This window comes from Oceanobacillus sp. M65 (assembly GCF_052246275.1).
GTDB lineage: Bacteria > Bacillota > Bacilli > Bacillales > Amphibacillaceae > Oceanobacillus_B > Oceanobacillus_B jordanicus.
In genome coordinates this window covers 287,952-328,971 of record NZ_JBQQCJ010000005.1, presented here as the reverse complement: position 1 = coordinate 328,971, position 41,020 = coordinate 287,952, and the positions used below count along the sequence as shown (strand labels likewise).

The 41,020-nt window shown below is 39.8% G+C and carries 43 protein-coding genes and 12 tRNA genes; 12 read left to right on the top strand and 43 right to left on the bottom strand.

What is annotated here, in order from left to right; genetic code table 11:
• Positions 1 to 274: 274 nt before the first annotated feature.
• The 13 genes from ACTWPF_RS18565 to ACTWPF_RS18505 form a co-directional block, all read right to left on the bottom strand.
• Positions 275 to 348 (bottom strand) — tRNA-Ile (locus ACTWPF_RS18565).
• 17 nt (positions 349 to 365) lie between these two features.
• A tRNA-Gly gene (locus ACTWPF_RS18560) sits at positions 366 to 439 on the bottom strand.
• A gap of 60 nt (positions 440 to 499) precedes the next feature.
• Positions 500 to 576, bottom strand: a tRNA-Pro gene (locus ACTWPF_RS18555).
• Between the two features lie 6 nt (positions 577 to 582).
• A tRNA-Arg gene (locus tag ACTWPF_RS18550) sits at positions 583 to 659 on the bottom strand.
• Between the two features lie 19 nt (positions 660 to 678).
• Positions 679 to 762 (bottom strand) — tRNA-Leu (locus ACTWPF_RS18545).
• A gap of 46 nt (positions 763 to 808) precedes the next feature.
• A tRNA-Leu gene (locus ACTWPF_RS18540) sits at positions 809 to 890 on the bottom strand.
• Between the two features lie 17 nt (positions 891 to 907).
• Positions 908 to 983 (bottom strand) — tRNA-Lys (locus ACTWPF_RS18535).
• Positions 984 to 1,426: 443 nt separating this feature from the next.
• Positions 1,427 to 1,501 (bottom strand) — tRNA-Gln (locus tag ACTWPF_RS18530).
• 5 nt (positions 1,502 to 1,506) lie between these two features.
• Positions 1,507 to 1,583, bottom strand: a tRNA-Asp gene (locus tag ACTWPF_RS18525).
• Between the two features lie 32 nt (positions 1,584 to 1,615).
• Positions 1,616 to 1,687 (bottom strand) — tRNA-Glu (locus ACTWPF_RS18520).
• Between the two features lie 9 nt (positions 1,688 to 1,696).
• A tRNA-Ser gene (locus ACTWPF_RS18515) sits at positions 1,697 to 1,787 on the bottom strand.
• 3 nt (positions 1,788 to 1,790) lie between these two features.
• Positions 1,791 to 1,865: transfer RNA gene (locus tag ACTWPF_RS18510), tRNA-Asn, on the bottom strand.
• 186 nt (positions 1,866 to 2,051) lie between these two features.
• Complete coding sequence (locus tag ACTWPF_RS18505) at positions 2,052 to 2,513, bottom strand: SprT family protein (protein ID WP_443150054.1); 462 nt, start codon at positions 2,511 to 2,513, stop codon at positions 2,052 to 2,054.
• Between the two features lie 185 nt (positions 2,514 to 2,698).
• On the opposite strand from ACTWPF_RS18505, the gene ACTWPF_RS18500 reads away from it, so the two are divergent.
• Complete coding sequence (locus ACTWPF_RS18500; RefSeq protein WP_106895735.1) at positions 2,699 to 4,162, top strand: catalase; 1,464 nt, start codon at positions 2,699 to 2,701, stop codon at positions 4,160 to 4,162.
• Positions 4,163 to 4,251: 89 nt separating this feature from the next.
• On the opposite strand, the gene ACTWPF_RS18495 is transcribed toward ACTWPF_RS18500, so the two are convergent.
• The 15 genes from ACTWPF_RS18495 to acpS all read right to left on the bottom strand — a co-directional run bounded on the left by ACTWPF_RS18495 (position 4,252) and on the right by acpS (position 17,289).
• A complete protein-coding gene (locus ACTWPF_RS18495) occupies positions 4,252 to 6,417 on the bottom strand; it encodes a Tex family protein (RefSeq protein ID WP_443150053.1) in 2,166 nt (721 codons plus the stop codon).
• 114 nt (positions 6,418 to 6,531) lie between these two features.
• Entirely contained in the window at positions 6,532 to 7,146 is a 615-nt protein-coding gene (locus tag ACTWPF_RS18490; RefSeq protein ID WP_238022180.1) for a SpoIIE family protein phosphatase, read from the bottom strand.
• Positions 7,143 to 7,934 (bottom strand): RNA polymerase sigma factor SigB, encoded by a 792-nt coding sequence (gene sigB / locus ACTWPF_RS18485; RefSeq protein ID WP_238022181.1) that lies wholly within the window; start codon positions 7,932 to 7,934, stop codon positions 7,143 to 7,145. Before sigB ends, ACTWPF_RS18490 begins: the two co-directional genes overlap by 4 nt.
• On the bottom strand, positions 7,906 to 8,382 hold the full coding sequence (gene rsbW, locus ACTWPF_RS18480; protein ID WP_106895731.1) for an anti-sigma B factor RsbW: 477 nt from the start codon (positions 8,380 to 8,382) through the stop codon (positions 7,906 to 7,908). Before rsbW ends, sigB begins: the two co-directional genes overlap by 29 nt.
• Positions 8,382 to 8,714 carry an STAS domain-containing protein gene (locus ACTWPF_RS18475; protein WP_443150052.1) on the bottom strand — a complete coding sequence of 111 codons (333 nt, stop codon included), beginning with the start codon at positions 8,712 to 8,714 and terminating at the stop codon, positions 8,382 to 8,384. Before ACTWPF_RS18475 ends, rsbW begins: the two co-directional genes overlap by 1 nt.
• 110 nt (positions 8,715 to 8,824) lie before the next feature.
• Complete coding sequence (locus tag ACTWPF_RS18470; protein WP_238022189.1) at positions 8,825 to 9,829, bottom strand: PP2C family protein-serine/threonine phosphatase; 1,005 nt, start codon at positions 9,827 to 9,829, stop codon at positions 8,825 to 8,827.
• A gap of 128 nt (positions 9,830 to 9,957) precedes the next feature.
• Positions 9,958 to 10,359, bottom strand: coding sequence for an anti-sigma regulatory factor (locus ACTWPF_RS18465; protein WP_106895728.1), 402 nt, complete (start codon positions 10,357 to 10,359; stop codon positions 9,958 to 9,960).
• Between the two features lie 3 nt (positions 10,360 to 10,362).
• Positions 10,363 to 10,719, bottom strand: coding sequence for an STAS domain-containing protein (locus tag ACTWPF_RS18460; protein WP_036577167.1), 357 nt, complete (start codon positions 10,717 to 10,719; stop codon positions 10,363 to 10,365).
• Positions 10,720 to 10,723: 4 nt separating this feature from the next.
• Positions 10,724 to 11,593: an RsbT co-antagonist protein RsbRA gene (locus ACTWPF_RS18455; protein WP_443150051.1), complete on the bottom strand. Its 870-nt coding sequence runs from the start codon at positions 11,591 to 11,593 to the stop codon at positions 10,724 to 10,726.
• A 266-nt stretch (positions 11,594 to 11,859) separates the two neighbouring features.
• Complete coding sequence (locus ACTWPF_RS18450; RefSeq protein WP_036577165.1) at positions 11,860 to 12,219, bottom strand: type II toxin-antitoxin system PemK/MazF family toxin; 360 nt, start codon at positions 12,217 to 12,219, stop codon at positions 11,860 to 11,862.
• 3 nt (positions 12,220 to 12,222) lie between these two features.
• Complete coding sequence (locus ACTWPF_RS18445) at positions 12,223 to 12,507, bottom strand: CopG family ribbon-helix-helix protein (RefSeq protein ID WP_081779446.1); 285 nt, start codon at positions 12,505 to 12,507, stop codon at positions 12,223 to 12,225.
• 165 nt (positions 12,508 to 12,672) lie between these two features.
• On the bottom strand, positions 12,673 to 13,797 hold the full coding sequence (alr, locus tag ACTWPF_RS18440; protein WP_161464888.1) for an alanine racemase: 1,125 nt from the start codon (positions 13,795 to 13,797) through the stop codon (positions 12,673 to 12,675).
• 483 nt (positions 13,798 to 14,280) lie between these two features.
• Positions 14,281 to 15,297, bottom strand: coding sequence for a LolA family protein (locus ACTWPF_RS18435; protein WP_238022185.1), 1,017 nt, complete (start codon positions 15,295 to 15,297; stop codon positions 14,281 to 14,283).
• Between the two features lie 58 nt (positions 15,298 to 15,355).
• Positions 15,356 to 16,870: an NAD(P)H-hydrate dehydratase gene (locus ACTWPF_RS18430; RefSeq protein WP_443150050.1), complete on the bottom strand. Its 1,515-nt coding sequence runs from the start codon at positions 16,868 to 16,870 to the stop codon at positions 15,356 to 15,358.
• A 44-nt stretch (positions 16,871 to 16,914) separates the two neighbouring features.
• The gene (gene acpS, locus ACTWPF_RS18425) at positions 16,915 to 17,289 is read right to left on the bottom strand and encodes a holo-ACP synthase (RefSeq protein WP_443150049.1); all 375 of its coding nucleotides are present in this window, start codon (positions 17,287 to 17,289) and stop codon (positions 16,915 to 16,917) included.
• A 162-nt stretch (positions 17,290 to 17,451) separates the two neighbouring features.
• Between acpS and ACTWPF_RS18420 the strand changes: the two genes are divergently transcribed.
• A complete protein-coding gene (locus ACTWPF_RS18420; RefSeq protein ID WP_238022188.1) occupies positions 17,452 to 18,207 on the top strand; it encodes a rhomboid family intramembrane serine protease in 756 nt (251 codons plus the stop codon).
• A 66-nt stretch (positions 18,208 to 18,273) separates the two neighbouring features.
• Here ACTWPF_RS18420 and ACTWPF_RS18415 read toward each other — a convergent pair whose 3' ends face one another.
• A complete protein-coding gene (locus ACTWPF_RS18415; RefSeq protein ID WP_443150048.1) occupies positions 18,274 to 19,737 on the bottom strand; it encodes a DEAD/DEAH box helicase in 1,464 nt (487 codons plus the stop codon).
• Between the two features lie 395 nt (positions 19,738 to 20,132).
• Here ACTWPF_RS18415 and ACTWPF_RS18410 point away from each other — a divergent pair, with 395 nt between their 5' ends.
• Together ACTWPF_RS18410 and ACTWPF_RS18405 are read left to right on the top strand one after the other, a co-directional pair.
• Entirely contained in the window at positions 20,133 to 21,044 is a 912-nt protein-coding gene (locus ACTWPF_RS18410) for a DMT family transporter (RefSeq protein WP_238019591.1), read from the top strand.
• A gap of 76 nt (positions 21,045 to 21,120) precedes the next feature.
• Positions 21,121 to 21,978 carry a DegV family protein gene (locus tag ACTWPF_RS18405; RefSeq protein WP_161464546.1) on the top strand — a complete coding sequence of 286 codons (858 nt, stop codon included), beginning with the start codon at positions 21,121 to 21,123 and terminating at the stop codon, positions 21,976 to 21,978.
• 173 nt (positions 21,979 to 22,151) lie between these two features.
• On the opposite strand, the gene ACTWPF_RS18400 is transcribed toward ACTWPF_RS18405, so the two are convergent.
• The 6 genes from ACTWPF_RS18400 to ACTWPF_RS18375 form a co-directional block, all read right to left on the bottom strand.
• Entirely contained in the window at positions 22,152 to 22,838 is a 687-nt protein-coding gene (locus ACTWPF_RS18400) for an alpha/beta fold hydrolase (RefSeq protein ID WP_161464545.1), read from the bottom strand.
• Between the two features lie 151 nt (positions 22,839 to 22,989).
• Positions 22,990 to 23,415, bottom strand: a complete 426-nt coding sequence (locus tag ACTWPF_RS18395; protein WP_443150047.1) for a YppG family protein — start codon at positions 23,413 to 23,415, stop codon at positions 22,990 to 22,992.
• 36 nt (positions 23,416 to 23,451) lie between these two features.
• Positions 23,452 to 23,739, bottom strand: a complete 288-nt coding sequence (locus tag ACTWPF_RS18390; RefSeq protein ID WP_161464543.1) for a glutaredoxin family protein — start codon at positions 23,737 to 23,739, stop codon at positions 23,452 to 23,454.
• A gap of 191 nt (positions 23,740 to 23,930) precedes the next feature.
• Complete coding sequence (locus ACTWPF_RS18385; RefSeq protein ID WP_443150046.1) at positions 23,931 to 24,557, bottom strand: SDR family oxidoreductase; 627 nt, start codon at positions 24,555 to 24,557, stop codon at positions 23,931 to 23,933.
• A 247-nt stretch (positions 24,558 to 24,804) separates the two neighbouring features.
• On the bottom strand, positions 24,805 to 25,260 hold the full coding sequence (locus tag ACTWPF_RS18380; RefSeq protein WP_443150045.1) for a MarR family winged helix-turn-helix transcriptional regulator: 456 nt from the start codon (positions 25,258 to 25,260) through the stop codon (positions 24,805 to 24,807).
• 82 nt (positions 25,261 to 25,342) lie between these two features.
• A complete protein-coding gene (locus ACTWPF_RS18375) occupies positions 25,343 to 26,239 on the bottom strand; it encodes a YegS/Rv2252/BmrU family lipid kinase (RefSeq protein WP_443150044.1) in 897 nt (298 codons plus the stop codon).
• Positions 26,240 to 26,461: 222 nt separating this feature from the next.
• Here ACTWPF_RS18375 and ACTWPF_RS18370 point away from each other — a divergent pair, with 222 nt between their 5' ends.
• From ACTWPF_RS18370 to ACTWPF_RS18350, 5 genes are all read left to right on the top strand, one after another.
• Positions 26,462 to 27,424, top strand: coding sequence for a phosphate/phosphite/phosphonate ABC transporter substrate-binding protein (locus ACTWPF_RS18370; RefSeq protein WP_443150043.1), 963 nt, complete (start codon positions 26,462 to 26,464; stop codon positions 27,422 to 27,424).
• 101 nt (positions 27,425 to 27,525) lie between these two features.
• Complete coding sequence (gene phnC, locus ACTWPF_RS18365) at positions 27,526 to 28,302, top strand: phosphonate ABC transporter ATP-binding protein (RefSeq protein ID WP_106895712.1); 777 nt, start codon at positions 27,526 to 27,528, stop codon at positions 28,300 to 28,302.
• The gene (phnE, locus tag ACTWPF_RS18360; RefSeq protein WP_106895711.1) at positions 28,299 to 29,114 is read left to right on the top strand and encodes a phosphonate ABC transporter, permease protein PhnE; all 816 of its coding nucleotides are present in this window, start codon (positions 28,299 to 28,301) and stop codon (positions 29,112 to 29,114) included. Before phnC ends, phnE (ACTWPF_RS18360) begins: the two co-directional genes overlap by 4 nt.
• Positions 29,114 to 29,914 (top strand): phosphonate ABC transporter, permease protein PhnE, encoded by an 801-nt coding sequence (gene phnE, locus ACTWPF_RS18355; protein WP_161464725.1) that lies wholly within the window; start codon positions 29,114 to 29,116, stop codon positions 29,912 to 29,914. Before phnE (ACTWPF_RS18360) ends, phnE (ACTWPF_RS18355) begins: the two co-directional genes overlap by 1 nt.
• Positions 29,915 to 30,026: 112 nt before the next feature.
• Positions 30,027 to 31,604, top strand: a complete 1,578-nt coding sequence (locus ACTWPF_RS18350; RefSeq protein WP_443150042.1) for a bifunctional metallophosphatase/5'-nucleotidase — start codon at positions 30,027 to 30,029, stop codon at positions 31,602 to 31,604.
• Positions 31,605 to 31,658: 54 nt separating this feature from the next.
• Here the strand turns inward: ACTWPF_RS18350 and ACTWPF_RS18345 are convergent, their stop codons facing one another.
• The 5 genes from ACTWPF_RS18345 to ACTWPF_RS18325 all read right to left on the bottom strand — a co-directional run bounded on the left by ACTWPF_RS18345 (position 31,659) and on the right by ACTWPF_RS18325 (position 36,234).
• Complete coding sequence (locus ACTWPF_RS18345; protein ID WP_159033189.1) at positions 31,659 to 32,213, bottom strand: PepSY domain-containing protein; 555 nt, start codon at positions 32,211 to 32,213, stop codon at positions 31,659 to 31,661.
• 663 nt (positions 32,214 to 32,876) lie between these two features.
• The gene (locus ACTWPF_RS18340; RefSeq protein ID WP_443150041.1) at positions 32,877 to 33,500 is read right to left on the bottom strand and encodes a PepSY domain-containing protein; all 624 of its coding nucleotides are present in this window, start codon (positions 33,498 to 33,500) and stop codon (positions 32,877 to 32,879) included.
• A 70-nt stretch (positions 33,501 to 33,570) separates the two neighbouring features.
• Positions 33,571 to 34,923 (bottom strand): ATP-binding protein, encoded by a 1,353-nt coding sequence (locus ACTWPF_RS18335; RefSeq protein WP_443150040.1) that lies wholly within the window; start codon positions 34,921 to 34,923, stop codon positions 33,571 to 33,573.
• Entirely contained in the window at positions 34,920 to 35,612 is a 693-nt protein-coding gene (locus ACTWPF_RS18330; protein ID WP_106895705.1) for a response regulator transcription factor, read from the bottom strand. Before ACTWPF_RS18330 ends, ACTWPF_RS18335 begins: the two co-directional genes overlap by 4 nt.
• A 55-nt stretch (positions 35,613 to 35,667) precedes the next feature.
• Positions 35,668 to 36,234, bottom strand: a complete 567-nt coding sequence (locus ACTWPF_RS18325) for a GNAT family N-acetyltransferase (RefSeq protein ID WP_161464503.1) — start codon at positions 36,232 to 36,234, stop codon at positions 35,668 to 35,670.
• 239 nt (positions 36,235 to 36,473) lie between these two features.
• Between ACTWPF_RS18325 and ACTWPF_RS18320 the strand changes: the two genes are divergently transcribed.
• Complete coding sequence (locus tag ACTWPF_RS18320) at positions 36,474 to 37,100, top strand: VOC family protein (protein WP_443150039.1); 627 nt, start codon at positions 36,474 to 36,476, stop codon at positions 37,098 to 37,100.
• 58 nt (positions 37,101 to 37,158) lie between these two features.
• On the opposite strand, the gene ACTWPF_RS18315 is transcribed toward ACTWPF_RS18320, so the two are convergent.
• Both ACTWPF_RS18315 and ACTWPF_RS18310 read right to left on the bottom strand, forming a co-directional pair.
• A complete protein-coding gene (locus tag ACTWPF_RS18315) occupies positions 37,159 to 37,479 on the bottom strand; it encodes a thioredoxin family protein (RefSeq protein ID WP_036577142.1) in 321 nt (106 codons plus the stop codon).
• A gap of 58 nt (positions 37,480 to 37,537) precedes the next feature.
• Complete coding sequence (locus tag ACTWPF_RS18310; protein WP_443150038.1) at positions 37,538 to 38,365, bottom strand: DUF368 domain-containing protein; 828 nt, start codon at positions 38,363 to 38,365, stop codon at positions 37,538 to 37,540.
• Positions 38,366 to 38,526: 161 nt separating this feature from the next.
• Here ACTWPF_RS18310 and ACTWPF_RS18305 point away from each other — a divergent pair, with 161 nt between their 5' ends.
• Complete coding sequence (locus tag ACTWPF_RS18305) at positions 38,527 to 38,871, top strand: PadR family transcriptional regulator (RefSeq protein ID WP_036577140.1); 345 nt, start codon at positions 38,527 to 38,529, stop codon at positions 38,869 to 38,871.
• Positions 38,858 to 39,544, top strand: a complete 687-nt coding sequence (locus tag ACTWPF_RS18300) for a DUF1129 family protein (RefSeq protein WP_443150037.1) — start codon at positions 38,858 to 38,860, stop codon at positions 39,542 to 39,544. The genes ACTWPF_RS18305 and ACTWPF_RS18300 overlap by 14 nt, the downstream gene beginning before the upstream one ends.
• A 160-nt stretch (positions 39,545 to 39,704) precedes the next feature.
• Here ACTWPF_RS18300 and ACTWPF_RS18295 read toward each other — a convergent pair whose 3' ends face one another.
• The gene (locus tag ACTWPF_RS18295; RefSeq protein ID WP_238019564.1) at positions 39,705 to 40,868 is read right to left on the bottom strand and encodes a CapA family protein; all 1,164 of its coding nucleotides are present in this window, start codon (positions 40,866 to 40,868) and stop codon (positions 39,705 to 39,707) included.
• Positions 40,869 to 41,020 lie beyond the last annotated feature (152 nt).

The following is a 41,020-nucleotide window of genomic DNA, read 5'->3' as shown; positions in this document are numbered from 1 at the left end:
TAGGCACGCCGCCAGCGTTCGTCCTGAGCCAAGATCAAACTCTCCAAAAAAGTTTGTATCATGTCGACACCAATCAACATGATCCGTCTTAGCTTCGCAGAAAACTGGCTTCTGCTTGTATTTCTTCGAAAAACAGAAAGTCTGTTTTTCCTTGACATACTAGTTGTTCTGTTCAGTTTTCAAAGAGCAATTTGTTTGCGTCGCTTCGAAAGGCGACTTAATAAGAATATCACAGACAAGAAAGCGTGTCAACACTTTTTTTATTGTGATAGAATGGGCCTGAGTGGACTCGAACCACCGACCTCACGCTTATCAGGCGTGCGCTCTAACCAGCTGAGCTACAGGCCCACATACTAAAAGAATTATGGAGCGGGTGAAGGGAATCGAACCCTCATCATCAGCTTGGAAGGCTGAGGTTTTACCACTAAACTACACCCGCATAAGATATAAAATTTGAAATTACAATTACCTTTGACCTGTTAGCAAAATAATACTTCGATGGTCGGGAAGACAGGATTTGAACCTGCGACCCCATGGTCCCAAACCATGTGCTCTACCAAGCTGAGCTACTTCCCGTAATAATGGCGCGCCCGAGAGGAGTCGAACCCCTAACCTCTTGATCCGTAGTCAAACGCTCTATCCAATTGAGCTACGGGCGCATATATAATTTACTAAAAGTGCGGCCGAGAGGACTTGAACCTCCACGGGTTATTCACCCACTAGGCCCTCAACCTAGCGCGTCTGCCATTCCGCCACGACCGCATAGATCTTAAACACTTCTCTGTTTCTATAAAACCAAATGGTTTAATGCGGGTGAAGGGACTTGAACCCCCACGCCCGAAGGCACTAGATCCTAAATCTAGCGCGTCTGCCAATTCCGCCACACCCGCATGATTTATATTTAAAATGGTGAGCCATGAAGGATTCGAACCTTCGACCCTCTGATTAAAAGTCAGATGCTCTACCAACTGAGCTAATGGCTCCTAATGATTATAAAGTTTCCTTATTAGGAAGTAATGTGTATTTCTGTATGCTCGTCGTGTTGCAAGTTGTACGATGATGTCGCACTCCTCGCAGGCCTGCACCTAGTAGCTTACTCGATGATGCCAGCGGCTTGCTCTACCAACTGAGCTAATGGCTCCTGTTTAAAAGGATAATCTTACTACATTAAGAATGTTCATCTAGTGACCCCTGCTTCTAAAAGCTTATTCTAGATGTCGATGCATCGGGGTTACTCGTAGCTAATTCGGTAGAAGTGATGCTCGTTGCTCTACCAACTGAGCTAATGGCTCCTAATGTTTATAGGTTTCTTTATAAGGAAGTAATGTGAACTTCCGACTCCCGTAAAAAGGGAATAAAAAAATACTATTTATTAAATAGTACATTTTACAATACTACTTACTATAGGTCTTACTCAAAAAATAAATGGCTGGGCCACCAGGATTCGAACCTGGGGTACACGGGATCAAAACCCGATGCCTTACCGCTTGGCTATAGCCCAACATCTGGCGGTCCGGACGGGACTCGAACCCGCGACCTCCTGCGTGACAGGCAGGCATTCTAACCAACTGAACTACCGGACCCAACCTTGATTCTTTTTACTTTTTAATTAAGATGACCCGTACGGGATTCGAACCCGTGTTACCGCCGTGAAAGGGCGGTGTCTTAACCGCTTGACCAACGGGCCAATAATTAATGGCGGAGAAGGAGGGATTTGAACCCTCGCGCCGCTTACACGACCTACACCCTTAGCAGGGGCGCCTCTTCAGCCACTTGAGTACTTCTCCGTATGGCTCCACAGGTAGGATTCGAACCTACGACCGATCGGTTAACAGCCGATAGCTCTACCACTGAGCTACTGTGGAATAATGTCAATTGCGTTTTTCGCAACGATTAATATCATACAACATTTGTAATTTGATGTCAACACTTTTTTAAAACGTTTTTCGATGTGTTGTTATGTAATTTATTAGCTTATTTAATTTACCATGGATGACAACATTCGTCAATATCCTACGTGAATTTTTTTATCGCTTTATTACATAGCTTTATTACTTATTTATATCCACTAGTTGTAATGCCCCTCTACACTTACCACAACGATACTTCTTTAAATTTACCCTTCTTCTTCTTTTATATACCTGCTTACATTCTTTACATATATATTGATAATTGTATTCTAATTTTTGAGTAGGCAAAGGACTACAATACCTAGGGGATCCAGTTTCTTTCAACAACTGTTTAAAATCTGCATCTCCATGTTTATATCCTTTTCCATCTATATGAAGAAAGTAGTGACAAAGTTCATGTTTTATAATTCCTTTAAATTCTTCCATATCTGCCTCGAGATATTTAGGGTTCAGCTCTATCACCCTCTTCGCCGGAATGTATCGCCCCCCTGTTGTTCGCAATCTATTATTAAAACAAACATCATCCAGAAACGTACGATTAAAGAACCTTCTAGATAATTCTTCTACTAATTTATATAGTTCATTTTCTGTCATCATTTTCATTTCCTTTATCTCATTCTCTATTGCACAATACTCTTATTTTAACATATTAAAGGTGGTTAAATAAGTTTAAAGCGCGTTTTGTGGTTGTTATTTAAAATAATTTTAATTAAATATTGATTTTTATCTGGTTTATATTATAATAAAACGTAGAAAGTCTAATTTTAGTTTAGAGAGGGGAATAAACATTGAGTAATAATAATAACCGTATTACTACTGCTGCCGGGGCTCCCGTTGGCGACAACCAGAATTCAGTAACAGCTGGTCATAATGGACCAACTTTACTCCAGGATTTCCATTTACTTGAGAAACTTGCACATTTTAATAGAGAACGTATACCTGAGCGTGTCGTTCACGCTAAGGGCGCTGGAGCACATGGCTACTTTGAAGTGACAAATGATGAAATTTCTAAATATACAAAGGCAGATTTCCTAAGCGAAGCAGGAAAACGCACAGATATGTTTATTCGTTTTTCTACTGTTGCAGGGGAACTTGGCTCAGCGGATACCGTCCGTGACCCACGTGGCTTTGCAGTTAAATTTTACACAGAAGAAGGGAATTATGATTTAGTAGGTAACAATACTCCTATCTTCTTCATTCGCGATGCGATTAAGTTTCCTGACTTTATCCATACACAAAAGCGTCATCCACAGACACATCTAAAAGATCCAAATATGGTGTGGGACTTCTGGTCATTATCACCAGAATCATTACATCAAATTACGTACCTACATGGTGATAGAGGTCTTCCTGCTACACTGCGTCATATGAACGGGTATGGTAGTCATACATTTAAATGGGTAAATGCTCAAGGAGAAGTTTTCTGGGTAAAATACCACTTCATTAGTGAACAAGGTGTAAAAGGCTTAGATGTTGACCTTGCTGATAAACTTGCTGGGGAAAACCCTGATTACCATACAGAGGATCTCTTTAACGCAATTAAAAATGAAGATTTCCCTGCTTGGAAATTATATGTACAGATCATGCCTGAAGAAGATGCCAAAGATTATAAATGGGATCCATTCGATGTTACAAAGGTTTGGTCTAAGAAAGATTACCCACGTATCGAAGTTGGCCGCATGGTATTAAATCGCAATCCTGAAAACTACTTTGCAGAAGTAGAACAGGCTGCATTCTCTCCGGGTCAATTTGTACCAGGAATTGAAGCTTCACCTGATAAAATGCTTCAAGGTCGTTTATTTGGATATTCTGATGCGCATCGTTACCGTCTTGGTGGCAACCATCACCAAATTCCAATTAACCGTCCAAAAAATGAAGTAAACAACTATCAACGTGATGGCTTTATGAGTGTAAACGGTAATGGTGGAAGCACACCTAACTACCAACCAAACAGCCAAAATGGCCCTGCCGAAGATATCACAGCTAAAACTACTCCATTTGAAGTACATGGCCAAGCTGACAGTGTACCTTATGATAGTGAAGATCATTACACTCAGGCAGGCGACCTTTACCGCTTAATGAGTGCTGATGAAAAAGATCGTCTTATCAAAGCGTTTGTTGGTCACATGGAGCCAGTAGAAAAAGAAGAAATTAAGCTGCGTCAAATTGAGCATTTCTATAAAGCTGATCCTGAATGGGGCGAAAGAATCGCACAAGGCCTTGGACTAGCTGTTCCAGAAAGCGTACGTTAATTAGCTGAAAAGAGTAAGTACTACTTTTTCATCAGCCTACTACACACAAAAAAGCCGGATAACTCTTCAAAGAGTTATCCGGCTTTTTCTCATCCTTCTATCATAGTTAAGGCAATCCTACCTTTATCACTATCTACTTGCTCTACCCAAACCGTAACCACATCTCCAACAGAAGCGATATCCATTGGGTGTTTGACAAACTTGTTTGCCATTTTTGAGATATGGACTAGGCCATCCTGTTTCACTCCAATATCAACAAACACTCCAAAATCTACAACATTACGGACTGTTCCTTGCATTTCCATTCCAGGTTTCAGATCCTCTAACGAAAGAACATTTTTCTTAAGTAAAGGCTGTGGAAAATCGTCACGTGGGTCACGTTCCGGTCTGCTTAAGGCATTCATGATATCCACTAGTGTTGGCTTTCCAATACCTAATTGCTCGGCAATAGTAGCATTGTCTACATTAGCAAGCTTGGTACGAAGCTGCTCTGTACCGATATCTTCCATGCTACTGTCTACCAATTTTAATAATTCTTCTACTTGCGGATAACTTTCCGGGTGAATCGGTGTACGATCGAGCGGGTGGTCTCCGTCGACTATGCGTAGGAATCCTATTCCTTGCTCATAGGTTTTAGCACCAAGCCTCGGAATCTTCTTAAGCTGTTTGCGGTTTACAAATTTCCCTTGATCGTTCCGCTGCTTGACGATGTTATTAGCAACTGTCTTACTAAGACCTGCTACATATTGCAAAAGGGAAGCTGATGCCGTATTCACATTTACACCAACTTGGTTTACGGCTGTCTCCACAACAAACGATAATGACTCGTTCAAGGATTTCTGGCTAACATCATGTTGATATTGGCCAACACCGATAGACTTTGGATCAATTTTAACAAGCTCTGCCAATGGGTCCTGAACACGTCTCGCTATGGAAGCAGCACTTCTCTCTTCCACCTGTAAATCAGGAAATTCTTCTCTGGCAAGTTCAGACGCCGAATATACACTTGCACCCGCTTCGTTCACAATGATATATGGAATATCCAGTTGATTTTCTGAAATTACATTTGCAACAAATTGCTCCGTCTCTCTTGAAGCTGTGCCGTTTCCGATCGCAATGAGTTCAATTGGATATTTTTTAATAAATGAGAGCATGAGTTTCTCTGCACCCTTAACATCATTTTTAGGTGCTGTCGGGTACATGACACTAACCTCATGCACCTTGCCTGTTTCATCCACAATTGCTAGCTTACAACCAGTACGAAAAGCTGGATCCACCCCAAGAATGGTTTTCCCTTTTAAAGGTGGCTGTAGCAGTAGATTTTTTAGGTTTTTAGAAAATACATCAATGGCTTGATCCTCTGCTTTTTCTGATAAAGCATTGCGAATTTCCCTTTCAATTGATGGCTGGATAAGACGCTTGTAGCTATCATCAATAGCACGTTCAAGAACCTCTCTAACCTCGCCTATTGTAGAACGACGAATAACTTGCTCCTGAAGATAACGAGTGATCCCCTCTATCGGAGTTTCAATTGCTACCTTTAAAATCCCTTCCTTTTCTCCACGATTCAATGCAAGAATTCGGTGTGACACCATGGACCTCACCGCTTCATTATAATCGTAATACATCTGGAAGACTTGTTTTTCATCCAACTCCGCATTTTTTACTTTTGATTGAACAGTGCCCCGCTTGAAAGTTTCCTCACGGAGGTGGTCACGGTATTCTGGGTCATCTGAAATCCATTCAGCCACAATATCATTTGCACCTGCCAGTACATCATCCACTGTATGTACATCATTCTCTTCCGAAATATATTGGTCGACTTCTTTCAAGGCGTCCATATTTTCTTGCTTCCAAATAGCAATAGCGAGTGGTTCAAGCCCTTTTTCCTTCGCTATCGTAGCCTTCGTTCTTCTCTTTTGTTTGTATGGTCTGTAAAGATCCTCTACACGTTGTAATTGTGTTGCTTGTGTAATTTCTTTACGAAGCTCTTCTGTAAGCTTACCCTGTTCTTCGATTATTCGTAGTACTTCCTCTTTTCGATCTGAAAGATTCACAGCATACGCCCATTTGTCTTGAACAGTTTTAATTTGCACCTCGTCTAAACCGCCGGTAATCTCTTTTCGATAACGTGCGATAAACGGTACGGTGTTCCCTTCGTCTAATAACGAAATTACCTTGTTTACGATAGTTGTATTAACGTTTGCTTCTTTTGAGACCCATTGAATAAGGTCTTGATTATATGTTTCAGCCAATGTTACTCCTCCTTCACACCATTTCTAGTTTACCAAATTACGTAGGGTTTTCATAATGAACGTGAAATTATACGTATGTATGTTTATGGCAATTGAAAAAGGAAGACAGTTGTCTTACTCGCCTGCCTTCCTTTTATCTGCATCATATCGAATTGCGATCAAAGTTGTATCATCATCTCTGTCCGGTTCACTTATATACTCAAAAGTCTTTGTAATTGTCGTGACATCCTGATTGGTTAAATATTTCTTAGATAGTTCTTTATCACTAACCCCATCAGAAAACATGACAAAGTTCATTTTTTTATCCAATGTTTCCTGAACCACTTTAAACGGCCGATGATACCCTGCCAAATAACCAGCATTCGGTATATTTCGCTTCCGTTTCTTATCATCTGAAATAGTCATAATACATATGTTACCAATTGAGGAAAAGGAGTATGTTCCTGACTTAAAATCAATTTTCAAAACGCCAAGCACGACACCACGTTTTCCTTGTAGCTGTTCATTACACTTTTCAATTAAGTTCTCTATTCTAGTGGAACTATTGTTCCGAATGATATCAATTACAATTTGTGATGATTCCTTAGCAAACTCACCACTTCCCAAACCATCTGCAATCGCACATACAAACTCTTTTTCCGTTTCCTTGTAAAAGTAACTATCACCGCAATGATATTTTCCTTTTTTTGCTTTTTGGAAGACGGAGACATCCACTATATTTTCGCTCAATCGAAGACCTCCGTACTCTCAGCCTGGATTGCTTCTCTTAATTTTCGTAAAGAGCGTCGCTGAAGGCGGGAGACATGCATCTGGGAGATTCCCAATAATTCGCCAGTTTCCTTTTGGCTCATGTTATCAAAATACGTACATTGTAGAATTTGTTGTTCTCTTTCAGACAGGATCGGCAGAATTTTTTCGAGCAGCATTTTTTGGTCAATGTTATTATATCCACTTTCTTCATTACCAACTAAATCAAGAATTGCTACCGTACTTCCATCTGAATCAGCTTCAATTTTACGGTCGACTGAGAGTGCTTTGTAGCTCTTACCCATCTCCATCGTTTCAAGGATATCCTCTTCAGAAACCTCAAGATAGTCAGCTATTTCTCTTACTGTCGGGGATTTTTGCGTATTTGTAGTAAGTTCATCGACCGCTTTTTTAATCTTTGGTCCAAGTTCCTTAATTCTTCTCGGTACATGGACACTCCATGTTTTATCCCGTATAAAACGCTTAATTTCACCAATTATGGTTGGTATAGCAAAAGACTCAAATGATTTACCAAAGGTTGGATCATATCTTCTAACAGCAGCTAGCAAACCTATCATACCTACTTGTACCAAGTCTTCGTGAATCGTGCTGTTTTTAGAATACTTCCTTGCAATAGACTCCACAAGATCTGTATAGGTTAAAACAATCTTTTCCTGGATTACTTCATCTTTTGGTTCTTTTTGCAGAAACTCTATCCATTGGTAAACCTCATCTCGTCCGCTATTGTGTGGTTGAGATTTGGTCGTCATCTAAGTCCACCTCTGTTTCGTTTAGATACTTTGTCATCAGAATAATAACACCATAGTTATTGTTAATCTGAACTTTGTCCATTAATGTATTTATTAGAAACAGACCGAAACCACCTTCACGAAGGTTTTCCACGGACTCTGTGTTTTTGTATGGGCCAATACCATCTTTTATTTCATTTAGATCAAAGCTACCACCGTGATCTGCAACCATTACTTCAAGGCGATCCTCGTAGACTGCAAAGCCTACTGTCACTTCCCCTTCGTCATTTTCATGGTAAGCATGTGTTACAGCGTTTGTGATTGCTTCAGATATGGCTACCTTTAAATCTTCAATATCCTCATAGGAAAAACCCATACGATTCGCTATACCTGAAATACTTAAACGAATGACACCTACATACTCTGGCTTCGCAGGAACCTTCATCTCTATAAAGTCAAATCTCTCCATTACTCCTTCACACCCCGAATTGTTGAATTTAAATCCATAATTTCATCTAACCCCGTAATCTTGAACAAGCGTAACACACGGTCCTGTATATTAACGAGCTTCATTTCGCTACCATTCTCTTTAGTTGATTTTAGTGCACTAATAAAAACACCTAAGCCTGTACTATCCATGTAATTTACATTCCCAAGGTCTACTTCTACTGTATTTCCCTCTTTTTGGGTTAAGGGTAGAAGCGATTCCTTTAGATTCGGTGCTGTATATGCATCAATTTCTCCTGAAAGGTTCACAACTGATTTATTATTTTCTTCGACTACATCGATAACTAAATTCATAAGCTCCTCCTAGAAATCGGCCTGGTTATGTACGGATGATTAATCTCAAAAGATTAACATCCCAGCCTTAATTTATTACATTACACTTTATTTACCCTTTTTCTAGAAAATTAAACTTCTCTTTTTAAAATAAGTAGAGTAAAGTCATCCCTTAGTTCAAATTCCTGAAGTTTCTCAAAGTGCTTATATACTTGTGTAACCATTTCCTGGGAAGGTAAATGGGAATATTGCTTAATGACATCAAGAATCTCTTCACTTTCGATAAACCTTTCGCCATCCCTACATTCCGTTACGCCATCTGTCAAGAGGATGATCATGTCACCTTTATCCACTTTCAATTCATACTGGTTGTACTCTGTTGCTGGTGATACCCCAAGAACAAGCCCTTTTGATTCAATTTCGGTAAAGGAATCTGCGGAAGCATTATAATAATAACCAGGCTCATGACCAGCAGATGAATACTGCAATAAATTTTCTGTAGGAAGATACTGAGCATAAAACATGGTAATAAACATACTCGGATCCACATTTCGTTCCACTACACGATTAAGGTTCTTCAGAATAGCCTTAGGTGTCATGGATTCCTCAGGATAACTATCCATTGCATACTTAATCATGGACATGCAGAGCGCTGCTGGAATTCCCTTCCCAATTACATCTGCAACCGCAATACCAAGTGAACCATCTTTTCCTTTTACAAAGTGATGGTAATCCCCATTCATCTGATGGGCAGGAACGCTTATCACACCAATATCAAGCCCTTCAATAGTAGGCTTTGTCGTCCCCAGCAATGTTTTTTGCATACTTGCAGCAACCGAAATTTCAGATTTAAGTTCATTTTGTTTCTCCCTTAACGTCTGATACTCTTGGTGCGCCATTCCATAAGCAATCATTGCTTCGAGAAGGAAATCCATCGAATGCTGGAAGTCTTCAAGCATATTAGGATATAGTTCTGCCAACGCCTGTATATGGAGGTTAACAATCTCTTCAGGGAGTATATTATTTTTAATGAATGTTTTACTCACCTGCTCTACACCATATAGAGATTGCTCGTCCTGTGTTTCAATATAATGTTTCATGAGGTCCTTGTAATTAGCTGCGTCTACTTTTATCATGTCGTCCACTATATCCCCCCCTCGTATAATCACTGCAGACTAATGAGAAGAAGTGTGTACCACTAATACGCTGCACACACCTCTGTTTCTCATATAGAATAAAAATCCTGCCATCTTACTTCAATACTTTATCTTACCCATTTTACAGCTTTTATTCTTGTACCCTTACCTGCTTCCGACTGTAGATCAAAATCATCCATTAATCGTTTTACACCTGGAAGACCTGCTCCTAGGCCACCGGAGGTTGAATAACCATCTTCCATCACCTTGCTGACATCATCAATCCCAGGACCATTGTCTATTGCAACCATAGAGATGCCTTTATGATCCATATTATCAATTACTTCAAAACAAATTTGCCCAGTTTCGGCATATAAGTATATATTTCGAGCTAATTCTGATATTGCCGTAGCAATTCTTGCCTGATCAACAGTACCAAAGCCAATTTTTCTGGCTATATCCCTGCCGAGTTGCCTTGCCCCAACAATATCCCACTCTTTTTGTATATTTACACAAGATTGGGGATTCATTCATTATTCCCCCAGTTCCTGGTAGAGTTTAATTAAACCTTGTTCCAAATCCAGTGCCGTTGGGACATTTTTCAAATGAATACCTAAATCAATTAGCGTCATGGCAACCGCTGGCTGAATTCCTGTAAGAACTACTTTCGCCCCCATTAGGTCTGACATCGTCACAACATCGCCCAGTACTTTAGCAATAAAGGAGTCTATAATATCAACCGAAGTGAGGTCAATCACAACCCCCGTTGCTCCACTCTGATGAATCTTGCTTAATAGGTCTTCCTGAAATTGGATTGCAGTATTATCATCAATTTCTGTTTGAATAGAAATCAGCAGATAATTATGCAATTTCAATATCGGTATACGCATGATTTCACTCCCCTTTTAAAGAATCAATAAGCTTTTCTACATTCTCTTCTGTTCTTTCATGTTCAATAACTTCTCTTCCCGTGATTTCTAACGCTTTAGTAAAGCCTTTTTTCAACGAGCTTTTCGTCGGGAATTTCCCTAGATCAATACCAAGATTTACAATCGTCTGGGCAATTTCCGGGCGAATCCCAACAAGAATACAGGTTGATCCAATAAGTCGGACAGCTTCAGCTGCCTGAATGATATGGTGCGCAACCATGGTATCTACAACTGGAACACCCGTTATATCAATGAGTACTACCTCAGAGTTATGCTTAATGACACCTTCAAGAAGGTTCTCCATGATTAGTTTCGCACGTTCTGTATCAATTGTACCAATCAACGGCATCACTGTAATTCGGTCCATTACCGGAATAAGAGGGGCAGATAACTCTTGTAGAGCTACTCGTTGCAATGAAACAATATGCTCCCAGCTTCCTGAATACTCGTTTACCAATTGACGAATTATCGGCTCCACCCATGCATCCACACTTTTAATGACGTCAGATATATAAGAGGAATCTATTTTCTCCGATTGTCCCAGGATATAATCAATTGTCACTCTGCGAAAAACCTGTAATCCGTCCGTTATGTAACTGAGGGGCCATCCAAGGTTAATAATTTTTTCAGAAAAGTCTTCCACAACCTTGGTTGATCCTTGGCTTTTAATACTCGTAAAGATAACATTTACGAATTCCCTGTTCGTACTTTCAAATAGTTCGTCTGATATACTGGCAGTATAGTTGCCGTCTTTTATTGAATTAATTTCTTCCATCCACATTTGTACTATTGAATCACTATTTTCAATAGCTGTTTGTTTAAATTTCTGATCCATCCTTTTCCCCCCATTTTCCATTTTATCTTAAACCAGTCCTATTATATTCATGCGAATCTTGTGCAAATATATCAAAATATCGTGCATGATTACATTTTCTGTTTTATTGTAACACAACCAATTCCATTCTATTAAGCCATAACCCTTCGTCCGGATCCTAACTTAGTTGATTGCTGGATCATGTGCTTGATTAATCCGTAGTCTATGTCAGCTTGTCTATTTTTACCCATTAAAAAATACCCTTGTCACTTTAAACAAGGGTATTTCTATTGGCCGTACATATCTTTTAAACCAAGGCTAATTTCTAATGCCTGATCAATTTTTTTCATCATTTCGTTGTCGAGCTTTGTTATTTTATCCGTAAGCCGCTGCTTATCTAACGTACGTATTTGTTCTAGCAATATGACAGAATTGCGGTCAAATCCGTAGCGCTTTGCGTTGATCTCAACGTGTGTTGGCAACTTAGCTTTCTGAATTTGTGCTGTAATTGCAGCAACAATTACAGTTGGACTAAACCGATTTCCTATATCATTTTGTAGGATCAATACTGGGCGGACGCCTCCCTGCTCTGATCCAACCACAGGGGATAAGTCAGCGAAGTATACTTCGCCTCTTTGAACGATCAACGTTTACACCCCGATCACAGAGCGCTCTAAGGTGTTTTCAGCCTCCTCTTCAGCTTGAAAAGCTTCCGAAGCAATTGTTAGATTAATGCGGCCCATTTCTTCATAGCCTCGTTGCATTGTTTCATGAAATTGCTGAATGTGTTCATCTCTCTTATGCTCTAAAAAGTTTCTTGTTGCCTGACAGATGAAATCGCTCAAATCACTATTTTCATGTTTCATTAATCCATCCACCTCATTTAACAGGTTTTTAGGTATCTTTACCAAGACTTCTTGTAAACTCTCTGACAAAACCATGCACCTCCGCCAACTGTTGAACGAACATAATCAAATTCTTTTTAATGATATCATTGAATCTGGGCGTTTGCAAAGGGTTCTTGAAAAAAATTAATTAAATTCGCTTGTTTTGTCGTTTAATATTATAAAATTGTGGTATAAAGCATTGGTTGGACATTTTTACCCGCCTTTGTAAATGCGTGGAATTCTCTCATTAAGTAAACAGGGAATCTCGTAACTAATGGTATCTACATAGGCTGCTGCTTCATCAATATTAATAAATGAGCCATTCTGGGATCCAAGCAACGTTACTTTGGTCCCCACAGGATAATCCTGATCCAGCCGAATCATTGTTTGATCCATACAAATTCTACCGACAATGGGCATCCTTTTTCCATCTACAAGCACGGAAAAACCTTGAAGTTTGCGAATCCAGCCATCTCCATACCCAATAGGTATCGTTCCAATCCATTCTGTCTTTTCAGCCTTGTACGTTAAACCGTAACTAATTGCATCTCCAGCTTCAATTTGCTTTACATGAGCCAACCTGCTGTGGAGCGAGAAAGCCTGTTTCAGGTTTATTGCCTGCTCTTCCTTAACTGGCTGGGACGGGTACAAACCGTACATAGATATACCATAACGAACAAAATCATACATGTCCCCTGGTAAACGAATTGCACTTGCACTGTTCCCAATATGAACGGTTACCTCGCCTGACCACTGTTCCCTCAGTTCGGAGAGCATTCTCTCAAATTTTTCTTTTTGCTTATGAAAATAGGTTAGGTTTGGTGCATCGGCTGTTGCGAAATGAGTGTACACTCCTGTTAAATATATGCTTGGTTTGTCATTTAATGCATATAATATCTCGTGTAATGCTTCACTTGAACGTATCCCTATTCTTCCCATTCCAGTATCAAGCTTTAGATGTAGCTGCAATCTTTCATCAAACTCCATCCTGCTAACTTGGTCCAACCAATCCTTTTGAAAGAATGTCAGGGTAATATGATGCTTTGCAGCAATTGCCGCAGCTTCAGGGGGGACCCATCCCATTACAAGAATAGGAGCATCAATACCAGCCTCTCTTAACTCTAACGCCTCCTCGAGCAAGGCTACCGCCAATGATGTGGCACCTGAGTCAAGGGCTTTTTTAGCAATTTGTATACTACCATGCCCGTACCCATTCGCCTTAACCACAGCAACTATTTTCGTTTTTTCAGGCAGTCGTTCGTGCATTGCTTTAATATTATGTGTAATAGCGTCTAAATCTATTTCTGCCCATGTGGGTCTGATTATAGCCCGAGTCAACTGAAAATCCTCCTTTACATACTTCTAGTAAAAAATCTCCTTCTATTATTTCCTTTCCTTACATACCTGTCAACGATAAGAAAAGTTTGGAGGGACTATTTTTGTAAGGTGGATTAAGGTTGTTTGGCAGGCCAGGAGTTGGCCTGCGTGGGTGAGAGGGATGGGGGCGAGGATGATGGACTTTTTGACTGGATTTCTCTCTCGTTTTGCGTGTCATCACCTCTATGACGGACTTTTCGTCGCGTTTTCTCTCCCGCTTTGCACGTCATCACCTTTATGATGGACTTTTCGATCTGTTTTCACTCCCGCTTTGCACATCATCACCTCTATGATGCGCTATCTTTCGCTCTAACTAATACTTCAAATCTGCAAGCTCCTTTAATTAGAAGTTACAGGAGTCACTAAGCACATGGAGCTGACAATGAACAAAGAAAAAAGCAGACCCCCTCTCCTGTTGACGAGTCTGCTTCTGTGAATCTCATTCTATTTCACTTCTTGACCTTGTACGGATTGTGCCACTTGGATTAGCTCTTCTTTCGTTAATTCATCACTTGCCAGGATATAATCAACACCATTATAGGACCATTCCAGTTTATTGTGTGACAAGCCCGCCACGGTGTGACCTAGATTGATGATGTCCCCCTTCACTTCCTGAGGAGAGGTCATTGTTGGGACAACATTTCGTTTTTCTTGTACAAGCGTAAAATTCTTGTCGCCAGAGAAAGTTAGAATAGCACGTTGTCCATCTTCTAAATCGATCTCCTTTTTCTGCTCCAGTTCTGATCCAGCCATAAATGTCGGTAAAGATACTGTTAGGGCATTGTCCTCTACCTCTCCAGAAACAGCTTCGTCCTCTGTTGCGTTACTAGCCATATTCTTTTCCATGCTAAAGTCATCCTCTTTAAAGCTAGCATCTTTTTCGAAACTGGAGAATTTCACTACAACTAGTGCATTTTTATCTTTATCAAGTACTTTAACCTCCACTGGAGTTAGAGATTTTTTATCAAAATGGATCTCCTGATATGGAAGATTGTTATTGCTTTGATAGTTCGTTTTTGTTTTAAAAATATAGTGAGTGTCGGTTGATTCAAATTCTGCTTCTTTGTCTTTTTTGATATCATTTACAAGTGATTGATATAAATATGGTTGACTACTGTTTTCAGGCCAATCAGATTGAAATTTAAAGTTTTTCTTTAAAGCTGGAGTTAGTACAAATACACCATCTTTATTTTTTAAAATGACCTGACTTCCTTTTTCGTCCATATCGTTCGTTAACGCTACTCTGAACAAGTCATCTTTTTTATGCCAAATATCAATTGCAAATTTTTGATCTTCCTGTCCTGTATTCATACTCATTTCAGCATTTGCTTTATAGCCTTCCATTTCGTTCATCGTATCTTCTAAATCAGCAAGTACATCCTCCTGGGTCTTTTCCCCACAGGCTGCCAGTAAAAATACAAATCCTGCCATAACAATTAAAATACCTAGCATTCTTTTCATTGACATCATATCTCCCTTGTCTCAGTAGAAACATTAGGGAACCATTGTCACAAGATCATCAGAATGTACGATATACCAGTGAAAGTCCTTCAATAACATCAGAAGCAAGCAAGTCATGCTGGGAGTGCGACTCTTGTATTAACAAATCCGCGGATTTACCATGTACAAAACAGGCATTGCAAAGCCCTTCAAATATAGACTGTTTCTGCATGATCATCGCTAATATGATTCCCGTTAGCACGTCCCCACTCCCGCCTTTTGCAAGTCCGGCGTTTCCGGTGGTATTCACCGCCTGTTTTCCATTAGGGTCGGTAATAACCGTAAAGGCTCCTTTAAGAACAACGTAGACGCCATGATCAGTAGCAAACTTTTTAGCGTAATGAAAAGGTCGCATCAATACATCCTTTACAGATAGATCAAGAAGCATTGCCATTTCACCTGGATGTGGTGTCAGGATAACGGGCTCTTCTCTCTCATCAAGCACTTCAAGATCGGCCTTTAAATGGGTAAGTCCATCTCCATCAATGATGAGCGGGATTTTTGCAGCAGCTGCATGTCTAATCACAGGACGAGAAGCTGCTTCACGTCCCAGACCAATGCCTATTGCCAATGCATCAAATCCCTTATAGTCTATATCATTCCCATATTTAAGATGGCCATTTATCTCGGGAACTGTAACGAAAGTAGCCTCTGGACAAAAGGAAGCAATACGTTGAATTACGCTATCCGTGGTAGCTGCAGTTACCAGCCCTGCACCCGAACGCAGTGCTGCACGCGTGGTAAGACCTAATGCTCCAGGCATATTCGAGGATCCCCCGATAACCAAGCCTTTGCCATGATCCCCTTTATGATCGTATTCACTTCTTTCGGGAAATGTACGTTGAAATGCCGCTTTTGTCCATACTTTCCGTTCCATTTCCAATTGTTTAAAGGCCGCTTGCGGAAAACCGATGGAGATACATTCCCACTTTCCGTAACTCGGAGCGGTATGTTGAATAAAGGCCGTTTGCTTAATGGCACCTATCACAAAAGTGTGATCAGCTTGTACAGCAGTAAAATCTGCTACTCCCTCATCAGTTGGTAAACCTGATGGAATATCTACTGATAGGACTAGATTATCCAATCGGTTAATTTGATTAACAAGAGAGTACAGTGGCTCTCTTAAATCGCCCTTCACTCCAATTCCGATAATGGCATCCACGATAACGTCCTCTTTATTAAGCTCTTCCTGAACATCGTTAATCTCGTTCAGTTGCTTCAAGATGCCGTCACATTTCAGATAGAGACGCTTATGGTATGCTGCATGTCCTACAATTTTCTTATCCTCTACAACCTGAAGTACAGTAACTTTATACCCCATATTAAGCAATGTTCTGGCAATAACGAAACCATCCCCGCCATTATTACCTGAGCCAACCAAGATGCATAAGGCCTGCTCAAAATTAATCATGGCACTTACTCTCTGGGCTATTTCTCTACCTGCGTTTTCCATTAACATGCTGCCATCCATCTCTACCCTGTCCATCGAAAACTGGTCAATATCGTACATTTCTTTTGCGGTGACAATATACAAAACTGTTCCCTCCTACCCGCACTAAAATATATGAGACAACCTTATCAATTATGCATGTCGTTATCCGCTTCGATAACTACCTGAGCGGCGGCATAATCCCTGCTATGTGTAATCGAAATAAATATTTTATCTTGGCTATACCCAGGTGCATGAAAGGAAGGAGCACCACTTTGTTGGGGCAGTACCTCCATATCATGGAAGCTTAATTTGCCGATACCTGTGCCCGTTGCTTTTGCAAAAGCCTCCTTGGCTGCAAATCTACCTGCAAGGAATTCAACCCTTCTTGGATCAGTTGGAAGGGAATTAAAAATATCCAGTTCCTTATTGGTTAACACCCTTTTTGCAAGCCGGTCACCTTTTTGCAAGCTTTCTGCTATCCGGTCTAGTTCAATTAGATCTATTCCAATGCCTTTAATCATCTGCTTTCTTTCCTTTCACCTATAAAAGCCTTATTGTTGCACATTCATCCAGTATTTTAGTACGCTATTAATGGTCATATGATCGTTTATATATTACTACACTATAATAATACCCTACCTGCAAAGTTACCTAACGTTTTAATTATAAATGAGGAGGACGTCATGTTTATACGAAATGAACGAAGTGTTACAGAATTCATCAAATTCTACCCTGTCGTTTCTACTATCATAATTATTCATATCGTATTATGGTTAATTCAAGATTTTCTTATGTTGCCAATCGGTAATACCCTTTATCAACTCGGGGCCGGAAGCAACTACCATATTGCCCAGGGCGAGTATTGGAGACTTATCACCCCAATGTTTTTCCATGCTGGTTTAATGCATATGTTGTTCAACTCGTTTTCTCTCGTCCTATTTGGACCAGCGCTTGAACAAATGCTTGGCAAGACGAAATTTATCCTTGCCTATGTTGGGGCCGGGATTGTCGCCAATATTGCTAGCTTTATTTTTGGACATGCGATCTATACACACGTTGGCGCCTCAGGAGCTGTCTTTGGGTTGTTTGGAATCTATATTTTCATGAGATTTTTTCGCAAGCATTTACTGGATTACCAAAGTTCTCAAATGATTACAGTTATCATTGTAATTGGCTTAATAATGACGTTTCTCCGGCCTAACATTAATGTGTATGCCCATATATTTGGATTTATCGGCGGATTTGTAATCGCACCACTAGTCCTTCGACGAACGAATCCATATTCACCGTGGGAGCGTCGCTATCGTGACGATGATGGGGTACAATTTGATCCAAACAGATGGAAGAAAAAGCGTGTCCCTTCGAAGGTGAAAAAGAATGCATTCTGGATTGTCATAGTTGTACTCGCTCTACTTGGTTTGCTAAGTCGTATATTTTAAAATAGCTTTGGAACTAAAAAAAGGTTACACCCTTAAAAATGAGGTGTAACCTTTTTTCATTGTTACTTAGTCGCGATTTCCGCGTTTTTGGTAATTCCCTTTACGGTTGTTTCTTCCACCTTGGCTGCGGCCACCGCCACCTTGGTTGCGTTTCCCGTAGAAACGTTTGTTATTCGAACGACGATCATTTGAACTCTGTGCTTTTTTAACACTGATAGGAGCGACTGATGAAATACGTACTGGTGTATCACGTCTTTCCTTCGTCATAAGTTTCAGTGCTGCAGCTATAACTGACATCGAATCATGTTCTTGTAACAACGTGTTAGCTGCTTCATGATATGTTTTCAGGTCTTTTTCTTCAATTGTTTTTAAGATGTTTTCAACAGTAACCTGCTGTTGCCCTTTTTGAGCATCATGATTAGTCGGTGGAGTCAGACGTTTCATTTTGCTTTTGGTAGTTTTTTCGATTAATTGCAGGTGCGACATCTCTCTCGGTGTAACGAAGGAGATAGCTTCACCTGTTCTACCTGCACGCCCTGTACGTCCAATTCTGTGGACATAGCTTTCAGGATCCTGTGGAATGTCAAAGTTATATACATGGGTAACACCAGAGATATCTAGTCCACGTGCTGCTACATCTGTTGCAACAAGCACATCTACACGTCCACCTTTGAACTTGTTCAATACGGACATACGTTTACCTTGTGTTAAGTCACCATGGATTCCCTCAGCACGATAACCTCTTGCCTGTAATCCTTCAGTAATTTCGTCCACACGCTTCTTCGTACGGCTAAACACAATAGCTAACTCAGGTGCGTTGATATCTAAGTGATTGTTCAGTGTATCAAATTTAAATTTCTCAGGTATTTCGATAAAGAATTGATCAATGTTCTCTACAGTCATTTCTTTAGCTTTTACTTTAACTTCTTTTGGGTCGCTCATTAAGTTTGTTGCAATATCACGGATTTCTTTCGGCATTGTCGCTGAGAAAAGCAATGTTTGTCTCTCTTCAGGTATACCTTTCAAAATATCACGGATATCATCAATGAAGCCCATGTTAAGCATTTCATCTGCTTCATCCAAAATAGCAGTCTGTACCATATTAATACGGATTGTTTTTCTTCTCATATGGTCAAGCAGTCTACCTGGTGTCGCAACAACGATTTGCGGACCGTCTTTAAGCGCACGAATTTGTCTATCCATAGGGGATCCGCCATAAATAGCTAAAGCTCGTACTCCTTTAAATTTACTAAGACGATTTAGTTCCTCTGCTACCTGGATAGCTAATTCACGTGTTGGCGCTACTACTAGCCCTTGAATTTTGCGTTGTTTGGAATCAATTTTCTCGATCATTGGAATACCAAACGCTGCTGTTTTACCTGTACCTGTTTGGGCTTGTCCAATTACATCGTTCCCTTGCATTGCAAGTGGAATGGTCTCCGCCTGTATTGGTGTTGCTTCTTCAAAACCCATTTTTTCTAATGCTTTCATGATAGGACTGGAAATGCCTATTTCATTAAATGTTGTCACCTATTCCTCTACTCCTTTTTCTTTAAAAATTTATTCGTCAAAGAGGCCTTGGATTTTTCTTATACTTTAGTTTGAAAATAATCTACCCGCATTTTTAAAACAGCAAACGTTCCAATCTCACTGCGACGGCTATATGAAGGAAATTTCTCACATTATATTTTAAATTCGATTTAAAAGTATCATTAATTTTATACTTTCCCTAAAGTACAAAAAAGGCATCACCAATTTCTGGTAAGAGGCCTCACTCGAAAACTCATGCAAATACAATCATAACATATTATTTATCATGATACTAATTTGCAGATGTGATTTTTTACAAGGACCGTGGTAGAATAATTAGAACATAAAGAAAAGCTTGTCATGTAAGTACTCTTAATAAGTTAGGGAGGGTTAAGATGCGTCTTCCCCCATTCAACCCATATGCCGCCGTGGTAATCGGTGTCATTTCTGTTTCGACATCAGCTGTATTGGTTAAATTGGCAGATCAAGCACCAGCTGCAATCATTGCAAACTATCGCCTTTTGTTTGCCGTCATAATTATGAGTCCCGTCGTTTTATTAAAGTACCGAAATGAATTTCGAAATGTCGAAAAGCGTGATTGGCTCTTTTCCATACTGGCAGGCATCTTTCTCGCTCTCCATTTTATTTTGTGGTTTGAGTCGCTTAACTATACCTCTGTAGCAAGTTCTGTAGTGCTAGTGACGTTACAGCCAATATTTGCTTTTCTCGGGACCTATTTCTTTTTTAAAGAAAGATTCTCTCCAGGAGCGGTTATCAGTATGCTCATCGCCCTGCTCGGAAGTTTCATTATTAGCTGGGGTGATTTTCAAATAAGTGGCATGGCTTTGCTTGGCGATATTCTCGCATTATTTGGGGCTATCACTGTAACCGTGTACTTTTTATTTGGGCAACGTGTCAGAAGAAACGTTTCCTTAATGACTTACACCTTTCTTGTCTATGGGGCTAGCTCCATAACACTGTTACTTTATAATCTCGCGGTTCAGAACCCCTTTTTCGGATACCCAGCCAACCACTGGGGTTTATTTCTTGCCTTGGCCATTGTACCGACATTCTTTGGCCATACCCTATTTAATTGGGCATTAAAGTGGTTAAGCACTTCTACTATTTCAATGGGCATTGTGTTCGAACCAGTCGGGGCAACTATTTTGGCTTATTTATTACTTGATGAAAAGGTGACAGGCTCTCAATTACTAGGAGGGACCATCGTTATCTTTGGTTTATTTCTATTTATATTAAGTACGTCAAGGAAATCTTCTGTGACAATCGCACAAAAAGAGCGTAAATAACCTCTTATGTGAGTATAAATCATAGGAACCAACTGCTATAATTGCAGTACCTTACTTTTAAGAAACGGGTGATCTCATGAACGTTCAATTAATGACTGACGGAGGAGCGGATATTCCACAACGCCTCCATGACAACCTGGATCTAATCATTGTTCCCCTTTATTTACACTTTTCCGATGGACAATATAAAACGGGCACAGAATTGGATATTAATGATTTTTATAGAAAAATTAAAGAAGACCATGAGCTCCCACGCTCTGCTGCCCCTAGTCCACATGACTTTTATGAAGCATATAAGCAAGTCGACCCAGCACAGCCCATATTAATGCTAAGCCTCTCCAAAGGTCTAAGCAGTACCTATGATAATGCAGTGGCTGGTAAAGATTTGCTGCTCGAAGAAGAACCACAGCGAAAAATAGAGGTAATAAACACGAAGACCGCCTCCTGTGGTATATCTCTACTTTTACATGAAGCTAAAGTAAAGCTTGAGGAAGGCTATAGCATTTCAGAGTTAACAAGGCATCTGGAAGAACGAGTAGAACAGACCACTACCTTATTTATATTAAAAACTTTAGATAACCTGGTATTAGGTGGAAGGCTGGATAAAGTAAAAGGAACCATTGCTAAGACGCTTAATATAAAATTATTAATGAAAGCAAGTGAAGAAGGATCCATTGAAGTTTCAGAAAAAGTCCGTGGTGACAAAAAATCGATTCGTCGATTTATTGAGCAAATCGGGGAGTATACTAAAACGGTGGAGAACAAGGTTATTTCGATGACACATTGCAAAGCAGAAAGTCGTGCCAAAAGTGTATTAGAGGATATCCGAAATGCTCATCCATTTAAAGATGCTTATTTGACAGAAGCCGGCCCACTTATTTCCACATACGGTGGTGAAGGAGCGCTGGTTATTTCCTTCTTTAAGGATAAATAAGACCGATTAGAAAAATGCATTCGCTCGTCTTTTAGCGAAGGTAGACGTTTTTCTTATACTTGGAACATTAAAATTTTAACTGCATTGTAATTGCCTTCCTAGCTAAGATTTTATACTTTCCTAATGTAAAATAATAAACGAGGCAGATGGCTGTCTCGTTTTTCTTTTGTCTTTTATTTGATTAGAAACTGAAGTACCATACTATTCAAGGTCTCTCTATCGTCTCCTAGACAAATAAGGTGTCGGGAGCGTTCAAAAAACACTACCTCTTTCCTTTCTGAGGTGATTTCTTTATCTAGATAATAAGCAGTTTTATATGGAACCATCCCATCCATCTGACCTTGGGCAATGAGGACTTCGGATTCAACTTTTTTTAAGTATCCTCTGGTAAACTTAACTAATTTCAAGAACTCCAAGTTTGCTTTAAATGGGACCCGTCCTAATTTGTTACGGTAGTGGTTATATAACTTGTTACTCCCTAACTTTCCTCTTACGCCATCTGCAACAAACCCACCTGCATCCACGGCAATTTGCTTGAAAGATAAATATTTCCCTGCGGGAGCCAGTAGGACAAGCTTGTCTACTTTATACTTGGCAGCCAGATAAGCAGAAATCATGCCACCCATTGAAAACCCGATGACATAAATGCGGTCGTACTTTTCCATTAAACCCTTTAGTGCTTCTTCTGCTGCGCTTATCCAGTTCTTGTGAGATTTTCCTTTTAAATCAAGCTGCCTTCCATGCCCTGGCAGTGTTGGCACTTCAATATGCCAATCGGTATGTTCATGCAAGTAATTTACTAATGGCTCTACTTCATAAGGTCCCCCAGTATATCCATGTACGACTAAACATCCTATCATAAAAATTCTCCTCTTTTTTCCGCATCTACCCTTCTTTTACCCTTAATAATACAAAGTATTACCGTTTTTTTTATAAAACGAATTTTAATAATTCCTTCTGTTCATATATTTTCCAACGATCTTTTTAGAGAAAGGACAATTTTTATACTGGCTACCTAAAAAGCTTCATTACGCTTCCAAACTGTTTTACAATTGGGGATACTTGGTGATAAGTATTGGCAATTTGACCAACCGTGGACAGTACTTTATCAAGGTCCAGTTGCGTTTCCCCTTTTTGGGAAAACCCGTTTATATTGTTCCCTGTTTCTACACTTGATGGTTGTTGCGTGTTTACTGAATAGTTTGGTTGCATATACTCCGGCCAGTTTGCAGGTTGCTGTGGTTTCGAAAAAAATTCATATGGTGTTTGAAACTGGTTTGGTTGGTATGCTGCGTTAGTTGGTGGAATAGAATAAGATGATTGGTGTGGTGGTTGGTTGAATGGTTGGTTGAATGGTTGGTAGGATTGTTCATTTATTCCATTATTAAAATTGGGATGATAGTAATTACTATACTGATCGTAAGGCCGATGATACATCTTTACATACCTCCCTTTCATGTTGACTGGTATATATTATGCATCAGGATCAGCATCTGTGTTCAACAGATAGTTTTTATCAAGCACGCCTAACATGAGGTTTAGCTTTTCTTCTTGGTATCCAAGAATCAGATTGTTCTCGTCCCCGATAAACGTCGCAGGAGTGCCATAAATGCCATGCTTCTGCATCTCCTTCTTGTTTTCCGGGTGTTTTGTAACATTTTTCACCTCGTAGGGTACATTTTTCCTATTTAAAAGTTGTAATACCCGCTCGCAATCTTCATTATCTTCGCTTATATAGACCCATACATTGTTTTTACTCATGATGATACCTCCGCAAATATTTAGGTAATTCCTTTTTCCTATACCCGTTATATCAAAATTGAAACCTCTTTGTAATATCAATGTAACATTAAGTGAAGAGGACAAAAGGATACAGAGGTTCTAGGCTGTTTTTAGGATGAAAAACCCACCACTCAATTTTAAAGTGGCGGGTTTTGATTACAATCGGCTTATTATAATACGTTGGCTACTTCCGTGTTGCCACTAACAACTTCATATACTTTTCCATTTGCTTTCTTTTTAGTTAAAAGGTGTACAATTACGGCTGCAACATCTTCTCGCGGAACTTTACCAAATTCTGTTCCACTTTCCTGAAGGTTCACTTTCCCTTCTCCAGGGTCGTCTGTTAAAGCACCTGGCCTAACAATCGTATAATTAAGATTTGTGGTCTTCAGATATTCATCTGCACGGTGCTTCGCATACAGATAAAATTTCCCCTCGGAAGCTCCTTTTGGCTGATCAGCTCCCATGGAGCTTAGAAGCACAAAGCGCTCTACACCATTCTTCATCGCAAGATCTGCAGCTTCTATTGCTCCTTCCTGATCAATGATTATTGTTTTATCAGGACCTGTATTTGGCCCGGAACCAGCAGCAAAGACGACTGCATCTATTTTGTGATAGGCTTTTTCAAAATCACTTTCCAGATCAGCTAAAACTGTTTCCACGCCTAAATCTTTAAAGTAATCGATCTGTTCTTCTTTTCGTATCATAGCGACTGGCTCTAGTTCTTTTGTATTCTTTATATTTTTTACGATATTTTTCCCTACATCACCATTTGCTCCGATAACTAATACACGCATTTATAATGCCTCCTTGTATAAAGTGAAACTACAATCAGTGGGGGGCTCGTTCTTCCCCACTGATTGTTAGTTGAACGAATCGGGGTGTTAGCGTCTGTTTACTCCCACTAAAAACTTTTTGGTTTCACTTCATGTTTTGAAGTCGGAGTCTTACGGACGGTTGCCCCGGGATAAAGTCATATAATGGTATGTATCCTAAATAAAAAAAAGCAAAACATATATTGGATGTTTTGCTTCAGCTAATAATCTATTCCATCTCATTTTTCCCGAGCTTTTTTAAAATGTTAATCGCGAATACTTTTTCGTCTTCATCTAAGACAGACATAAGTTGTTTAATTTTGTCCCAATGGCCTGGGAAGATTCTACTTAATAATTCCGTACCCTTTTCCTCAATGACAGCAAACGTTACCCGTCTGTCAGCAGTATTAGGTTTGCGTTTTAAATATCCCTTCCTTTCTAATTTGTTTACAACATACGTAATGCTTCCACTTGTTAAAAGAATTTTTTCACCAATTTTTTGGAGAGGCTGCTCTCCTTTATGGTATAAAAGCTCTAGCACAGCAAAATCAGTTAGATTTAAACCCCTTGACTGAATATCTTTCTCTACCTGCTCCATTACTGACCGATAAGACTTTGCCAATACGACAAAGAGCTTTAAGGAAGGGTCTTGTTTCTTTTCATCTAATTGTTGTGATGTATGCACCCATAATTCCCACTTTCTAATTTACCCATTATCATTTTCTTATTATATTGATCGGCTGAATAGAAAGATTTTTAAATAGTATTTACTCCTTGGCCTGAATCATCTGGATATGCTTAGGGAGAACACAGATGGTAGCCGGCGTTTTCGTAAAGATTTCCCCGTCCATATCTATCTCTTTTGCGGATCCTGTGCTAACCTTTATTTCATTTGCCTGGAAATGTGTTAATTCTTGTAGTGCTTCCTTATTTAATTCGGCGTTGTTCATAGAAAGAAGCTCCCTAAAGAACGCAAGGCTGGAGTTTTTAATAATAAGTACATCCAACAGGCCATCAGTTGGATCAATCGTTAAAATGGGAAGTTGGCGCGTTCCTATAAAAGTGCCGTTGAGTACGAGAATCCCGACTGCCTCTCCTTCATAAACTTCCCCTTCCGCTTTAATCTTGTACGTAAACTGTTCCGATTTACTAACTGTTTTAAGGGTACTCATAAAATAACTGAGAACCCCTAGTGACTTTTTCTGTTGTTCATCAATATTTTTGGACGTCTCTGCAACCATCCCAATTCCCCAAAAGTTTAAGAAATATGTATCATCTGATTGGGCTACATCCACATCTACGACAGTTCCATCTACTATGGCTTCCGCGGCACTTGCTAAATTTTGCGGTAATTGAAGCATTCTACTAAAGTCATTAGATGTTCCACCAGGCAACACAGCAACGATTGGGCTATTAGGCAGTGGGGCAAGGGCATTAATACAGCAATGTAACGTACCATCCCCTCCTAAAATAATGAGTAAATCAACTTGATCTGAGTATGTTTTGCATGTTTCAGTAACTTCTTCTATAGAGGCTGTTTGCAAGACGATGAGCTCTTTAATACCTCGCGAGAGAATGGGAAGTGTATCTCTCAGCTTTTGTTCTATATCTCCTTTGCCCGCATTTCCGTTATATAGTAACAATGCCTTACTGAATCTCGGCATGACGATCAACTCCTCTTGTACGTTATTGTATTTATTTCCTTCTTCAGGTCAAAAGAAACCTCACCTTGTCGCAATATAGAAACCTAGTATTTTATTATCTATTACTATTCTACAATTACTTTGTAAAAATTACGTAAAATTATAAAAATAGTCTAGCATTTTCGACCTATTTGGTATTTAATATAATAGTAAGATATATTAAGAAATAACAGGAGGGTCAAGATGAAAAAACTTTATAGTCTATTACTTGTGCTGGCGCTTGCACTATTCTTAGCAGCATGCGGAAGCTCTGATGATTCAGACTCAAGCAATGCGGAAGGTGATAACAGTAGCGAGAGTAGCGAAGACAGCAACGAGAGCAGTGGGGATACCCCAGATACACTTGTAATGGGATTTGTTCCTTCACAGGATTCTGACACAATTGCTGATACTGTAGAACCTCTAGCAGACCGTCTAGGTGAAGAATTGGGAATTGAAGTAAAAGGACAAGTAATGACGAACTACAATGCACTAGTTGAAGCAATGGGTGCAAACCAAGTACAAATCGGTTTTATCCCTGCTTTTGGATATGTTCTTGCAAATGAGCAATATGATGTTGAAGTAATCTTAAAATCTATTAGATACGGTTCTGGTACATATAAAGCACAATATCTTGTAAGATCTGATTCTGGTATAGAGTCACTTGCTGATCTTGAAGGAAAAGTTTGGGCATACGGTGATAAGAGTTCTACATCTGGCTACTTGTTCCCGGCAAGCCAATTAATGAAAGAATTTGACTACGCATCAGCTCCAGAACTTGAAAGTGGATTCTTCAGCGGTACTGTACAATCTGGTGGCCATGATAACTCAGCCCTTGCTGTATATAATGGCGAGGCAGATGTAGCGACAACATTTGATGATGTGCGTACAGAGCTTGAAGAAGAATATCCTGATGTGATGGATGAGTTAACTGTTCTTGGTTACACAGATGAAATTCCAAACGATACAATTTCCGTAACGAAAAATTTAGACGATGAACTTGTTCAAAAAATCAAGGATGCTTTCATGTCATTTAACGATGATGAAGAAATGATTAAAATTATGAACGATGTCTACAATTGGGATGCAATTGACGAAGCTTCAGACGAAGAATATGAAGTAGTTAAAGAAACATATCAGGAATTCAAAGACAATATCGAGCTTTAAAAGTTAATAAACATAACTGAATTGGAAAAGGGGGAGCTTAATCTCTCCCTTTTTTCCTAGTTTCAGACAAAACTAAGGCTGTAATGGAGGAAGTACATATAATGATTCAATTTAAGGATGTCGGTCTTGTTTACCCTAACGGTACAGAAGGACTAAAAAATGTAAATGTAACCATCAATGATGGAGAATTTGTCGTTATAGTAGGCTTATCAGGTGCTGGTAAGTCAACCTTTATCCGTAGTATTAATCGTCTGGTCACCCCAACTAAAGGCTCGCTATTAGTTGATAATGAAGATATTCTTTCATATCGAAGTGGAGAATTGCGTAAACTGCGTACAAAAGTAGGTATGATCTTTCAGAATTATAATTTGGTAAAGCGTAGCAATGTGCTTAAGAACGTACTCGCGGGACGTCTTGGACACACAGGAACATTGCGTTCAATTTTAAACCTTTATAAAAAAGAAGATGTTGGACTCGCCTACGAGAGTCTGCAGCGGGTGAATATTTCAGAGAAAATTTACAATCGCGCTGACGAACTAAGTGGCGGGCAACAACAGCGTGTCAGTATAGCGCGTGTACTCACACAAAAACCAGGCTATATACTAGCAGATGAGCCTGTGGCTTCTTTGGATCCACCAACATCACATCAGGTAATGTCCTATTTAAAAAAGATTAACAAAGAGGATAACATCACTACCATCGTAAACCTTCATTTCATCGATATGGCAATGGAATATGCAGACCGCATTATTGGAATGCGTGCAGGCGAAGTAGTATTTGATGGACCAGTTTCTGAAGTGAATGAAAAGACTTTTGAAGAAATTTATGGCCGTTCGATACGTGAGGATGACTTGCGTGGGGGGGCGGATGAATCGTGACCAACCAATCAAAGGATGTAGTGAAAGGTAAAACACCTTCATTGTATCCTGTTAAGACAAAAGCACAAGTTTCCATTATTTTTATCGTAATTTTGGGATTTTACTTTTTTAGTATGTTTTGGACCCAACGTGAAATGGTTGGCGGTTTTGGAGACTCACTTGGCAATATGTTTACGGTTATAGGGAAATTTTTCCCACCTAATTTAAGTGTCATTCCCGCTATTTTGGAGCCAATGGCACAAACGATCCAAATGGCAATCGTCGCGACAACTTGCGCTGCGATTCTAACCGTTCCTTTAGCCCTTATGTCTGCCCAAAACATCACCACATTTAAACCATTATATTATGCAACACGAACGTTGATGAATATTTTACGTACGATACCAGATCTCGTCCTAGCAGTAATTTTCGTTGGATTGTTTGGTATTGGAGTACTACCTGGGATTTTAGCACTTTTCATTTTCTCATTAGGAATTCTCGCTAAGCTTATTAGTGAGACCATTGAATCTGTCGATATGAATCCATTAGAAGCAATGCGGGCTTCAGGAGGTAACGTCTTCCAAGTTATCTTCTTTGGACTGGTTCCACAGGTGCTTCCGCAATTCACATCATTTGTGCTTTATGTTTTTGAAATAAACATACGTGCCTCTGTCGTTCTTGGACTGGTTGGAGCTGGAGGGATTGGACTTGTTTTAAACCAACAACTCGGTTTCTACAACTACCAAAATGCGATGGCAATTATTGTTTTAATCTTTGTCGTTGTCATTGTCATTGAATATATCAGCAACAAGCTAAGGGAGGCACTAATTTAATGAAATCCTACACACTACCTCCAAAGCCAGAAAAATCGTTGTTTAAAAAATTAAAAGCTATTCTTATAGTAGTCATTCTTGCTGCGATCTATGTATGGACTTTTCTTGGGATTGACATTGACTGGGCAAGAGCAATAGACCGTATTGCAAACAACTTTGCGCGTGTTATACCAAACTTATTTAGTCCGGATTGGTCAGCAACAGCTGACGTTTCTTTAAGCATACTGGAAACTGTTTTAATTGCGTTTGCCGGTTCTTTAATGGCCGCGATACTTGCTATCCCATTAGGCTTCTTAGCTGCACAAAACATGACAGGAAGCCGAATTCTTACCACGATAGGAAAATGGATCTTGTCAGCAGTACGTGCTTTCCCGGATATTATTCTAGCTATCCTGTTTGTAGTAGCAGTAGGACCCAATGCATTTGCCGGGGTTTTAGCTATCGCCATTGGTTCAACAGGTATGCTCGGTAAGCTCTACTCAGAAGTCATTGAATCGATTGATATGAAAGTTGTCGAAGCAATGGAAGCGAACGGAGCGAATAAGATTCAAATACTCTTCTATGCGGTCATTCCGCAGATTATACCGGAATTTCTTTCCTATGCGATTTACCGTTTTGAAGTTGACATCCGTGCCTCTTCCATCCTCGGTATCGTAGGTGCTGGCGGTATTGGTACAATGATTATTTTCGCTGCGAATAACCGTAATTGGAATGAAATGGGTCTAATTCTTCTCGCAATAATTATTGTTGTAACAATCATCGACTTTATATCTGCCCGTATACGTCGTAAAATCGTATAATAAAGGGTGATACGTATGTCATGTCCCGCAGGTATAGCCTGTGGGACTTTCCTTATGTCTCAGGACACTAATCACCAGGAGCCATGACCCTATGTAGAAAGGATGCATTACTTTGAAAAAACACGAAGAAGCTTCACTCACACTATTATATACAAGTGACGTGCATGGAAATGCCATGCCACTCTCATACGCTACAAATGAGCACTCTGATAGCGGGCTAGCTAAGTATGCCACTGCTGTTAAACAGGTACGAAAGGAAAAAGACTATGTTCTCGTGCTTGATAATGGCGATTTAATCCAGGGAACACCATTTATGACCCATTATGTTAAGCAGCATAGGCATACTGAAAATCCAATGATCACGATTATGAACCAAATCGGGATTGATGGTGCAGTAATTGGAAATCACGAGTTCAATTTTGGCAGTGATGTATTATCTGATGCTGTGGAACAATCTCATTTCCCTTGGCTCTCAGCTAATATCGTCGATACCGTCACAAATGAGCCGAAATATGGCCCTGCTTATATTATGAAAACATTACCGAACGGTATTAAAGTTGCTATTACCGGAGTAACTACTCATTACATTCCAAACTGGGAATCACCGGAGCATATAGAGGGTCTGTATTTTGCAGATGCCTATGAAACGTTAAAAAAATGGACAACTTATATTCGTCAAACAGAAGAGCCAGATATTCTTATCGCTTCCTATCATGGAGGATTTGAACGTGATCTAGAGACCGGACATGAAACAGAAGCCCTTACAGGGGAAAACCAAGGATACAGAATGTGTGACATAGAGGGAATTGATGTCCTGCTGACTGGCCACCAGCATCGAAAGCTTACTGGAAAAGTAAATGATGTGCTTGTAATCCAGCCAGGTAATAATGGAACGTTATATGGAGAAATAAACCTTTCCTTGTCTAACGCCTCAGGAAAGTGGATAATCACAGAAAAAGAAGCCCACCTTCGTGATCTCACCTCCGTCCCTGCCGATAACGAGGCTTTACAAGCAATAGAGGCTTTGGAAGCTTCGACTCAAAATTGGCTAGATGAACCAATCGGTTTTATTAAAGGTGATATGATAATTCGTGATCCATTCCAAGTGCGAATTGCCAAGCACCCCTTCATTGAATTCATACAGAAGGTACAAATGGAGGAAAGCGGTGTTGATATCTCTGTTACTTCATTACTTAATAATACATCTAAAGGCTTTTCATCTTCTGTCACAATGCGGGATGTCGTATCTAACTATATGTATCCAAATACGCTTGTAGTGCTCGAGCTTACAGGAGAAGAAATAAAGAAGGCCTTAGAAAAGAGTGCAGAGTATTTCACGCTAATTGATGGAGATATTGCTGTTAACCCTGCGTTTGAAACTCCTAAGCCACAACATTATAACTATGATATGTGGGAAGGTATCCAGTACTCTATCTCAGTAAATGAGCCTGTAGGAAATAGAGTTAAAGCCATCTCCTATCATGGCAAACCAATAGCTTATGACGAAAGCTATCATGTTGTACTTAATAACTATCGAGCCACTGGTGGGGGTAATTATGATATGTTTAAAGAAAAGCCTGTAGTAAGAGAAATCCAAAAGGATGCTGTGGAAATTATTCGTGCTTATTTTGAACGACACAAGACAGTAAAAGCTACCTCTACCCCGAATTTTGAAGTGAAAGCGAAGTAATGATAACGCAGAAAGCAAAAAGGCGGGCTATATGCCCGCTTTTCACCTTTCATACTAGTCATCATCATCTTCTGTATCGATATCCATTTCAAGAATGTCGCCTGTTACAGCATCAATGTCAAAATCCGCTTCCTTCTTATCTTTAACCAACTCTATTTCATATACAACTCTTCCATCATCTTCATCAAGTTCTACTTCGCGAACTTCCCCATCAAATTCCTTTTTAGCAATGTCTGTAGCTTTCTTTTCGCTAATTAAGTCATCTGTCTTAGCGACTGTATTTTCTTTCTCATTGTCATCAATATCATCATCGTCTGCGTCTACCACTTCTGACTTTTCTTTTAATACCTCTCCAGTATCTGCATCGAGCTTAAGATCGGTTTCCGTGTCCCCATCTCTCACTTCGACCTCATACACTTTCTTTGTTCCCTCTTTATCAAGCTCGAGTTCGGTAATAGTCCCCGGATATTGTTCCGACACCATCTGTTGTATATTATCTGTGTTTAACTTCGTGTCTTTAGCGTCTGCACTTGAATGGTAAACACCAAGTCCCAACACTGTTGCACCTACCATTGAACCAATTATCAAACCTAATTTTTTATTCATCATCTTTATTCCTCCTTTTTGTTGATACTTATATAATAGCTGCCCCCAATGAAAAGACAGTGTGGATAACATTAGAATTTGATGAGAAAAAATCAAAAGCTCAAAGCACACGTTTTTTAGGAAGGCCGACTAAGTATGCCCCGTCCTGGGGCAACGCCGGCATGACCCGGATCCTCCTGGGACTGCGGTTACTCGTCCCACCGAAGAACTTTTGCGCCTGGCCATGCCAGGTGGCTCCATGTTGTCACGAAAAGTGACGGTTTTAATGGAGCATTCCCCTTCCCCATAGGAGATAAAGGAATCATGCCCCTGCAAAAGGGGTATGTCGGCGTTGGCCGACAAGGCCGGTGTTAGTCGACCTACCTAAGTTACAATCGATGATGACTTTCACCTTCCAGGTATAAGTGCGACTAGGCCTCTGGTTAAAACCAGTCGGCAAGTCTTCTTTTCACCTTCCAGGTATAAGTGCGACTAGGCCTCTGGTTAAAACCAGTCGGCAAGTCTTCTTTATCGTACGGAGGTGAGGGAAGTTGCGCTAGTCGCTGTGTGCTTGTAGCTAGACGATCAAAAGCGAAAAGCACACGTGTTAAGGAAGGCCGACTGAGAACCTCCGAGGGATCTTAAAAAGCCATAAAAAAAAGCTGCCACCCAGCAGCTTTGCACAAATTAGTCATCATCGACTTCGATATTTTGATAAAGGATCTCCCCTGTAAAAGCATCGATCTCTAATTCCGCTTCTTCGTTTCCATTAATAATTTTAATTTCATAAAGATACCTGCCATCATCTTCATCTAATTCAGCTTCATCAATTCTACCAGGGAAACGTTCTAATGCAATCTCTTTCGCTTCACTCAAACTGACGGTCACGTCCTCTTCAGTATGCTTCGTTTCTCCCTCTTCATCGTCTTCTTGGCCTTTTTCACTGCTATTGTCTTGCTCTTCAGTCGTTGCATTATCAGATCCCTTGCCTGGATCTGTATATTTATTTGCATCTGCATTGGTTTCTGTACGTTTTTCCGTCATCTCTAGTCCTTTTACTTCGCCTGTGTTTGCATCAACCTTAATTATATATTTATTTCCCTCATGATCTACAACAGCTTCATAAAAGCCTTCCTTTTCATTCAGCTGTGGTTCACTCACTTCTCCAGGATATTGGGTCGTGATCACCTGCTTTATGTCTTTCTTTGAGTAGTCATGGCTTGCAGAACTGGCAAAAGAATGATAAATCCCAAATCCAATCAGCACTAGCACAACAAGCCCAACTGTCATCATAACAGTCTTTTTTTTCATCGGACTCTCCTCCCAACTACTTTGAGTGTAATAGCTCATACTTTGAAAAATTGGTGAGTAAGATTAGAATTCAATTAGAAAGTGGCAGGGTAAGTAAAAAACTTGTCCCTTTACCTAGTTTACTACTAACCGTGAGTTCTCCATGATGAGCCTCCGTGATGGATTTTGCTATTGCCAGGCCTAGACCTGTTCCACCCGTATCTCTACTCCTCGCCTTATCTACCCGGTAAAAGCGATCAAATATCCGGCTTTGATCCTTCTGGCTTATTCCTTTTCCGTAATCCTCTACTTTAAGGTCGATTACCGTATCTCTACCTGATAACTCCACTTCAATCTCTCCTTGACTATACTTCAAAGCGTTATCTATTAATATATAAACAACCTGTTGTAGTTGATCAGGTAGTCCTTGAACAATACATTCTTCACTTTCCTGTTTGAATTGGATTTCTCGATCATAAGCTTTTTGAAAGGTTAGGACAGTCTGTTCCACAAGCGGAGTTAGATTCACGTTTTCTTTCTCCCTGTCCTGCTTATTTTTAGCTAATGAAAGCATCTGCTCCACTAGCTTTTGCATTCGATCTGCCTCAGAATCAATTGCTTCTAATGATTCCTTAACAAGCTCCCGATCTCCGGTTCCCCTCCGCTTTAATAATTGGGCATAGCTTTTCACAATCGAAATTGGAGTTTTTAATTCGTGCGAGGCATCCGAGACAAAGACTTCTTGTTTTTCATAGGATTCTTTTAGGAAATCAATCATTTCGTTAAAGGTCATCTCCATTTCGTATAATTCATCCTTTGAACGAGATTCCACATTTATTTTTTTCCATGACGTTTGTTGCATATTCTCGCGCATTGCATAGATAAGTGCCTTGATCGGTTTCAATAAAAACCTGCTGAGTACGTTACCAGCAATAATTATAGGGATAAGCATAATAATTGAAGCTGCCATTAAAACAAAAAATAGTGTTTGCATTGTCTCTTCCAGAGGGGTTAACTGACTAGAAACCTCTATTGTAACGACCTCATTTGCATGGCTTCCATTACTCCAAATGATGGGCTTTGAAATCACTGCGACGTCTGGGGCATCTTCAGGAGATATGATTTCCTGTTTCTCCGTCTCCGTAAAAACAGGATCACGAAAGGCATAGGTATCGTTTAACTCGGTAAGAAATGTCGTCCCCTGTTGATCAATGACCCGTATCATCCCGTTTTGTGGTAAATATGCTTTCATAAATTCATTGGTAGCAGTTGCTGGATCATTGTTTACCGCCTCTATAATGGTGGAGGTTTGTTCAGCTAATTGTTCTAGTTGGCTGTCTGTGGAAATCTTATAGAAAAGGAAATAGATCGCTGTGTTAACAAGTAAAACAAGAAGAAGGATGAAAATACTGGAAAACAATTGAATTTTTGTCCGAAGCTTCATTTGGACAGATCCTTTACCGTATAGCCAACGCCCCTAACTGTCTGTATATAAGCCTCGTCATAACCTTTATCTATTTTTTGTCTAAGGTAACGAATATAAACATCGACTACATTTGTATCTCCATAGTAATCAAACCCCCATACTTGCTCGATGAGTTGCTCTCTTGTTAACACGATGTTTTTATTTTTAAGAAGACAAACAAGTAAGTCAAATTCTCGGGGTGTTAAATCAATACCCATTTCCTGCCGTTTCACTTCTCTACTCCCCATATTCACAGTAAGATCACCGACTTTTAGTAACTCTCCGCTATTGTTTTGGCTTATTGTGGTTCGTAAATGTACACGGATACGAGCAAGTAATTCCTCAATTTGGAAGGGTTTTGTAATATAGTCATTTGCACCGATATCAAGGCCGCTAACTTTATCATGTACTTCATCTCTAGCCGTTAATAGAATAATCGGCATCGTCTCTCCTGACTTCCGCACTTTTCGTAATACTTCTAACCCGCTCAGTTTTGGCAGCATGATATCAAGTAAGACCAAGTCCCATCGCTCTTCCTCAATCTTTTCTAATGCTTCCTTTCCATCCGTAGCAATTCCTGTTTCATAGTCTTCATACTCCAGCTCTAGCTGGAGCACTCTGCTTAGCTTTTGTTCATCTTCTACAATTAAGATTTTAGGCTGCGTCATTGCTTTCACCAGCTTTCAAGTTGGATTCTAGAAAAAGGGCTGTTATATCCTCTGTCTATTTTGTCTTAGCGTAAATACATGTATTCCGTAGTTCCTCGCCATCCACCGCTTTATCCTCACTATTTAATATTCCTTCCAACTGAAAGTGAAGTCTCTCTGGAACAGCACTACTCTGCTTATTTAGTTCATCACAGCGTATTTCTATACGATTAGCTTGCAGCTCCTGGAAGGCAAAATCCGTAAGGGCACTTACCGCCTCCGTCATATATCCATTGCCGCAATATCTCGTGTCTAACCAATAACCTATTTCAAACTTCCGAATATCCCAGTTCGGACGATGGTAGCCAGTTGATCCAATTAACGTATTGGTGTCCTTTAAAAAGATGTGCATCCGCATGTCTTCACGTTTGAGGAAATTAATATGCGCCTCTCTAACATTAATTTCTGTTTCCTCTAAAGTCTGTTCCCCTTGAGCAAACGGCAACCATTTTTTTAGCTCAGGTTTACTTGCCTGGATTGCTTCAAAAACGCTCTGCCCATCCCCTGGCTGAGGTATTCTGATCAGGAGTCTTTCTGTTGTTATTTCCTGTGGAAAATCAATAAGCAATGGATGTTTATTCAAGAAGTCCCTCTCCCTTACAAATGAAGTTTTTTCTATTATACTAGATTTATGAAAATTAGAAACATATAAAGTAAAACTTCAATTAGTGGGGGTTTTCATTCTTCCCCCACTAATTGTTAGTTGAACGAATCAGGGTGCTAACGGCCGTTTACTCCCACTAAAAACTAACTGACTGTTTCACCTCATGTTTTAAAAGGGAGTCTTACGGACGGTTGCACCGGGATAAAGGAGGAACTACCTTGTTAGCCATCGACCATATTGTTATTACAGCCCATGATCCAAAGAAAGCCGCAGAGGAATTTGGAGCAAAACACGGAATAACCGTAGTAAAAGGAGGAGAACACGAACAGTGGGGAACACATAATTATCTTAGCTATTTTGCTAATAACTGCTATATCGAATGGATCGGTTTATTTGATAAGCAACTCGCCTCTCAATCTAACAACCCACTTATCAAACAGGTAGTTAAAGCATTGGAGGAAAACGAGGAAAAACCAATCCAGTATGCTTTACGTACGGAAGATATGACACAATTTGTAGCGGATTTTAAACAGGATGCGATCCCCTATCATGGCCCAGTTGCTGCAGGCAGAACAAGACCAGATGGAACGGCGCTTTCTTGGAAAATGCTCTTCCCTGATCCTGCTGCCAAACTCCCCTTTCTAATCGAATGGGAAAGTACAAATATACCAGCTGATACGACATTAGTTAATGAACAGGAACTTACTCAATTGGAAATTCCATCCCATTATCAAGCAGATGTAGAGAAAGCATTACATCTACCAATATTCAATCATCAGTACCAGGCAAATAACGGGAAAATTCTATTTCACAGTGAGAAAGCAATCCAGTTTACTTTAAAATAATTCTTTGAGGAAGAAAAAACGACCCAGCAGTATAAACTGCGGGTCGTTTCGTTTTAGCCTAACCTAATTGCTGATGCAAAAACTCCGTAACAGACTCTGGTGATTTTGTATAAGCACTATGTTGATGTGCCTTTTTTTCTCCATTTTGGAAAATAAGAATACTCGGAATACCCATTACTTCATATTGTTGGGCAATACCTTTTATTTCATCACTGTTAACTTGATACCACTTATAATTATTGAACTCCTCCATCACGTCTCCGATGAACATGTCCATTCGTTTGCAATCTGGGCACCAATCTGCAAAAAACTTTACAATGACTGGTTCTTCACTTTGAATGATTTCATTAAATTGCTCTTCTGTTGCCAGATGCTCCATTATATTTCACTCCTTCATCATACATACTTTCAGTATAACGTGTTTTAAGATACTTGTCCTATTGTGTGCTTTCATCCTTGTACTCCACTCTTCCAAGTATATAAGCTGCAAAAAGACCAGCTGCAAATGTCACGACACTTAGGAGGAATAAAGGCGTTGTGGCAGGCACTCCTGGAAATACTACAAAGATCGAACCTATCACAAGCCCGATAATCAATGCAAAGGTACCTGTCCGAAAATGAGTAAGAAAGTAATTAATAATTTTACTCATAAACACTAGGCCAATAACAATTCCCACCCCTGTTACGGCGATAATATCGAAATGGAGATTGCTAATTGCTCCAATAACTGTTGGATACACACCTAATATAAGGAGCATAAAGGAACCACTAATCCCCGGCAAAATCATTGCACTGCTTGCGATAAAACCAGAAAAGAACAACAAGATATACGTTTTTGTATCCATAGTAGTTATGACTGCTGCCTCTCCTGCATTAAGGAAAATCATGGACCCAACAACAATCACACCTACTAGCAGCAGTAATATGTGGCTCCCTTTAAACTTCTGTTTCGCCTCTGCCTTATGAAACAAATAAGGCAGAACCCCAATTATTAATCCTAGAAAAAAGAACTGTGTTGGCCCAGGATAATGTTCAAACAACCACTCTATTAATTTTGCTAACAGCAATATTGCAGCTGCTACACCTATCCCCAGCGGAATTAAAAAGCCAAGTTGTTTTTTCCAGTCTCTACTCATCAAACCATTAATTGCAGCAATTAATCTGTCATAAATACCAAGTAGTACTGCTATTGTTCCCCCACTTACCCCTGGGATCACATCACTTGCTCCCATCATCATGCCTCGATATATGTTTTTCCACTCCATTTTTAAATCTCCCTTTTGCGTTTCAATTTTCTACATAAAATCATCATATCAAATAAGACTTGCAATTTATAGAAAAAGTTTTATACTTAAGGTAAGCTACTTTGTTAAACAAGGTAGTTATTATTTTAACCTCTATATTGTTATACAAGGTAGGTGGTAAATTGTCATTACGCAGTCAATTATTAAAAGGGATTCTGGAAGGTTGTATTCTTTCCATCATAAACATACAGCCAGCCTATGGCTATGAGCTATCCGTTAAGCTCCAGCAATTTGGCTTGTCTGATGTAAGTGAGGGTTCTATCTATCCAATACTGCTTCGTTTACAAAAAGAAAAACTCATCATTGGCGAAATGCGGGCATCGGAGTCAGGCCCCAAGCGAAAGTACTATAAACTTACAGAAAAAGGACAGGAAGCATTACAATTATTTACCCATCATTGGACATTAATTAAGGGACCTGTCGACAATATTATCGAGCAAGGGGGAAAAACAGATGGAAGCAACTGAAATTATTGAGCTAAACAATGAAAAACGCACTAGACTAACAGAGCATAATTTAAAGTATTATGAAGACATGCTCCTTTATATCCGTTTGAACGGCAATAAATCTGAACAGCAAACAGAAGAAGTCTTGTTGGAAATGCTTGAGCATCTCTTACAAGCACAAGAGGAAGGAAAAACAGCTGAAGAAGTGTTTGGTGATGATCCTAAGGCGTATTGCAAAGAGGTTGTAGAAGAAATTCCAACGGAGAATCGGAAGAATCAGGCATCCTTAATCATGATGGTAATCCTGCAATTTCTCGGCTTTTTTGCTGGCTCTTATGGAATTTTAGGCACTGCGCTCCATTATTTCTTTGATATTGGTAGTGCGCTAACGACTTTCTCCATCGGATCTGGACTTGTAATATTGGGTATTGACCTGCTACTGCTCGGGGCTTTTATTTTGGCAATTTTAAAATGGATTAAGCAATCTACCTTCTCCAAAAAGGAGATAAAAAGTTGGGTGGAATTTTTACAGGTATGGGCTATTAGCACTGCTTTTATCGGGCTCATTGTCGTCATCCATTTTGTCATGCCATCATTTGGTAAGGAAGTTAGCATCCCAACATACTATTTAACAATTTTGGGCGTGATATTCTACGTTTTGTCTTTTCTTATGAGAAGAAAACAAAACTTTTAAACGAGCAAGTACAAAGTAAAAACTGATCGGTTAGGTAGAGCCCCTGAAGTTATAGTGATATCTAGCTTCAGGGGGTAATCACCATTCAAACCCGCTCGTCTTTTGCAGACTTAAGCCCCCTCAAGCGTATAATGTAACGTTCAGAGGGGGCGTCTCGTTTTTATTCTTCAATAAACTGCAATTCTGGCATCCATTGTGAAAGATGGGCTTTTATAGCTTCATAAGCATTCGAAGCTCCTGCAAGCTCCTTATTAGTTAAATCGAACATCGGCAATACTTGGTAATCCTTAAAATCGGTATAGCTCATAAATGTTGGTAAGAATGCTGGTTCTTCCACTGTGACTTGAGCATCATCACCCTGACTGGTTTTTCTTATAGAAAACTGCAGCATTCCTCCAATTCGCTGGTAATATTCCTGCTGAGAGGATAAGAAGTTCCCCAGCGAATAGGCAACCAAAGTTTGCTTTCCATTTTCCCCTGTTAGCCATTCTACTGGCTGTAATACATGGGGATGGTGACCAATGATGACATCCGCGCCAAGGTCTGCAGTGTACTGTGCTAATTCCTTTTGCTCCTCATTTGGCATGCGTTCATTCTCTGTACCAAAATGGAGACTGACTATAACAGCATCTGCCTTTTCTTTTGCTACCGCCATATCTTCCGCGATTTTCTCCCTATCTATCCTGTTTACAAGGTAATCCTGGCCCACAGGTGTGGGAATACCGTTTGTCCCATAAGTATAAGAAAGGTAAGCAAGGGAAATACCTTCTTCGGTTTCCTGCACGCGAATATGCTTTTGGTCTTCTTCATCTTTATAAGCACCCGTGTACATCATATCGATCGTTTCCCAATGCTCTATTGCTCGCTGAATTGCTTCTTCTCCACGATCCAATGTATGATTATTGGCAAGCGTTACAGCATCGACGCCAACCGCTTTTAATGCATCTCCAACCTCAAAAGGACTGTTAAATTGCGGGTATGTGGACAGGCCAAGTGCTTCCCCACCGATCATCGTTTCCTGGTTTGCAATTGAGACTGTAGGAGCTTGTAAATATTGCTTTACTTGGTGAAGCATCGGTGTAAAATCATAACCACCTTCCGTCTGTGCATCCCGATATACTGGTTCATGGATCAGCATATCCCCAATTGCTGCTACCGTAATACTTGTCTCCATTTTTATATTTTGCTTTTTTTGAATAGCCGAATTATAAGCTATATGATCTTCTGCTGTTTGAACCGACTCTATATTCTGCCCAGCACAACTGACTAGGACTAATAACATCAAAAGCATGATAGGAAAAATACTTATTACTTTATACTTCATTTATTCACCTCTATTAAAATTAAATCCCTCCTTCCCTAGTATACTATTTTTCGGATCTGCTGTACGGAAATCTAGCATTTTTTAGCGTATTTTGTAACATGATGCACATGTTAATAAAGTGCCTTTGCTGTGTTATTTAAAATGAATGTATC

Coding starts and splice junctions, on each gene's coding strand:
- ACTWPF_RS18310 (WP_443150038.1), bottom strand. CDS start 38,365: ATGGAGTGGAAAAACATATATCGAGGCATGATGATGGGAGCAAGTGAT.
- ACTWPF_RS18465 (WP_106895728.1), bottom strand. CDS start 10,359: ATGAATCCCCAATCTTGTGTAAATATACAAAAAGAGTGGGATATTGTT.
- ACTWPF_RS18505 (WP_443150054.1), bottom strand. CDS start 2,513: ATGAAAATGATGACAGAAAATGAACTATATAAATTAGTAGAAGAATTA.
- sigB (WP_238022181.1), bottom strand. CDS start 7,934: ATGACGACCAAATCTCAACCACACAATAGCGGACGAGATGAGGTTTAC.
- ACTWPF_RS18375 (WP_443150044.1), bottom strand. CDS start 26,239: ATGCCGAGATTCAGTAAGGCATTGTTACTATATAACGGAAATGCGGGC.
- ACTWPF_RS18470 (WP_238022189.1), bottom strand. CDS start 9,829: ATGATAAAAGTAGACGCAGCTAATTACAAGGACCTCATGAAACATTAT.
- ACTWPF_RS18400 (WP_161464545.1), bottom strand. CDS start 22,838: ATGATAGGATGTTTAGTCGTACATGGATATACTGGGGGACCTTATGAA.
- ACTWPF_RS18315 (WP_036577142.1), bottom strand. CDS start 37,479: ATGGAGCATCTGGCAACAGAAGAGCAATTTAATGAAATCATTCAAAGT.
- ACTWPF_RS18370 (WP_443150043.1), top strand. CDS start 26,462: ATGAAAAAACTTTATAGTCTATTACTTGTGCTGGCGCTTGCACTATTC.
- ACTWPF_RS18420 (WP_238022188.1), top strand. CDS start 17,452: ATGTTTATACGAAATGAACGAAGTGTTACAGAATTCATCAAATTCTAC.
- ACTWPF_RS18390 (WP_161464543.1), bottom strand. CDS start 23,739: ATGAGTAAAAACAATGTATGGGTCTATATAAGCGAAGATAATGAAGAT.
- rsbW (WP_106895731.1), bottom strand. CDS start 8,382: ATGGAGAGATTTGACTTTATAGAGATGAAGGTTCCTGCGAAGCCAGAG.
- ACTWPF_RS18410 (WP_238019591.1), top strand. CDS start 20,133: ATGCGTCTTCCCCCATTCAACCCATATGCCGCCGTGGTAATCGGTGTC.
- ACTWPF_RS18455 (WP_443150051.1), bottom strand. CDS start 11,593: ATGGATCAGAAATTTAAACAAACAGCTATTGAAAATAGTGATTCAATA.
- ACTWPF_RS18405 (WP_161464546.1), top strand. CDS start 21,121: ATGAACGTTCAATTAATGACTGACGGAGGAGCGGATATTCCACAACGC.
- ACTWPF_RS18345 (WP_159033189.1), bottom strand. CDS start 32,213: ATGATGAATAAAAAATTAGGTTTGATAATTGGTTCAATGGTAGGTGCA.
- phnE (WP_161464725.1), top strand. CDS start 29,114: ATGAAATCCTACACACTACCTCCAAAGCCAGAAAAATCGTTGTTTAAA.
- ACTWPF_RS18475 (WP_443150052.1), bottom strand. CDS start 8,714: ATGAATTTAGTTATCGATGTAGTCGAAGAAAATAATAAATCAGTTGTG.
- ACTWPF_RS18330 (WP_106895705.1), bottom strand. CDS start 35,612: ATGACGCAGCCTAAAATCTTAATTGTAGAAGATGAACAAAAGCTAAGC.
- ACTWPF_RS18395 (WP_443150047.1), bottom strand. CDS start 23,415: ATGTATCATCGGCCTTACGATCAGTATAGTAATTACTATCATCCCAAT.
- ACTWPF_RS18295 (WP_238019564.1), bottom strand. CDS start 40,868: ATGAAGTATAAAGTAATAAGTATTTTTCCTATCATGCTTTTGATGTTA.
- ACTWPF_RS18385 (WP_443150046.1), bottom strand. CDS start 24,557: ATGCGTGTATTAGTTATCGGAGCAAATGGTGATGTAGGGAAAAATATC.
- ACTWPF_RS18460 (WP_036577167.1), bottom strand. CDS start 10,719: ATGCGTATACCGATATTGAAATTGCATAATTATCTGCTGATTTCTATT.
- ACTWPF_RS18340 (WP_443150041.1), bottom strand. CDS start 33,500: ATGAAAAAAAAGACTGTTATGATGACAGTTGGGCTTGTTGTGCTAGTG.
- ACTWPF_RS18335 (WP_443150040.1), bottom strand. CDS start 34,923: ATGAAGCTTCGGACAAAAATTCAATTGTTTTCCAGTATTTTCATCCTT.
- phnC (WP_106895712.1), top strand. CDS start 27,526: ATGATTCAATTTAAGGATGTCGGTCTTGTTTACCCTAACGGTACAGAA.
- ACTWPF_RS18435 (WP_238022185.1), bottom strand. CDS start 15,297: ATGAAAAGAATGCTAGGTATTTTAATTGTTATGGCAGGATTTGTATTT.
- acpS (WP_443150049.1), bottom strand. CDS start 17,289: ATGATTAAAGGCATTGGAATAGATCTAATTGAACTAGACCGGATAGCA.
- ACTWPF_RS18300 (WP_443150037.1), top strand. CDS start 38,858: ATGGAAGCAACTGAAATTATTGAGCTAAACAATGAAAAACGCACTAGA.